This window comes from Enterobacter sp. E14S (genome assembly GCF_055666685.1).
The window spans coordinates 113,939-158,927 of record NZ_JBVODQ010000011.1 but is presented as its reverse complement, the minus strand read 5'-3'; the positions used below and the strand labels follow the sequence as shown (position 1 = coordinate 158,927).

The following is a 44,989-nucleotide window of genomic DNA, read 5'->3' as shown; positions in this document are numbered from 1 at the left end:
TGGATACCGGCGCGCTCGGCGGAATGTATGCCAACCGTATCCGCCTGGTCTCCAGCGAGGCGGGCGTGGGGGTGAACCTCGGCAACCTCACCGCGCGCCAGGGCGATATTCAGCTGGATGCCAACGGTAAGCTGATGGTGAATAACAGCCTTGCAAGCGGTAGCCTGACGGCAAAGGCGGATAGCGTTGTGCTCAGCGGCGATCATAAAAGTACGGGATCGATGCTGATCAACAGCCGTTCAGACGTGGCGGTAACGAACGGCAAACTGCTTAGCGACGGGGAAATTACGCTTGCCGGTAATGGAAAGCTGAGCGTCGCTAACGGTACGTTAACGGCGGGTAAAAACATCAGCCTGAACTCTGGTTCGCTTACCGCAGATACCACGAGTGAGGTTAATGCGGCTGGCGCCATTCAGGCTAACGTTGCAGGGGCTGCAAACCATGCGGGTAAGATGACGGCAGGCAGCGGTATCTCCCTTTCCGCAGGCCAGCTCGCTAACAGCGGGAAAATGACCGCGAACGGCGATCTGAACGTCAGGACGGGAAGTTTTACCAATAGCGGTGCGGTACAGGCGCAGAAAAATACCCGGCTCGAACTGGGCTCGTTTAACCATACCGGTCAGCTACTGGCCGGCGGCGTGCTGGGGATCTCAACGGGGGATGCCTGGATTGACGGCATGCTCAGCAGTGATAGCGATCTGAGCTTTAGCGGTACCGGCGCGCTGAATATCGGGCAAAACGGGCAATTGTTATCCACCGGCAGGCCCGGACTGCAGTCTGACAGCGTTATAAACAACGGGCTGGTCAGTGGGAAACAGAATCTCGTGCTCACCAGCCGCCAATTCAGCGCTGTTAAGGGGAGCACGCTGACCAGCGGGGGCAGCCTGCAGCTCAATGCGGGTGATGCGCAGATCGCCGGGGAGGTTCTGGCCCAGGGCGGCCTGTCCTTCAGCGGCGACCGGCTCACGACGCTGGCGAGCGGGCAGCTTCAGTCGCAGGGCGATATGCTGTTGCAGGCGCATAGCGCCGCCGGGCTGGACGGTGTCCAGGCTGCAAAAGGCAACCTGACGCTCGCTACCGGCAGCTTAACGCATCGCGGTACGAGCCGCGGCAGCAACGTTTCTCTGCAGGCTAACCAGATTGACACCAGCGGCTCTCTGCAGGCGGATAATGCCATGGCGCTGAGCGCCGAAACCATTGTTCAGCAGGCCGGAGGGGCGCTGCTGGCGCAGAAAGCGCTGCAGCTTAATGCCAGCCAGTTGATCAACAGCGGTTCGCTGGATAGCGATGCCTTAACGCTTGCCATTACCGGGCATACGGATAACCACGCGAGCGGCAAAATGACGGCCCGCAACGGACTCACGCTGACGGGAAATACCTTAACCAACGACGGCCAGCTGGCTGCAAGAACGCTGGCGCTGACGCTGAATAACGCGTTTACCAACACGGCCTCCGGCAGCGTGCTCGCCGAAAATACGCTCGATCTGACCGCACCGGTGCTGAATAACGCCGGAAGAGTGGCCTCATCCGCTCTGAACCTGAACGCGAATAGCCTCGACAATAGCGGCCTGCTGCAGGGTGGACAAACGTTGCAGCTCGCTTCCGCAAGGCTGGCTAACCAGAGCGGGGGTAAAATCATCAGCGGCAGCGGGCTGACGCTGAATATCCCACAGCTGGTGAATGCCGGGCTAATTTCGGTGAAGCAGGGGCTAACCATTGAAAGCCTGATGCTGACGAACAGCGGCAATCTTGAAGCCCATTCAATGGTGCTAAACGCGGGTCAGAAATTAAGTAATCAGAAAGGCGGCGTACTGCTGGCGGAAGCGTCGCTGGCGCTGACCAGCCCGGAGTTTGATAACGTGGGCAGCGTTCAGGGCAAAACGCTGACGATTGACGCCGGGGAGTGGAGCAACGAGGGGCAGGCTTCGGGGCTGGACAATCTGTCGGTCAATGTCCGCGATACGTTTACTAACCTCGCCGACGGGCGGCTTGTCAGCCAGCAGACCGGCAGCGTGAACGCCGGGCAGTTTGCTAATTTCGGCGGCGTCACGGCAGGTAATCTGAGTATTAACGGCAACAGCGTGAATAACGACGGCTGGTTGCAAAGCGGCGGGGCGCTGGATCTGAATGTCGGTGCGCTGGCCAACCGGCTTTCCGGCACTCTTCAGGCAGGCAGCGGCCTGTCCATTACCGTACAGCAGCTGGTTAATTCTGGCGCGATCTCCGCTCAGCAAGGCGTAGCCCTTGATGCCTTAACGCTGGATAACAACGGGCGGATTGAAGCTCAGGATCTGCTACTGACGCTGCGCGAAAAGCTGAATAACCTGGCTGAGGGGATCGTTCTGGCCCAGCGCAGCCTAAATCTCGTGACGCCGCAGCTCAATAATGACGGACGACTGATGTCGGAAAGCGCGACGCTGAACGCAAAGACAATCGTCAATAAGGGTTTGCTGCAGGGGAGCGCGGCGCTTATTGCTGACGGTGAGCAGTTTAACAATGCCCCCGAAGGTGAAGTCGTCAGCGGCGGTACGCTTACGTTCAATGAGACCCAGCGATTCAGCAACGCCGGTAAGGTGCAGGGCGAGACTATTGGTCTGAATACCAGAAGGGCGGATAACAGTGGCCAGATGCTGGGATTATCTGCGCTTAGCCTCAGCGGAACTGAAAGCCTCACCAATAGCGGTAATTTGCTCAGCAAAGGCAAATTGAGTCTTACGAGCGAGCAGCTGGATAACCAGGGGCAGATCGCAGCGCCTGAGTTGAATATCAACACCCAGCAGATGACCAATAACGGTTTGCTTCAGGGTGACCAGCTGTTTGGTTTTACCGCCTCCTCACTCCATAACCAGAAGCAGGGCAGCATTATCAGCGGCAGCGGGCTCAGGCTTGCCATTCCTGACCTGGTTAATGCTGGTTTGATTTCGGTCACCCAGGGGCTGGCTATCGAGGCCGCGACGCTCGACAACGCCGGGAACATCGAGGCAAAGGATTTACAGCTGACGCTGCGCCAGCAGCTGAATAACCAGGCGAAAGGTGTGCTGCTTGCAGATGATACGCTTCATCTGTCGACGCCTGTGTTCACCAACCGGGGGCAACTGATTAGCCGCTCAGGCACGATAATCGCCGATACTCTGTCGAATGCAGGGTTACTGCAGGGAAACCAGGGACTTTCCGTCAGCAGCCAGGCGCTGGATAACCTTTCAGGTGGTCAACTCCTGAGCGGCGGTGCGCTTACCCTGAATACCGTGCTGGGAAAAAACGCCGGTCGCCTGCAGGGGGATACGGTTCAGGTTGGTGCGGGGCGGCTGGATAACAGCGGCCAGGTGCTTGCTATCAACGGCCTGTCGCTCACCGCCGGGGAATTGAATAATACTGCGGGCGCAGAAATTAGCGGCAGCGGAGGCAGTTTACATGTTGATCGGCTGGTCAACGCTGGACTGATTTCGGTCAGTCAGGGGCTGGCTATCGATGCGCTGACGCTAACGAATGGCGGCAATATTGAAGCGGGCAATCTGGCGTTAACGTCGGTACAGACGTTGAATAACCAGACCAGTGGCGTACTGCTGGCAGACGATACCCTCTCGATTGACGCCGCCAGCGGCGATAACGCCGGGAAGCTTATCAGCAGTAACGCGCGTCTTGCGGTGAGCAGCTTAACAAATAGCGGGCTGATTCAGGGAAACCAGTCCCTCGGCCTGCAGAGCAGCCAGTTGAACAACATCGCCAGCGGCCAATTGCTGAGCGATGGCGATGTCGGGCTTAACGTTGCCCGCCTGGAGAATGCTGGTCGGGTTCAGGGGAAAAACCTGACGCTTACGGGCGGACAGTCTGGCGGCGTTAACCGCGGACAAATGCTGGGCCGCGAGGCGCTGAATATTTTGTTCTCCGGGGCCTTCAACAACGACGGGCGCCTTATCAGCCAGAATTCCCTCAGCCTGAAAAGCGGGGCATTTGCTAATACCGGCGTCGTTGCTGCCGCGACTATTGACGTCGACAGCGCGGCGGCAACGGCAAAAAACAGCGGATTAATTCAGGCCGACGGCAAGCTCAGCTTCGCCGCCGCCTCATTGTCCAACCAGAAGAGCGGTTCGCTGGTGGCTGGCGATGATATAGCGCTTACGGCACCTGCGCTGGTCAATGACGGGCTGATTTCATCGGGGAAAAACCTGCACCTGGAAGGGACTTCTCTTGATAACCGCGGTGGTCTGGAAGCGCTGAATGTGCAGCTGAATCTTTCCGGTCAGCTAAACAACCTGCCTGAGGGACGTCTGTTTGCCGACGACCTGCTGACGCTTAACGCCGGAAGCTGGCGTAACGACGGGCAGCTTATCGGCAACAACGTCATTATTACGTCTGGCCAGGGGCAAAATAGCGGCCTGCTGCAGGGGGATACCGGTCTTAAACTTGCCGTTTCCGGCCTCGATAACGATCTAGCTGGCAAGATAGTAAGCGGTGGGCTGCTGGATATCACCGGCCAGCAGCTGAATAACAATGGCCTGATGCAGGGGCAGAACATCCTTCTGCACGGCGCGGATTTCAACAATGCGGGTTCGCTGACAGGCAAAGGCGATCTGACGCTGAATGTGGATCATACCGCGATCGTCACCGGGCAAATGCTGAGCCAGGGCAAGCTGCAGATTGCCGCCAATCATCTCGATAATAGCGGTATTCTGGCGGCGAACGCGCTGAGCGTGAGAACCGGAGAGCTCAATAATACCGGGACGCTGCAAAGCAATGGTGCCCTGGATCTCGTGGCGGACGCGTTCAGCAACGGCGGTACGCTTCTGGCCAAACAGGCGCTAAATCTTACGAGCGCAACCCTGACTAACAGCGGTGTGATTCAGGGCGACACGCTGACCCTCGCGGTAAAAAACGCGCTGACCAACCGGGACACGGGCAAAGTGCTTGCAACCCAGGCGCTGGCTTTTGACGGCAATACGTTAACTAACAGCGGCACGCTGGCGGCAGATAATGCGCGCCTGGCTGTCGGGATCCTGAATAATAGCGGTCTGGTGCAGGGTAACAACGGGCTGGCGATCCTGGGACAAGCGGCACAGACCTCAGGACTGAGGAGTGATGACGCCGTTCAGACGCCTGCTGCCAGAGTGATTAATAACCTGATTGGCGGACAGCTGTTAAGCGGCGGTGATTTGACGCTTGCCGGTGATAAGGGTGATAACGCCGGCACGCTACAGGGCCAGACGCTGAACGTTAAGGCCGGAAGCTGGAATAACGAGGGGACGCTGCTTGGCCAGCAAGGCGCTAGCCTGAACGTCAGCGGCATGCTGGCAAACAGCGGAACGTTACTCAGCCAGGCCGGGTTTGATATTCGCGCTGGCGCTTTCGAAAACAGCGGGCAGCTGGCGGCGGGCAGGCTTAACCTGCAATCGGACAGCATCAGCAACAGCGGTGTATTGCAGGGCAGCGCTGCGTTGACGTTCACTACCCGGGCTCTGGATAACCTTACCGGTGGACAAATCCTGTCCGGTGGTTCACTCAATCTCGATCTACCGCAGTTTACCAACGGCGGGCTCGTTCAGGCGAGTCAGGACATGACGCTGACGACCGGCAGCTTTGACAACCTGGGCACATTGTCTGCCGGAGCGTTAAATCTTAACGTCGCGCAACAGCTGAATAACCAGAGCGGGGGCAAGCTGCTGGCGGCTCGTGAGCTTAGCAGCCAAAGCGCCAGCCTGACGAATAACGGCGTGCTTGCCGCAAAGAGTGTTGATCTCACTAGCGGCCAGATCGACAACAACGGCATCCTGCAGGGAGACAGCGCGCTGGGGCTGCACACGCCGCGGCTCAACAATCTGGTGAATGGGCAAATTATTAGCGGCAGCTCGCTGAATCTCTCCATCCCGCAGATGGTCAATCTGGGGCTGATGTCTGTCAAAGAGGCGCTGGTCCTTTCCGGATCCACCCTGGATAACCAGGGAACGTTACAAGGCAGTCGCGTGGGGCTAAGTTTCTCCGGCGACGTCGTGAACCGCGGCAATGCACGCCTGGTGGCACAAAAAGATCTGACCCTGAACGCGGCCAGCCTTAATAACCAGGGCACGCTAGCGGGAGATTCGGTGAATATCATCACCAACCTGCTGACCAACGTCGGCTTGCTGCAGGGCAACAGCGCGCTGGCGCTGAACTCCCTCACGCCATCAACCCTTGTGCTTAACAACAAGACCGGCGGGCAAATTATTACCGGCGGGGCGCTGACGCTCACTCTGCCGCAGCTGACCAACCAGGGGCTGCTGCTTTCACAGCAGGGGCTTACGCTTAACCTCGATAATCTCGACAACCAGGGCATCGTGCAGGCGCGCGATCTGGGCCTGAACATCGGCAACCAGCTGACGAACCAACAGAGTGGACGACTGCTCGCTCAGCAGGGCTTGACCCTGACGGCCGCACGGCTGGATAACGCAGGTCAGCTGGCGGCGAGTAATGCCACGCTGGCGGTCAATATCCTGAATAACCGCGGCGTGCTTCAGGGCGACGGTGGGTTGTCGATTACCGCACCGACGCTGAACAACCTGACGGGTGGGAAACTGCTTACCGGCGGACAGCTGACGCTTAAGGCTGGTCAGCTCGCGAATGGTGGGGTAATGCAGGGGCAACGGCTGGGCGTGAACGCGAGTGGCTGGAACAACAGCGGCAGCGCGCTCGGTACCGACGGACTGACCGCTCAGGTTGATAACCAGCTGACCAACACGGGGCGTCTGCTTGGCCAGGGGAATACGCGCGTCACTGCGGGGGCACTGAATAACCAGAGCTCGCTGCTGGTTGACGGTGACCTGATACTGGACGGCGGCAGCCTGTCAAACGGCGGCAGCATTCAGGGCAAGACCCTGACGGTAAATAGTGGCACGGTCGATAACGCCGGTTCCGTGATTGGTCTGAACGCCCTTACGCTTCAACCTCTTCAGGTGCTGACCAATCGGGCCGGCGCATCAATGAAAACGCAGGGAACGCTGCTGGCGGGTGGGCAGAGCATCACGAACGATGGTCTGTGGCAGTCGCAATACCTGAATGTTAACGCCCGGCAGTTACAAAACAACGGCACGCTGCAAAGCGCGGGAAATATGGAGCTCGCGCTGACCTCTTCCCTGGTCAATACGGGCTCAATGGTGGCGAACGGGACGGCCACGCTCGGAGCGCCAACGCTGAAGAATCAGGGACAAATGCTGGCGAAGAAGATGTCGCTGTCGGGCGGTTCGCTCAGTAACAGCGGTAGCATCAGCGGTGCTGAAGGCCTTGGCGTCACGCTCAGCGGCGATCTTGACCAACAGTCGGGTGCGAAGCTGTTAAGCAACGGTCTGCTCAGCATGGGGGCCAATATTCTGACCAACCTCGGTCATATCCAGGGGAACACCCTGACGCTGAATGCCGGTAGCCTGAATAACCAGGGCCGCATGGAGGCAAATACCGCGCTCAACGCCACGCTGCGCGGTAACGTCGAGAACGGACGCAATGCCGTGATGCTGAGTCAGGGCACTTTTCAGCTGGGCGCACAGACGCTGAATAATGACGGTACGTTACAGGGAAACGGTAATACGCAGTTCGATCTGCGCGATCGCGGCAGTAATCAGGGGCAGTTACTCAGTGGCGCAACGCTGACGCTAAACGCGCCGGGGTTGACCAACAGCGGCTGGGTGCAAGGTTTTGCCTTGTGGCTCAACGCGGGTTTGCTGAATAACAGCGGTACGGTGCTGGCACAGCAGCAGGGAACGCTGGGTGGGAATTATATTGTAAACAACGGCATGCTGCAGGGCGCGAACCTGACGGTTAATCCAGGCCAGCTCGATAATAACGGTACGGTGTATGCCACCCAGAATCTGGGGATCACTGCCTCGCAGGTCAATAACGCTGCCGCTGCCCGGATGCTGAGCCAGGGTAACCTGGCGATTAACGCCGGTAATACCAGCCTGCAGGGGCAGATTGTGTCGCTGGGGGATCTCTCCCTCGCGAGCAAGGCTTCCTATAATCAGCTGACTACGCTGGCCGCGGGGAATACGTTGTCCGTCTCCAGCCAGGGCGATATCACGACTAATGGCCTGATGCAGGGCAAGGGGATACAGCTTTCTGCTGCGGGTACGCTGAATAATAATGGTCAGCTGCGGGCGGGCTATGGCGAAAGCCAGCTCAGCGCAGGGCAGCTAAACCTGAATGGTACAGGCAGTGTCGAGGCGGGCGGTACGCTGCGCCTGAGCAGCCTGAACGGTATTAATAACGCAGGGTTTGTCGGAACCGCAGGCGATCTGATCGCCAGCGCCGGAAGCACGCTGCTGAATAGCGCCCTGCTGTACGCGGGCAATAATATGAGCCTGCTGGCGAACAGTATACATAACGCGCGCGGCGATATTCTGGCCGGCAACAGCCTGTGGATGCAGCGCGACAGCGCGGGTAACGCTAACGCGGAAGTTGTGAATACTTCAGGCAGTATTGAAACCCAGCGTGGCGACATTTCGATTCTGACCGGGCATTTAGTAAACGAGCGGGATGGGCTCAATGCAGTCCAGAGCGAAACGAATATCGCGCCGTCCTGGGTTAAGGGGGGAACGGCAGATATTCCTGTGGACTGGATTTCCTCTTCCGGTACCGGCAAGTACGGTATGTATGTGACGGAAGGACATCGTTATCACGGCCACGGTGACGACTGGTACCAAATGCTTGGCAACTATGCGCCTTATGAAGATGCGGATGTTCAAAAAGTTGCCGTTAAAACCGTTTCGGTTTCCGTGAGTGCGAAGGGGCAGCAGTCCCGCATTGCGTCCGGCCGAGACATCATCGCCCGGTCTGATAACGTTGAAAATATGGCGTCGTCGATTCTGGCGAACAGAAATATTCAGCTTTCAGGAAGTACCTTAAATAACCAGTCATGGCTAAACGGCACGTCGACGGTTTATAACGTTTATCGCTATGGGGTAGGCGATAAATATGCCCGGAGACCTGATGAGACCACGCGAAGCTATGACAAGCTGGTATCAAAGTCTATTAGCTATGTTCTTGACAGTGTGACCACTGAAGGGGCCAGCGGAGACGTTTATCGCGCCGTTATCCAGGCCGGTGGCGCGGTAGTCGCCAGCTTCAGCAACAACATCAGCAATACTTCCACCACGGCGAACGCCCCGGGCGTTAAGCCTGGCCTCAGCGCCCCTGGGCTGAACCTGTCTGGCGGCCCGACCGTTGCGTCTGGGGCTAAGGCCACCGGGCTCGGCGCGGCAACCAGCCAAAGCGTTGCTGCACCACAGGCGACCATTAACCTGCCCGGCGGCGGAAGTGGCATAGGCAATGCGGAAGCGCTCACCAGTCGCAATGCCGGTAATAACGGTCTGGCATCAATTGATAATCGTCCCCAGAGTATCGGCGATTTTGGCCAGGCTGGCGGCAAGCTGGCTGACGTTCACCTGCAGGCTACAGGCTTAACCACCCAGAACAGTGCGAACGGTACGCCGGTTGATTTAACCGGGAGCGGTGCAGCCCTGGTGGTTACCGGCAGCGCGGGTGGCAAGCATACGACTATTGCCAGCGATGCCGTGGCGCTGGCGGGGCAGCAGCAGACGGGGACAAGCGGGACGTCCGCGCTGGCTTCCCGCGATAAGATCGGTGAAATCGCTGCGGTAACAGCTCAGATCATTTCTCTTTCCAGCGGCGGGAAAACGCCTCCGCCACCGGGTTATAGCTACCGTCCTATTTCGCTTACCGATATCTCGTCAGTTGCCCCAGCGCTGACCAGCAATGGTTCGCCGATTAAGCTGAGCGACTATCCGCTACCGGCCAACAATAACGGGTATTTTGTGGCAAACCGCGATCCGAAAAGCCCATATCTCATTGTTACCAACCCGAAACTGGCGGGTTTAGGGCAGCTGGATAGCAGCCTGTTTAATGATTTGTACAAGCTGGCCGGGACAACACCGCCTTCGGCGCCGCAGGAAACCCGTACAACCTATACCGATACCACGCAGTTCCTGGGTTCGGATTATTTCCTGGCGCGTCTGAATCTGCGTCCGGAATATGATTACCGTTTCCTGGGCGATGCAGCCTTTGACACCCGCTACGTCAGCAATCAGATCCTGAACGAGACCGGTAGCCGCTACGTTAACGGCGTGGGCTCGGACCTTGAGCAGATGCAGTATCTGATCGATCGCGCCGCTCAGGCCCGGGATAAGCTGGGGTTACAGCTCGGCGTTAGCCTGTCGGAAGAGCAGGTTGCATCGCTGGATTCCAGTATCCTGTGGTGGGAAAACACGGTAATTGAGGGGCAAAATGTCCTCGTGCCAAGGCTGTACCTGTCGGCGAAGGACGTGGCGTTTAACAAAGGGAGCATAATCGCCGGAAATCAGGTGATCCTTAATGCTGGCAGCATCACGAATGACGGCAGTACGCTGCAGGGTAAAAGCCTGCTGGCTGCCAGCAGCCAGAGCACAATCAATAACATCAATGGCGGCCTGATCGGTTCCAGCGGAAGCCTGCAACTTAGCGCCCTGGGCAATATCAATAACGTGGGTTCCACCATCAGCGGGCAGACGGTTAGCCTTGAGAGCGTGGGGGGCAGCATTATTAACCAGACGCTGACCAACCAATGGAATATCTCGGGCACCACGAACGGATGGAACAGCCAGGCCGTTTCGCTGACGCAAACCGACCTGGGCGCTCTTGCTTCCATCAAAGCGACGGACAGCCTGACCCTGAGCGCTGGGAAAGATATCATCAATACCGGCGCTAGCCTCAGCGCCGGCGGCGATATGTTGCTAAAAGCGCTGGATGATATCTCTGTTACAGGGAATCAACTGGTGACGCGTGACCGTTATGGCCGCAATCTCAATGAGACCGTCACTAACCAGGGCAGTACGATCACCAGCGGGGGCAACCTTGGCCTGCAGGCAGGTCGCGATCTGAACGTTACGGGCAGTAATCTGACGGCTGGTGGCAGCGCTGCGCTTTGGGCGGGTAACGATCTGGTGCTGGACGTGGCGCAGAATAGCCGCCACAGCCAGACCGCGAAAACGGATTCCCTGAAGACGGATAATACGCGTACGGTCATTAGCGCTGGCGACGATCTGACGCTTGCAGCAGGCCGCGATCTGCGCAGTAACGCCGCGGCGCTTGCCGCACAGGAGCGCGTGGGGCTACAGGCCGGTCGGGATATCGATCTGCTGGCGGCAGAGTCCACAACCAGCGATAAATACAGCGCGAAGAAAAAAGTCGAGATCAACCAGTCCGTGCGTCAGCAGGGAACCGAGATCGCCAGCGGGGAGAATACTCAAATTCTCGCCGGACGCGATGTCACCACCGAAGCCGCGCAGGTGACGGCGAAGGGCGATATCGGCGTGGCGGCAGGCCGCGACGTCAGCCTCAATACCGCAACCGAAAGCGATTATCACTACAAAGAGCAGACCAAAACCAAAAAAGGTTTCCTCAGCAAGAAAACCACCCACACCATCGAGGAGGACAGCGCGACGCGTGAATCCGGCTCATTGCTGAGCGGCGATAACGTGCTGGTGGTGGCGGGCAATAACCTGCGGGTGTTCGGCTCCGCCGTGGCGGGCGATGGCGACGTGCAGCTTAAGGCGGGCAACAACGTCGATATCGTGGCGGCCACGAACAGCGACACCTCCTGGCGCTTTAAGGAAGAGAAAAAATCCGGCCTGATGGGCTCGGGCGGGATTGGCTTCACCATCGGCAGCAGCAAAAGCACGCACGATCTCCGTGAGAAGGGTACCACCCAGAGCCAGAGCCTCAGTACGGTGGGCTCGACGGGGGGGAGCGTCGCGATTTCTGCCGGAAACCAGGCCCACATCGGCGGGGCGGATCTGATCGCCGGGAAGGATTTAAGCCTCAGCGGCGACAGCGTCATCATCGAGCCGGGGCACGACAAGCGCACCCGGGATGAAACCTTCGAGCAGAAGAAAAGCGGGCTCACCGTGGCGCTCTCCGGCACCGTCGGTAGCGCTATTAACAATGCCGTGAGCGCGGCGCAGGAGACCAAAGAGCAAAGTGATGGCCGTCTGAAAGCCCTTCAGGCCACCAAAACGGTGCTCTCCGGCGTGCAGGCCGGGCAGGCAGCGGATATGGCGGCAACCACCGGCGACCCGAACGCAATGGGTGTGAGCCTCTCGCTGACGACCCAGAAGTCGAAATCACAGCAGCATGCTGAGAGTGATGCGGTGGCAGGCAGCACGCTGAACGCAGGCAATAATCTCTCCATCACCGCGAACGGCAAAAACAAAGGCGCGAACAGCGGCGACATCGTGATTGCGGGCAGCCAGCTGAAAGCCGGGGGCGATACCACGCTGGATGCACAGAACGATATTCTGCTGTCCGGCGCGGCGAATACCCAAAAAACCAGCGGCAAGAACAGCAGCAGCGGTGGCGGCATTGGCGTGAGCATCGGTGCCGGAGGCAACGGCGCGGGTATCAGCGTGTTTGCCAACGTTAACGCCGCGCACGGCAAGGATAAAGGCAACGGTACCGACTGGACCGAAACCAAGATCGACAGCGGCAAAAACGTCACCCTTAAAAGCGGGCACGACACCGTGCTCAACGGGGCCCAGGTTAACGGCGATAAAATCGTGGCAGATGTTGGTCACGACCTGCTGATGCGCAGCCAGCAGAACAACAGCGACTACGACAGCAAGCAGACCAGCGTTGCGGCGGGTGGCAGCTTCACCTTCGGCACTATGTCCGGTTCAGGCTATATCAACGCCAGCCAGGACAAGATGAAGAGTCGCTTTGATTCGGTGGCCGAACAGACCGGGCTGTATGCCGGGGACGGCGGCTTTGATATCACCGTGGGGCATCACACCCAGCTTGATGGCGCGGTTATCGCCTCTACCGCCACGCCGGACAAAAACAGCCTCGATACCGGGACGCTGGGCTTCAGCGATATCCACAATGAGGCGGACTTTAAAACCTCGCACTCCGGTATCAGCCTGAGCGGCGGCGGCAGCTTCGGGGATAAATTCCAGGGCAACCTGCCGGGTGGCATGATCTCCGCTGCGGGTAATAAAGGTCATAAGGAAGGCACCACGCAGGCCGCCGTGGCAGAAGGTTCCCTCACTATCCGCGACAAGGCAAACCAGAAGCAGGATGTGGCCGATCTGAGCCGCGACACCGAACATGCTAACGACAGCATCAGCCCCATCTTCGACAAGGAGAAAGAGCAGAACCGTCTGAACGCGGTTGGGATGATCAGCGACATTGGCAGCCAGGTGGCGGATATTGCCAGGACGCAGGGTGACCTGAACGGGCTGAAGGCGGCCCAGAAAGAAACCGGCGCAACACTCCCCGCAAACGCGACAGAGAAACAGCGCCAGGATTATCTGGCGAAACTGCGAGATACCCAGGCATACAAAAACGTGATGGTGACGTACGGAACCGGCAGCGATATGCAGCGCGGCATCCAGGCGGCCACGGCAGCGCTGCAGGGACTGGCGGGCGGCAATATCGGAGGAGCGCTGGCGGGCGCGTCGGCACCGGAGCTGGCGAACATCATCGGCCATCATGCAGGCATTGATGACAACACGGCGGCAAAAGCGATTGCCCATGCCATCCTCGGCGGCGTAACTGCAGCCCTTCAGGGAAACAGTGCCGCAGCGGGCGCTGTGGGGGCCGCATCCGGCGAACTGATTGCGACAGCTATCGCCAGACAGTTCTATCCGGACACAGACCCGTCGAAGCTGACGGAAGAGCAGAAGCAGACCGTGAGTACGCTGGCATCTGTTTCAGCGGGCATAGCAGGCGGGATTGCTGGGGGAAATACGGCTGGTGCGGCGGCTGGAGCCAGTGCAGGGAAGAATAGTGTTGAGAATAATTTACTCGGCGGTAGTGAAGAGGCTCAGGCCGCGTGGATTCGCCAGCACGGCGTCGATATGGCGACCTGTTCAGATAATCCGAGTGGGGCAGCATGTCAGAAAGCAATGAATGAGCGTGATGCCGTAGGGTTGGCGCTTGCAACAGGTGGTGTAGCTCTCTTACCAGGTAGCGCTCAGGCCTTATGGGGATTAGGCGCAGGTGCTAATGCCGGTATCAACTATCTGTCTGATGGAACTATAGACCCAACAACAGCTGTTATCGGTGGCTGGGTTAACGTGATCAGTGCCGGGAATGGTATTGCAGGAACGATTGGCTGGAATGCGGCTGGAGGTGCATTAGGAAACTGGCTTGAAGGGAAAGACCCAATATCTGGTGCGGTAGTAAATGGCGCAGGTTCTCTTGTGGGTTATGGCGTTGGCAACGGCCTTAAATGGGGAGTTAATGCTGGCGCTAACTGGTGGAAAGGTGGCTGGGATCCCAAGTTTAACGCCGAGTTGAGACAGTTTACTGAAGTAAAAGGAGATTATGGTCTTTCAAAAGAAATGAAACCAAGCAGTGTCCCAAGCTCGATTGGTGACATTGGTGGTAGTATCTCGTCAGAACTTGGAGGTAAGTATACAGAGTATAAAATGAAGCAAGCAGGAGATGGAAAATGAAAATACTAAAATACACTCTTCCTTTGGTTTTTTTTATAGCATTTAGTATGGTTTCGATTTTTCTGACAGGGATCGTTTTATATGCATGTGGGGAGGTTTTTTTCTTAGCATATAAAGGAATACCAATGTCTTTTTCATCGGATATTGTTTTGTTTTTAGGTAAAATAAGTATATGTATTGGTATTTTCGCCGGTGTAATGTTATGGATCGCCAATTTGCTAAAAAAATGACCGTCGCATTTTCCGTCGGAACGGTCGTTTTTTTCCGTTTTAATAAAGTGGCGGGAAGAAGCGTCCAGTCACCTTTTACCCCGATGTTTTTCTTTGACGCGCTCTTTTTTGGGCTGGGCAGTAAGCGAGACATGAACATCGCAGCATGTTCATTTATCGTCTTTTAAGTCAGTATCTGGGGATTAACTTATTTAAAATTAAGCACTCATTTTTGGGGGAGTCGCGAAAGTTATTTTGGTTTTGGGAACGCCGGGATTTTATTTCTGATTATGCATTGTCGCTATTGTGCAAAAATGTCGTTATCAAAAATGATGACCTGGCCCCCATGAGAGAGTTGATTAATATCCGGCGATCCGGCCTTACCAGCCCCTTTATATGGTTAAGCAGGGCCGGGTATCTGGGGTTCTTTATTGGCATGCTTCACTGAAGCGAGATGCGAAAAAACAGCCTCCGTGCCCATTGAGACTACCCTAGCCTCTCCACCCTCGTCTCCCCCTCCACCATTGACAGCTGATACAGCGAAAACGATCGCTGTTTCTCAATCAACTTCGCCAGCTCCGGCGAGTGGCTGGTGAGCCAGATTTGCGAGTAGCGGCTGGCCTCGGCGATTAAGCTCGCCAGCGCGGGCAGCATCTGTGGGTGCAGGCTGTTTTCCGGTTCGTTCAACGCGATAAACGCCGGTGGGCGCGGGCTTAACAGCGCTACCGCCAGGCACAGAAAGCGCAGGGTGCCGTCGGAGAACTCCGCCGGTTCCAGCGGCCTGCTAAGACCTTCGCGCTGCATCATCATGCGAAAACGTCCGCCGGTGTTGTCGCTGTAAAACACGCAGCCGGGGAAGGCCTGGTCAAGGATGCGCATCAGCAGCAGCTCGTCGCCGATCTCGACGATGGTCTGAAACGCGGCCGCCAGGTTTGCGCCGTCGCTGGCCAGCACCGGGGAGCGGAAACCGACCTGCGGAGCCCGCATCGCCGAGCCGATTGATACAGAAAACTCATGATAAAAGCGCCAGTTACGCAGGGACTCGCGCATCTGCGACACTTCCGGGTAAAGATGCGGTTCGCCGAGCTGCCCGAACACCGATTCGTTCTCGTACAGCGTGCCGCTGTGGGTCACTTTCTCGTGATGCACGTTGTTCAGAAACACTGCCTGGTTCTTACGCTTCATCAGCTGTGACGAAGGCCGACGGTGCTGGCCGCTCAGCCAGAGAGATTCTTCTTTGATCACCGGATCGAGCTGAAACTGCGAGGGATAGGGCAGCTTCTCCACAAACCCGACCTGCAGCTCGTATTCGTAGGTCTCTGTTTCCACGGCCAGATTCATCCGCCGCAGCTGGTCGCTGCGGGTTTTGCCTGCCCAGAACACTTTCAGAATGCCGCCCTCGTTCGCCAGCGCCTGGGAAAACTGCCCCTGGGCGGCGCTGTGCATCAGGTATATCGCCTTGTAGATATTGGATTTCCCGGTGCCGTTCGGCCCGAAGACGATGTTGAGCTGCTCCAGCTCCAGCGACATGTCACGGATGGATCGGTAGTTTTGAATGTGCAGGGTGTTGATCACAGGCAGGCCCCTTTTGCAGAATAAGCCTGTATATAATCACAGTCTTTGAGATGAAATGCAAAAAAGAGACGACAGTGAGGATGTCGTCTAAACGGGGTACTGCTTTGGGCCTCTACGGGTCAATGGGGCCTTCGCATTTTTATGATCACTTGACTGCCAGACGCAGACCCAAATCATCAGGATAGGGATCAAAGTAGTTTTGCGTCATCAGATACCGGTCGGGGTATTCGGCCAGGTAGTGCTTCAGCAGCGTGATCGGGGCGAGAATAGGCAACTGTCCGTTGCGATAGTGCAGGATCACGTCGCGCAGCTCGCCGCGCTGGCGGGTGTTCAGCTGGTTACGGAAATATCCCTGAATATGCATCAGCACGTTGGTGTGATTCTTCCGCGAGGCGGGTTTTTTCAGGATGGTCATCAGCTTTTCCCGGTACGCCACGAAGAAGGCGTCCAGGTCTTCCCACTCGTGCAGCGAGGCAACGAACGGACCGATTTCACGGTAGCCTGCCTGATGGTGCGCCAGCAGCTGCAATTTATAGCGGCTGTGGAAATCCAGCAGCCCACGTCGCGTGAGACCTTTAGCGCGCAGCGTGTTTAGCTCGTGCAGGGCAAATACCCGCTCGATAAAGTTTTCCCGCAGCACCGGGTCGTGCAGCCGACCGTCTTCCTCGACGGGCAGCCACGGCCAGGTTTCAAGAAGGGCGGCGGTGAACAGCCCGACGCCCTCCTTGCGGCCCCGGTTGCCGTTTTCATCATACAGCCGCACGCGTTCCAGGCCGCAGCTTGGGGATTTTGCACAGACGATAAATCCCGACAGATCGCCGATTTTTGGCAGGTAGTCCGCCGTAAAGTCGGCCATTTTCTGCGTGAGGTCATCATGAGGCGGCTTGCTGAAACGGAGCTGCGTTTCGCCGCTGTCCGTCAGCGTCAGGCGTATGGCCGGACGAGGGGTCGGGAGACCGATAGCCATTTCCGGGCAGACGGGCCTGAAATTCACCCACTGGGCCAGCTCATCCATGACGAAGCCCATACGCTTGTGTCCGCCGTCAAAGCGAACGGCGGATCCGGTCAAACATCCGCTAATACCGAGCACAGGTTTCGTTGTCATGGTGTAGTCCTCCCGTTCATGTAATTAAAACTTACACAACATGACTAATTTGTCCAAGTATTAGCGGAACTATTTTTTTTATTCCTTTAAAATCAACGCGTCTTAACTGCCCTTGTAGGTCGAGTAACCGTACTGGCTCAACAGAAGCGGGATGTGCAGCTTCTCGTTGGTGCGGGTCACGGTAAACAGCACCGGGATCTCCGGGAAGAAGGAGTCCAGCTTTTTGCCGTGGAAGTACTCTGCGGTTTTGAAGGTCACTTTATACACGCCAGGCTGCATGTCCTGATCCTGCGGATAGAGCGATTTGATGCGGCCGTCGTGGTCGGTTTTGCCGCTGGCAATCTGGGTCCATTTGTCCTGCTGCTGTTTCTCCAGCGTAACGGTCACGTCTGATGGCGGCATCCCGGTTTGCTGGTCGAGAATGTGGACGCTCAGCGTGCCGGCAGGGGCGCTAAAGGCAGCAGGGGCAAAGGCCATCGAGGCCAGGATCAGCAGAGGGGCAGTTTTTTTCATGGTGTTTTCCTGTTGAGTTATTCGTCACAGGAAAACGTTAGCATCTGCGGCGCGGGAAAATATTCAACTTTTCGTGAAGATTCCCGCAGGAGAAAATTATCAGAGGATAATCACTTCAAGCGATACCTGCTGCTGCCACTGCTCCACCTGTTTTTTCCGCCCGGCGGTGAGTTTGCCGCTGGTGACCAGAAGCCATTTGCGCTCGGGGAAAATTTCCGGTGCCAGCGCGTCAGGCGGAACCGGCAGGATGTCGATTCGGTGGCCCTGCCCGGTGCGCGTTAAGGCTTCGAGCCAGATCTCGCACGGGTCGTTCAGGTGCCAGCCGCTGAGCAGAATGTTATCGCCCGGCGCTTTTTTATCGCCTTCGAGGCAAAACGAGGTGTAGGCGATGATGATGCCGTCGAGGATCGCACGCAGGGTCATGGCGGCGGCGACGTTGGCCGAAACCTGGCTGCGCAGCGGGCGCAGCACGTTCGCGACCAGCTCCGGCCTTGGGTATTCGCGTCCGGCGTCGTAAATCATCTGGCGCAGGGATTCGACCTTGCCGTCCTGCAGGCGTTGCAGCATGTTCTGCTGCAGGGTTTGCCAGTTGTTGGTCCGACCCGGCGTCGGGCGCTCCAGCAGAGGTTTGACCTGGCCGATCGGGACGCCTTTTTTGACCCAGTCGAGAATTTTTAGCGCCTGCTGGACGTCCTCGTCGCTGTACTGGCGGTGGCCGCCTTCCGTGCGCTGTGGCTTGAGTAAACCATAGCGACGCTGCCACGCCCGCAGGGTGGTGGCGGTGATGCCGCTGAGTCTGGCGAATTCGCCGATGGAGTAAGCCATGTCCGTGTCCAGAGTGGAGGAATACTCTCAATATACTACGAATTTTCCCGAACGGGATGAAGCGCCGAAACGGTGCACTACACTTAACGTCCAACCGTGCAAATGAAAGGAATTCTCATGAAGCTATGGCCTGTTGTGACCGGTGTTGCCATTGCGCTGACGCTGGTCGCCTGTAAATCCCCCACGCCGCCGAAGGGCGTGCAGCCGATTTCCGGTTTTGACGCCAGCCGCTATCTTGGCAAATGGTACGAGGTCGCCCGTCTGGAAAACCGCTTTGAACGCGGGCTGGAGCAGGTAACCGCCACCTACGGCAAGCGCAGCGACGGCGGCATCAGCGTGCTCAACCGGGGCTACGACCCGGTGAAGAACAAGTGGAACGAGAGCGAAGGCAAAGCGTACTTTACAGGCGAACCGACCATCGCCGCGCTGAAGGTCTCCTTCTTCGGCCCGTTCTACGGCGGCTATAACGTGATCAGGCTGGACGATAAGTACCAGTACGCCCTTGTCAGCGGCCCGAACCGCGATTATCTGTGGATCCTGTCGCGCACGCCAACCATTCCGGATGCGGTGAAGCAGGATTACCTGAACACCGCGCGCGGTCTGGGCTTCCGGGTTGACCAGCTGGTGTGGGTGAAGCAATAGCCCCTACTGGTAGGAAAACGTAATGCTGGCCAGCGCGTTGGCCGAGCCGGGGACCAGTTCGCCGGTTCGGATGTACTGCGCCTGGAACGGTAACGTGAGCGTCTGCGCCGCCGTGGTGCTCTGGATGAAGAACTGGCCGGTCGAACCCGCGGCCGAGCTGTCCGGCCCCATCGTCAGCGGCCCGCTGCCGTTGTAGAAAAACTGCACCCCAACGCCGGACGCCGTGGAGTCTCCGGTCAGGGTCACCACCGACGAGGTGTTCGACGGCGTGGTCTGATCGGTCATCACCGCGTGAACCGCCACGTTCGCGTCGCAGGTCAGGCCGACGGTAAACGTCCCCGATGGCGACGTGCTTCCCACCGTGGGCAGGGTGCGAATATCAATGGTGCCCAGCGCCACGCTGGCGTTTTTGCTGCCGACCGTACACCCGCTGGCGGTCACCGTGATGGTGGTCGGACTGATAATCACCTGCGCCGTTTTCGTCTCGTTGTTATAGGCGGTGAGCACCGCGGCGTTGATGGTCGGGATGTTATAGACGCCGGATTTCAGGGCGGCACCGGTTTTAATAAAGGTGACCTTTGCAGACCATCCCAGATCCTGGGCAAACCCACTGGTGCCCTCTGCCGGGTAGCTTTGCGTGATACCGGTTTGCAGGGGAATATATTGCGTACTTTTAAAATCCTTCAGCCCGATGATATACCCCACGCCCGGTACGCCGGTCTCAAAAATGGTGTAATTCGCGCCGTCGACGGTGACCGTCGCACCGCTTGAGATGGCGCTGCTGCTGGGCTGCAGCGTGCCTTTGTTGCAGGTAAAAATAAGCCCGCACCAGAACACCTGCTGCACGCTGGCGGTGGCGCTCCAGGTCGAGCCGATAATGCTGCCCGGCACCACGGAGTCCGCTGGCCCGCTGTAGGTCATCGGCTGAGGGGAGAGCGTAATGTCCGATTTCCAGTCCAGAGCCTGCACGCTGGCGCAGAAAAGTAATCCGCTGAGAAGAAACGCTAAACGCATCATAGATACTCCGTTGTCCAGGTGGCGAGGGCTGACACATCACCGGCGCTCACCGGCGTAGCGGTGGCAACCAGCTGCGCGTAGAAGGTCATCTGTACGCTGTCATCCCCCGCCGTTCCGTACGCGGTGGTCTTTGTATTCAGGGGAATGAGTACGCTCTCTTTATCGAGGATCTGCACCGCCACGCCGGTAGCGCCACCGTCGGCAATCTTCAGCAGCTGCGGGTTGGCATCATCCGGCGTACCGCTGAAGCGAATTTTTACGCCAGCAAAGGTTGGCCCGCACGCTTCAAGCCTGAGCGTGAAGGGCGTTTTGATATTGCTGACGGCCCCGGCACGGCTGAACTGTTTAATACCAATGGTGCCCAGCGGCACGTTTTGCTCACCGGAGTCCTGCGCCACCACGCAGGTGTTGCCGATCAAATTGCCGGTGACGGAGACCAGCACGTCGTAGCCGCGAACGGGGAGCGTGAAAACCAGCAGCAGCGCAAGGCAGCCGATCCGAAGCGTTACTGACATACCACCTCCTGAGAATAAAGACCGGTGCGGGCGTTATAGTTCTGCTTGTTTAAGGCATAGGTAATAGCGCAGCGCTGGCGGCTGCCGCGGCCCCACACGGCGTTCAGCGTGCCCTTTTCTGACAAACCGGAAAGATACAGGCTGCCGCCATCGCCAACGATGCCGCTGGTTTTGTCATCATCGAGCGAGACCAGCGTGCCGAAGGGGAGCACGTCGTTGCCGTGACGCACGATAAACATCGCTTTTGCCCCCTGGTGCGTGATGAAGGTGGCGCGAACCAGGGCGCCGTCGGTAGGCGTTTTGTTGGCGATGGCGTTTTCCAGCTCCACGTCGCTGCCGGCGGTCGTCACGTCCAGCGCGACCTGGTTAACGCGGTACGGCGTGGCGTACGGGATCACCGCGTAGCCACGGCCGTCCGTTTTGATGCCCTTATGGTTAAGCACGGCGACATTGCTGGCCCCCGGGGCTTTTACCAGAATGTTGGTGTTCCCGAGCGGCTGGCTCAGCGTCAGGCCATCTTCATGCACTACCGCGCCGCCGCTGATGCCATAGCTGAGGTTGCGGGAGTCGCTGGCGTAGCTGTAGCCCAGGTTGTAGTCTCCCCACGCGCCTTCGTATTGCAGGGTGGCATCGCCGCCGTAGTGCTGTCGGGAGCTGTAGCGCTGGTTGACGCTATAGAACAGATTCTCCTCACCCGGCAGGTAGCCGCTCACGCCCGTGCTGGTGGTTGTGCCGGTGGAGTCCGCATGGGTCGTGGTAAAGCGCGCGCGGGTCGACAGCGTCGGGTTGCCCAGCGGGACCGAAATCGACATCGACAGAATGTTATCTTTCTTGTCGTCATACAGGCTCGAGCTTCGCTGGACGCTGACGCCAAGCGACACGTTGCGAAACGTGGCGTTCCACGCAAACTGCAGGCTTTGCGTGGTATTTGACGTGTTCCAGTAGGTCTGCTGATCCCACGACAATGACAGCGAGCCGTATTGTCCCATCGGCTGCGACAGCAGCAGCTGGTTTTTTGCCTTGCGCGACATGCGCAGGTTGTACACGTTGTCGTAATGGGTGGTGACGGTGCCATCGTCTTCCACCGTCTGCTTTGGCGATCCGCCCGACATCCCTTTGTACGTCGTGTCGCTGAGGGTATAAAACCCTTTCGTGGAGTAGCGCAGCGAGAAGAAGTTCACCCGCGTGCCAATGTCGTTCAGCAGCTTGCTGTAGCGCAGGCGCACCGAATCACCGGTATAGTGCCGATCGTCCGCCAGCTGGCTGCGGGCGTGGGTCAGGTCGATGGAGTAGGCGCCAAAGCGGCCGAGGTTTTGCCCAAACCCGAGGGCCAGGCCGTTATAGCGATCGGCAAACTGCGCCCCGCCATAAAACGTCAGGCCGTATCGCCAGCCGTAGAACAGCTCGCCCTGCGCGAAAGAGGGCGCATCCTGATTGCCCGTCGGACGGTATTTCCCGGCGCCGAGGGCATATTTCACCTGTCCGTTACGCACCAGGTTCGGCACGCTGGCAAAGGGAAGCGTGTATTGCGTTTTGCTGCCGTCGTTCTCCTGAATGGTGACCGCCAGATCGCCTCCCGAGGAGGTCGGGTAGAGATCTTTCAGCACAAACGCCCCCGGTGGGACGGAGGTTTGATAGATGATGTTGCCGTTCTGGCGAACCGTGACCGTGGCGTTGCTGCGCGCGATGCCGCGAACTTCCGGCGCATAGCCGCTGAGGCTGGCGGGCAGCATGTTGTCATCGGTTTTCAGGGCGATACCGCGCAGGCCCACGGAGTCGAACACCTGCGCCGAGGTGTACGTTTCCCCGGCATACACCTGCGCGCGCAGGGCGTGAATATCGCGCTGCAGCCAGGTCTGCACGTGGGTAAGTTCATTGCTGTCTTTGGTCCACGTGGTGAAATCACGCAGCCGCCACGCGCCCAGGTTGACGCCGCTGTTGAGGCTTGCAAACAGCTGCTGCTCCCGCGTGCGCGTCTCGCCGCGATACTCATTGTTCGAACCGTTGACCACGTAATTCAGCCACGCGGCAGGAATGCCCGCCTCCCAGCTTTCCGGGCTGACGTACCCGCGCGGCAAATTTCGCATCGCACTTTGCGGTACGGTGAAGCTCAGGGTGAGCGTCTTCTGGTCCAGGTCAAACTGCGTATCCGCAAACGCCTTCGTTAAGAAGATGCAGCGCTGCGCCAGCGGCAGCGCTCCGCCCTTCGCCTGATGGCTATCGATGCCCAGCGCGTCGAATTGTTCAGGCGTGAGGCAGGGCAGCGCTTCACCCGTGCTGTCTTCAGCAAGGCGGAACGTGACGTTACCCGTGAACGCATAATTCGTATTGATATACACGTTGAGGTTGTAATCACCCGGCGGCAACGCGCTCCCGGCGTTGACCCAGGCGAGATCGGCGCTGTTTGCGCTCTCGCCGTTGAGGAACGCGGGGTTAAATTGCAGCTCGCTTTCAGCAGCCACGGCTTGCCGAATCACCAGGGAGATCACCGTGGCGCACAGGATTTTTATTTTCACGTGGTCACGCCTTACTGTTTTTATTATTGGGATAACGACGCGCGCGTGGCGGGGGTCCATGCCCCGTAATCGTTAATGGTTTGATAGCTCATGCTGCCCGCATGGCTGAAGGTTTCGGCCAGCGTCACGCTGCCTTTCGGGGGCACCATCACCGGCTGCACCGGCATACCGTCAATTTTGACGTTGATGGTGGTGAGGTAGTACGGCGTGGGGTTGCTGAGCGTGACCTTTCCGGCGCGATAGGCACCGGCCAGTTTTTTCCACGCTTCTGCCGGGGTCTCACTGAGTCCCTCCGGGCGATAAAAGACCTTGATGCGGTTAGCCGATGCAAACTGCAGCGTATTCCCGGTGCCGCTTTTCGTCTGCTGGGGGATGGCTTTGACCGTCATCCAGTAGAGCGTCTCCCGATCCTCTGGCAGGGCTTTGCCGTTAAACATGATTTTCACCGCGCTTTCGCTGGCCGGTTTTATGACGTACAGCGGCGGCGTGATCGCGAAGTCGTTGGTGCGTTCGCCTTTCTCATTCTCCATCCACGACTGGATGAGGAATGTAGCGTCGGGATGGGTGTTTCTCACCTGCATCATGGCCTGGCTGGTGGCGCTGGAGTAGACCAATCGCGTTGCGCCCAGCCCCACGCCGCCGGCATAGACGGCGGAGGAACATAACGCGCCCGCCAGGCAAATCCATGTGTTTACGCGCATAGTGTTTCTCCTGAAAGCTAAGACAGGCCCGGCTCGCAGACCGGGCCTGAGGATTACGAATAGGTCACGGTGTAGGTTGCGACGGCGCTGGCATCACCCGCGGTGGCGCCGCCTTTCGGCGAGTAATATTTCGCGCTGAAGTTCAGGGTGTTGGCACCCTTACGCAGAGGGATGGCCGCAGCAGGTTCACCCAGGTTCACCACGTTGCCCTGCTCGTCATAAAGGCGGATAGCCACGTTTTGCGCAGAGTTGGCGCTGCCGTTTGCCCCGACGGACAAGCTATTAACATCGGAAGTATCCGGCGTGCCGGTGAAGGTGACGGCCACGGTTGTGGCGGCAATCGGGTTCTCATCCGTAGAGGCTGAGGTATCGGCGATTTCACAATCTTCCAGGGTGATGGCAAACGCTTTTGCCGTGCTGGCGACGCTGCCGGCGGTCGCCAGCGTTGCGGTACGCACTTCACCCATATCTACGTCAATGTTGGCGCTTCCTGCGCTGATGGCGCAGGCGGAGGTCACCACTTTGCCGCTAAAGTTCACCGTGCCGCCGCTGGTGCCGGCAGCCAGGGCCGTGCCCGCTGGCAGTAATGCCGCAATAGCGATCGCGAGCAGCGTTTTATTATTGAATTGAGCTTTCATTGTCCTGATTCCATTATGGTGTTATGTCGAGATTTGCTCTGAAAGCAGCAGGTCTAACTGGTTAAAAAGACCAGCAAATCTGTCTTGTTCCTGAGCCCGAGTTTTCTTATCGCTGAGCTTTTTAACGCGCTGACACGACGGTAAGAAAGCTGCTCTGTTTCGGCGATGTAACGCATATCCAGACCCTTTCGCAGTTCCTTCAATACCCTCCATTCACCCGGCGTCAGCGATAACGCCGTGGGTTTTTTTATTGGGCGATAACGGCTATCGACCAGCTTTAATACGCTGGCTCGCCAGTGATAAAGCGGGTCCTGCAGCGAGAGATAGGCGTCTATTTCACCGCGTATCCACAGCCAGGAGTTTGCCGGTGCGGAATACATGCAAATAAGTACGTCGGGATAAAGTACTTTCATCTTCCTGATATATTTCAGGCAGTCATATCCCGCGTGATATTTCTCCATGCCGGATAAAAAAATCACGTCTACCGGTGCGGCTGCGAGTATCGTTTCGATCTCCGCGTAATTATCGATCGATGCAGTAATCTGCATGGCCGGGACAATATTTTTTAATAACGCGGCGATCCCCTGGCGCGCAAAGTGATCTCCACCCAATAGCGCGATATTTAAATGACGTGTGTTGTTGAGCTTATTCGCCATGTCATTCCCTCGATTTATAATTGTAATGAGACTCGTCTGTCTGGCAGAACGATGCCTGTATTTTCGAAGCAATTAAGCATTGCACGGTGTGAGCCCACTATACTCAGGGCGTAAAAGAGGTAACCTGAATTAATCTTAATTTGTTTTAAGTACGGTTTAGGTGTAGCGTCAATTTCTCCTCGCTGAACCGGCTTTTGCTTATCTGCCTGTAAATAATCATACCGGTAGTTTTTATTGAAAAGTTGGCTTTAATAAATGTTTTGTAAGGAAATAGTCTGGGGACGTCATGCGACGCGGGTTGTTACTGACGGTGGCTAACAGTTTCGCACCGAAATTGTTAATTAAGACGACAGCTTTCGAATTGGTCGTAATTTCGAAACCCGCTGGCAGCGCGCGTCCTCTCTGCTTTTTATTAAAAAAACAAATTAAGCACGCTGAATAATTCAGACAATGATGGCTAAAGCGTTCAACGGGCGCCTTTGTCGAGTTTTGTCAGTGTCAAGACGGCTTTAAATGGCGGTTAAGAAAACTTCAGACCGGTCAGATAAAGAGAAAGGAAAAATAAGATTTTTCGCCAGGCGTCAGGATATACAGTTGCGCACTTATCCGTCACATTAATCCTTGCACAGGCGAGGGATACGCAGGTTAACCGTGAAGGGAATCTACTGGAGCAACAGGTGTTGACCGGAGGTATTTAGCCCATTCTATGCATAAGCATTACATTATTAATGGCCTGGTAGAGTTTCATCCAGCGGCCAGCACATTACGCGATCTCAACAATCCTGACCGGGTGGTGGTATTAAATTCTCCGGCGGGGCGCTGTTTGTTGTTATTAATTGAGAGAGTCGGAAGTATTGTGACTCAACAGGAGTGCATGGATATTGTCTGGCAGCGCCGGGGGATGCTGGTTTCGCCTAATACCTATTACCAGAACATTTCTATTCTGCGTAAGGGGCTGAAGAAAGTGGGGTTTGAAACCGATCCGATTGTCACTATCCCGCGGATTGGACTGACGCTCGCAAGCGATACGCAAATCACCGTTAAAGAGACGCAGCCGCAGGCTGAAGAGGAAGAACGTGCTGCTCCGGATGTCTGCGAAGAGACCGTCGCCCCGACGGTCTCGACGCGCCGCTTCTGGCTGCCGGGCGCGCTGGTGCTATTGCTGATGCTGGCTGGCGTGAGCGTTATCAGCCATAACCTGCTGCATGACAGCTATTTCGTCGACGGGTACCGCTTCGCGATGAAGATGGGAGAATGCCAGCTCTATTTTTCTCGCGATATTGAAACGCAGCGCGACCGGGATAAAGCCCTGGCCTATGCCGCCCCGTTTAAGGACCAGTGCGCTAACTATCCCTGGGTGTACGTCAGCGGCTACATCCTGCTGCCTCGCGCATCGGTCATTCGCTGTGACAGGCCAATGACGGAACCCAACCGCTGTATGTCCGATTATTTTATAGAGGATCGCTAGTATGGTTCGCTACCGTCAAACGCTTGTTGCGCTCTGCCTGTGCCTGTTGATGGGGGCTGTCGTGGCGGCGTATTACCTCTGGCATCGCCATTACATCCAGCCCTTTTCCTGCCAGGCGAACTTTATTCAGCATCACCGTGATGAAACGCTCTCTCTGTGGCTGAATTACACCGTGGAGGGTAACAGCGGAATACTCAGTATGAATGGCCGGTTGAAAAGCGATCCTACAAAGACCCTGAATCGCAAAGTTTTCTTTCAGATTGAGCGCAAAGACAGCGTCTATAATCTGACGTCCATACGCAATATGAAATTTCCGGACGACAACATCAGCGACAGCTGGCTGGAGAAGTACGAGCCCTTATTTTTTATCTATCCGAATAAGAATATTTATATGCGTATTAAGAAACAGCAGAATGAGAATTATTTATTTATTCTGGGGACGCTGCCGACCTATGTGTGCCACATATCAAAAAACGGATAGCGACAGGGAGAAATGTTTTTAAGTTTTTGCGGGCATCATTTATGCTTGATTTAACAGCCAGGACCTATCTTAGGAAAATATAACAGCGACAATAATGTTGCGATAATGTAATTATTCTTCGGCAAGTTAATGAAAAATATAATTGATGATAGCGTCAGAATGACGCCTGCACGGAATAAATCCCTGCATATGGGTTTACTCCTGTGGCCCCATTTCTCGCTTTTCGCATATTCAGGATTAATAGAGGCGTTACGTATTGCATCCAGCGTCCAGAAGCGTAGCCAGAAAATACGCTTTAAACTCAGCCTGATAAGCACTTATCCCGACTTACCGATAGTGAGCAGCTCAGGGCTCAGCGTGCGGCCTGAGGCCGCCCATGCGCCGCCCGGCGACTTCGACTACATTGCGGCGATCGGCGGAGGTCTGGAGCATCTTCACCAGGGACACCGTGGCGACAGAGCGTTTCTCACGGAGGCTTATCACAACAACGTTCCCCTGATAGGTATTGGTACCGGCAGCTTTATCCTGGCGGAGGAAGGCTTACTGAACGAGCGCCGCGCCTCGATTCATCCTCATCACCATGACGTTTTCACGCAACGCTTTCCGCAGGTTTATGCTGAGCAAGGCCTCGATTTTATCGACGAAGGCGATGTGCTGACCTGCCCGGGCGGGATCTCAACGCTCACCCTGGTAACGGCGCTGATCCGCGCCCACGGGGGAGACGGCATTGCGGCCACCACCTCCCGGCGGCTGTCCCTTCCTCCGCATGACGCCGCCACGCCGCGGCCCGCGAATATCGCCATGATCCCTGATTCACGGCTGCGCAGGGCGGTGACGATCGTCGAACAGTATCTGACTCACCCGCTGAACGCCGCCAGGCTCGCGCAGGACGTTAAGCTGAGCGAACGCCAGCTTAACCGCCTGTTTCACGCCGAGTTTGGCAAAACGGCGCGGGAATTTATTCGCAGCGCCAGGCTGCGCTATGCCTGCTGGCTGCTGAAAAACTCTCAGCAAAGCGTGACGGATATTGCGCGGCGGATGCGGTTTAGCGACTGCGCCCATTTTATTCGTCATTTTCAGACCGAGTACGGCTGCACGCCGGGGGTATGGCGCACGTCGCAGAACTGATGCACCTATCTCGTGCTTTCTTCGTAGGGTATTACTCGCTCGCCTGGATAGACTTCCGTTAAAAGCCCAACGGAGGGAAGACGACATGAACTGGCAGCCTTTTCGCGGCGATGCACCGGAAAATATGACGATTTTCAGCGCGTCATTTCCCGACGTCAGCGACCAGTGGCCGATGAAAGACGACGCTGCCCGTGAGATCGCCTCCCTTGACCGCGCCCTGAAAGCCGAACCGGCGCTCCGGCCTCCGAGGGTGGAATACGACGAAGGGGGGCAGGCCGTGCTTGTCCCGCAGAACCGCTATTCCGAACAGGCCTTCCGCAACCGCCCGGCGCTCACCGCGTGGCGAACCCGGCTGGTGCCCTCCGCGCTGGCGCTGTTTGTGGTGCAAAATCCGCTGGAAGACCGCCTGCCCGACGGCACGAAAATGGACAGCGACAGCCGCCAGTGGTTTATCCACGCTAACGATGCGATTGGCGTGCGCTCCCGCGCCAGAGTGCTGGCCGCGCTGGTGGATAAGTATATTCACAACGAAAGTGAAAATAACTGGGTTAGCCTCGCAAGCGGTGCCGCCATTCCGGTGCTGGAGGCGCTGCGCGAAGCAAAGCTCGACGGCCAGCGTGTATATCTCACGCTGGTGGACAAAGACCCGGTGGCGCTCAGCTGGGCCGAAACCATGGCGGCGCAGGAAGGGATTGTGGTGGGCGAACAGCTGACGCTGCTCAGGCGCAACCTGCTCCATACGCTGGTGCGTAACGAGGACCTGCTGCTGGAGCTCGGCGAGCATCAGGCCGAACTGGTCGACGCGCTGGGGATTTTCGAATACTTCAACGATACCGATGCGGTGATTTTTCTCCAGCGCGCGCTGCGGCTGGTCAAGCCCGGCGGGGCGGTGATTGTGTCGAACATGCTGACCAGCAGCCCGCAAATTGACTTTGTGCTGCGGGGTATCGGCTGGGAGGATATTCACCCGAGGTCGTTACAGCAGCTGCAGGATATCCACCTCGCGGCAGGCGTGCCGGTGGAAAACGTCACCGTGGTTGTGCCGAAGGATGGGGTGTATGCGGTGATGGAGATTAGGGTTTAGCTCGAACGGTGTGGGATGACAAACCGCACAATCGGTTCCCTCTCCCTTGAGGGAGAGGGCTAGGGTGAGGGGGAGCAGGGCGCAACAATATTTACCGTTCCTCAGTTGTTCGGTTAAACCGAACAACTGTCATGAAGGATTGACTCGTTTTCCTGTTCTCATTCCCAGGTGATGATTCTTGCTTGCCATGATCTATCATTGCCTGGTTTCCTGAACCAACTTTCGGGCCATTTCCTTGATACGCTCTCTACTTTCAGATGTACGAGAGTTTATAACTTCATTTAAGGTCTTCGTTTTATTGCCTCCATGCTTCTGGATACTTGATTTAATCTCTGCGCTCTATAATGATCCCCCCATGAAAATTGAAACCGCACTTCCCACACACTTCGAACGTCTGGTTGCGATCTGGGAATCCTCCGTCCGCGCCACCCATCACTTTTTGCAGGAAAGCGATATTGCGGCGCTGCGCCCGCTATTGCTTAACGCCTATCTGCCTAACCTCAAGGTCGTGATCGCTCGCGATGACGCAGGCGTTATTCACGGCTTTTTAGGCGTGGATGAAAACCGCATTGAAATGCTGTTTGTTGATGAAGCGAGTCGCGGGAAGGGCGTCGGGAAATTGCTGCTGCAACACGCCATCGCAGCGTTCGGCGCGAACGAAGTGGACGTGAATGAGCAGAATCCGCAGGGCGTGGGATTTTATCGCCATATGGGGTTTGAGCAGGTCGGACGCTCGGAACTGGACGGGCAGGGGAATCCGTTTCCGTTGCTGCATATGCGATTGGGTGAGTAAAAATAATCAGTAGATAATTTAAAACGTTACCGTAATTTCTGAGGGATATAATAACACCCTTATCATTCATTAAAAAAATAATTGTATTAATTTACGGTGATATTAATATAGCTCTCGCAAAAGGAGAGCGCAGATGAGCGATGGAATAAAAATTGGCGGAGTGCGACTGCTAACGCTCGGTGAAATTAACCTTGCCAAAACACTTTATGGTTTAAGTATTCGTTATAATGAAGTGTGGATTCATCGGGGAAGTTATTTGCCCTTCAATATGCAGAATTTCAGAACCGCAATGACGCCAAACGGTGAGATTTATTTTATGGAAGGTACGTATGAAAACGACTTTTCCATGTCCCATCAAAGAATGTCTCGTATCGTCGGAGCGCATCTTTTTCTGCATGACATGATGCATGTTTAGCAGCATCAGCACGGTATGATGGTACGCCTTCGCGGAGCATTCTCCTGGGCTGTCGACTATTCCTACCATTTAGATAAAAATCACTTGCTTGATTACGGTCTCGAGCAACAAGCCTCTATCGTCAGTGATTTCTGGCTGCTCAATACCTATGGATTTGATCCCCGCAGCAACCTGCATAAACTCATTGATTATGACCCATCGGAACCAAAACAGGATCTTCTCAGGCGGTATGAAGCTATTTTAGGAGACTTTCCACAGTGAAACTAAAAATTCTATTCATTCCGATTATCTCAATGTTGACCGGTTGTCCGGGTGAAAACCTGAATATTCCTGAGCAGCGAACGATCATGATAAATGGCAATCATTTTTGTTTTAGTGTTGACGAAAAAGATATTTTGAATGGATATACAATTTCGTCTATGCAACACGGTGAATATAAAGAGTTTGCGGCCGAATTTCAAAGACGTTCATATCCAGATAGTTGTATCGAGATTGCCCTGCCAGCTGGCTATGCCTATGAAATCTCTTATACCTTGAATGAGCGAAATTATTACTATCCATTTTTCAAGGATAATGACGGCAGAGTCATAAATTATCATTAGGAGGAAAGTCAATGTCATTACCCGCGTACATGTTTCTTTATGATGAAAATGGAAACCCGATCAAAGGCAGCTGCAACGTTTCGGGCAGAGAAGGCGCGATTGAGATCCTTAACAGCAATTACCACATCCATCAGGTTTGCAGCGCCAGCACGGGCAATCTTATGGGGGCCAGAGAACATGGGGCATTCACGATCCATAAGCAGATCGACAAAACGTCGCCTTACTTTGCAGATGCCTTATGTCAAAGCAAAAGGCTACAAAAGCGGTTATCCACTACTATGATGTGAACGAAGCAGGATTTGAATTCGAGGTGTACCGCATAACGCTGGATAGTATCGTGATTATGTCTGTCGATGCTGCCCATACCTGGGTTCCGGGGGCGCCTGGTCATAATATGATGGAAAGCATCGGGATTCGTTATCGCGGTATCGAGTGGTTTTATCTGGAAGGACACATTAAATATGAGGATCACTGGAATAAGGTGCCTCAGTGAGGCCGTAGTGAAGATTGGGTCCCTCTCCCTATAGGGAGGGGGATAAATGATTTAGTTAGTGCACTGAACTTAATAATCGTAAAGAGCATTTATGTTCTTTTTGATAAAAGAATGTATAAGCCTACGATTATAACAAAAATCCATATTAAATTCATTGCGGTTTTTTCTGGTAGCCATGTTACGGCAAACAAAGCAAAAATAATGACACATAGCAATGGTACTAAGCCTCGAAGAATGAAGATAATTTGTTCTTTTAACCAGAGCTTGATACTATTCATTACAGTCCACTTTTAGTATGGCCATCTCAAATGTTCTCATAATTTTTACTTCGTCTTTTTATATGATGCCTTGTTCAAAATAAAAATTATCCGTCGATGTCGATCTCATTAAAAAGCTTAATGTGCGAAGTAAAATTAAACTGTGACTGGCCTTGCAAAGCCTCCAACAATAAATGCGATAAAATATTAACAATTAGTGTGATGAATATTTTCTATCTATAAATAGATAGAACGAATGTGCTAAAACTTATTGAAAAATAAAAAGAGGCTTTCATGTAGGGAGACATCTCATATGTCGCCTCCCTCTTTTTGAAGATTAACCCAACTCACTGGCAGTATGTCAGAAACAGCCGCTAAGCTAGGTGGTTTGTATTTGATTTTGCGAGGCGCTTTCCAGGACGGGGAGCTTGGATCGCTGCAAGCGCGTCCTCTATCTCAATAAGCTTCGCCTTCGTTCGTTTATAATCATCCTGCAACCGCTGCTCCTGCTCGTTATACGCCACCAGAACGATGCACCCTTTCATCACCTTTACCGTGACCTGCTGCCCGGTATCAAAGCCCGCCGCGCGCAGCCACTTGCCGGAAAGGATGATTTTCGGCGTGGATTTGTCGAAAACATTCGGGCGGTATCCCACAATTAACGAATGCTCGGTTCCGGATTGGTCGGTGTCTGGGGTAGAATGCGAATCAGCCATAATCAACTCCTTGATAGTTGGTGAGGTTAGACGCTCCGGTTGTGTTCCCGCACATCGGAGCGTTGCAAATACAGGAGGTTTAGGTGGCCTCATGTCAATCATATCGCGCGAAAAAAAACCAAAAGGCGGTGGGCAGTCTCCGCAGTTTAAGATGCGTATTGATCCGGCATTGAAGGAGCAGTTGGATGCTGTGGCGGCTGAGGAAGGTGTGAGCCTCGCCAGCTGGTTAAAGGAGCTAGCGAGGGAGGCTCTGAGGCAAAAGGGAGTAACTCCAAAAGGATAAAATAAGATAAAATTTTGGAAAGTATTAAGCTTAATAATCCTAATTACAACTTTTTATAGTATCGTAATAGCTTATCATGCCTTTCTAAATCAACGCTTTTAATAAAAGCTAAGATGCCAAGAATAATTTCTTTGCTATTAGGATCACCTTTCTTAGAAAGGTGAAATATTTTATTTCTATAAGAGTTATAACTGTTCTGACCGATGCCCAATTTAGGGGTTGCTATAATTCCAGTAATTTCTCTTCGGGAGCGTGCTCCAGAAAGCATTTCTTTCTTTTTGTTTATTGAGTAACCCTCCTCACAAATGATTAACTTAACAACGGTCCAAGCTTTTTTTATAACACTAAGTTTATTACCTGATATTGATATATCATCTGCATATCTGGTATAGGTAAGCGCATGTCTATCACAATATTTCCCAATTCGCTGATCCATTCTCAAAGAAACAAGATTTGATAAGCAAGGAGAAGAGGGGGCACCTTGTGGTAGATAGCCGTTTAAAGTACATATAGATGTTAAATGGAAAGCTATTTTTTTGGAGTAACCAGCGGCTCTGAAAATAGAGTAAACATAGCTCGCTTTAATGCTAGGGAAAAAATCTTTTATATCCAATTTTAGAATATATTGATTTCCGGAATGCGGCTGAACGTTTTGTTTTAATGATATGCCTGATATAAAACCAGTGGCATATGGTGATGACTGCAGTTTTTCGAGAATATTACGTAATATCCATCGTTGCAAAGCTTTTAACTGTCGATTTGGGCTATCAATTGACCTATAACCACTAGTTTTTTTTGGTACTTTGATGTGACAATAGTATCGAGAGTTATCAGTTAAATATTGCGAAAGCAATGCATGTGGCAGTCGTGTCTTAACGGAAAGATCTTCTATGCTTTGTAAGATGGGTAAGGAAAGTAACCTTTGAGTATATAAGCTTTGAGAGTGTTTGGCCAAAATAAGCTCCAAATTAATAAAGCGTAAATGGTGCTAACTCCTAACGGCTAAGGAGAGCCTGGCAGGGCTTAAAAACCCTGGCGCACAGGGTTTTTAAGCCCTGATTGGCTCGTAATGCGCACGAGGCGCCAAAACCACTGGGGGTGGGTTTGGCGAATCGATCGCATTACCATGTTACAGCTAAATTGTAGGACTAGAGGTAATGCTTCTCTATCCTCTGGAACGTCACACCGCATTTAAGGCCTTGCGCGTATGATTAGTTCCCGCTTAGGAGTTAGCTTAGTCATTATTCTATAAACAGAAATGAATGTCTACCCCTAAGGAGACAATTGTTTATTCATTATGGTAACTCTTAAGCTACTTATTTCATTTAATGCATAATATTTATTTTGTATGTCCAAAAAACCACGGCTAGTAATTGAGAATTCATCGCCAATCTTCTCGATAAATAAAGATCTTGTAAGTGAATGTATGGCCGCTTTACATCCAATAACCTCTTGATTGGTTAGTTTTCTTTTGGTAAGTATTAATGCCATTAATTTATGGATAGCATTCATAGATAAGCTATCGAAAAGATAGATTAATAATAATATATGGTTTTGATACAACAGGATGTTATTTATTGATTTGGATTTTCTTCCTGATGGGATCATTTTTTTTACAGTCTTCAATATCGAAGATGTATGCTCTATTTTTTGATTATCAAATTTACTTTGTATGTCTAATATTTTTCCTTTATAAGATCTGACAAGTCTGATCGGGCCATGATTAATGAAGCTCTTATCGCTTTTATATTTTTTAGGCCGCAATACGAGCATTTTTTCTGCTAGTTCTTTTTGCGTTGAAAAAGCACCAAGCTCTGCGAAAGAACCAGGGCTTTCTGGGATTAGGATTATTAAGTCTACTGCTTCAGCTAATTGTTGCTCTAAAGATAATAAGCTGTTACTTGCTTGCCCCTCTAATAGATCTTCAAAAAGATCTTCGGGATATGCCAGCTGATAATTAGTTTTTTGTTCTAGTAGTTGAGATATTTTAAAGCGAAAACTTTCTTTGTCAGATTTATCTTTTCCACAAATAAAGATAACTTTTTTTGTATCATTAATACCATTTGTAATAATGTTTATGATGGAGTCAATATACTTTCTTAAATCTTGATCTGAAAATGACTCTATATTTATAGGCATGTGTACGGACATTTTTTTTTCGTCTTCATGTAATCAGCCAATAAATTTATTCTGCCATAAAAAAAAGCTTGTGTATATTTTCTATTAGTGAAAACGGGGATTAAAGAAGCTGAAACGCCAAAATGCACTAATTCAACTTTTGGCGGAAGATCACAGGAGTCGAACCTGCCCGGGAACGCTGGCGTCCCCAACTGGATTTGAAGTCCAGCCACCTCACCGGAGATGACGATCTTCCGCGCCTCGATTGCTACATGGAGGCGGGGCGCATTATAGCTACTTTCAGGCATTTACCACATACCCCGACACACTTTTTTCACCTCTCTTTTGACCTATACACCCCTGTTTCAGTTAATTCCTAAGAAAATCCTCATGTTAGCCCCTCGTGCTCTCAACATTTACCGCGATCACAAAAAACAAGAAACGTAATCTGCTAACCAGAAAACGCAATACCCGCCTTTGAAACAATGGTTTAAAACCAATGCAACCGGTCTCAGCGCCCCCTACAGCGTGAAGGATAAAAAAAGATGAGCGAAGTATTGTCAGTAAAAGAGAAGATTGGCTACGGCATGGGTGACGCCGCCAGCCACATCATTTTTGATAACGTCATGTTGTACATGATGTTTTTCTACACCGATATTTTCGGCATTCCCGCCGGGTTTGTCGGCACCATGTTCCTGCTGGCGCGCGCGCTGGATGCGATCTCCGACCCGTGCATGGGGCTGATCGCCGACCGCACCCGCAGCCGCTGGGGCAAGTTCCGTCCGTGGATTTTGTTTGGCGCCATCCCGTTCGGCATCGTCTGCGTGCTGGCCTACACCACGCCGGACCTCAGCCTCAACGGCAAAATGGTTTACGCCGCTGTTACCTACACCCTGCTGACCCTGCTCTATACCGTGGTGAACATCCCGTACTGCGCGCTCGGCGGCGTGATCACCAACGACCCGACGCAGCGTATCTCCCTTCAGTCCTGGCGCTTTGTGCTGGCGACCGCGGGCGGCATGCTCTCCACGGTACTGATGATGCCGCTGGTGAACCTGATTGGCGGCGACGATAAGGCATTCGGCTTCCAGGGCGGGATCGCCGTGCTGTCGGTGGTCGCGTTCCTGATGCTGGCGTTCTGCTTCTTTACCACCAAAGAGCGCATCCAGGTGCCGCCGAGCACCACCTCCATGCGGGAAGACCTGCGCGACATCTGGCACAACGACCAGTGGCGCATCGTCGGCGTGCTCACCATCCTCAACATCCTCGCCGTCTGCGTGCGCGGCGGCGCGATGATGTACTACTGCACCTGGATCATGGGCTCGCCGGAGGTGTTCGTCGCGTTCCTCACCACCTACTGCGTCGGCAACCTGATCGGCTCCGCGCTGGCGAAACCGCTCACCGACTGGAAGTGCAAGGTCAGCATCTTCTGGTGGACCAACGCCGCGCTGGCGGTGGTCAGCGTGGCGATGTTCTTCGTCCCGATGCACGCCACGGTGCTGATGTTCGCCTTTATCTTCGTCATCGGCGTGCTGCACCAGCTGGTGACGCCGATTCAGTGGGTGATGATGTCCGATACCGTCGACTACGGCGAATGGACCAACGGCAAGCGCCTGACCGGCATCAGCTTTGCGGGCACGCTGTTTGTGCTGAAGCTTGGCCTGGCGCTGGGCGGGGCGATGATCGGCTGGATGCTGGCAGGCGGCGGCTACGACGCGGCAGCCAAAACCCAGAACAGCGCGACCATCAGCATCATTATCGGCCTGTTTACCCTGGCCCCGGCGGTCTGCTACGTGCTGAGCGCCATCATCGCCAAACGCTATTACACGCTGAAAACCCCTTTCCTGACCAAAATCATGGGCGAGCTGGCGCAGGGCGCGCGCCGCAATCAGCAGGAGTTTGAAAACCTGCCGGTCAGCAAAGAATTACAGAACTAAGAGGACGAGAGTATGAAAATCAGTGATGGAAACTGGCTTATTCAACCGGGTCTGAACGTAACGTATCCGGTGCAGGTGTTCGACGTGGAGCAGCAGGGCAACGACCTGGTGGTGTTTGTTGCGCCGCGCGACGTGCGCGAGCGCACCTGGCAGCTCGACACGTTGATGTTCACGGTGCGCCTGTTTGCCCCGCAGGAAGGGATTGTCGGGGTGCGCATCGAGCACTTCCAGGGCGCGCTGAATAATGGCCCAAACTATCCGCTGAACGTTCTGAAAGACGTGAAGGTAGAGATTGAGAACAACGCCGAGTTTGCCGAGCTGAAAAGCGGAAGCGTCAGCGTGCGCGTCACCAAAGGCGAGTTCTGGGCGCTGGATTTCCTGCGCAACGGCCAGCGCATTACCGGCAGCCAGCTGAAAAACAACGGCTACGTGCAGGACAGCAACACTGACCGCAATTACATTTTCGAACGTCTGGATCTGGGCGTGGGGGAAACGGTCTACGGTCTGGGCGAGCGCTTTACCGCGCTGGTGCGCAACGGCCAGACGGTCGAAACCTGGAACCGCGACGGCGGCACCAGCACCGAGCAGTCCTACAAAAATATCCCGTTCTACCTGACCAACCGCGGCTACGGCGTGCTGGTGAATCATCCGGAAAACGTCTCGTTTGAAGTCGGCTCCGAGAAGGTCTCCAAAGTGCAGTTCAGCGTGGAAGGGGAATATCTCGAGTACTTCGTGATCGACGGCCCGACGCCGAAAGAGGTGCTGAACCGCTATACGCAGTTCACCGGGCGTCCGGCGCTGCCGCCTGCCTGGTCGTTCGGCCTGTGGCTCACCACCTCGTTCACCACCAACTACGACGAAGCGACGGTAAACAGCTTTATCGACGGCATGGCCGAGCGCGACCTGCCGCTGCACGTGTTCCACTTCGACTGCTTCTGGATGAAGGCCTTCCAGTGGTGCGACTTCGAGTGGGACCCGGTGACCTTCCCGGATCCGGAAGGGATGATCCGCCGCCTGAAAGAGAAAGGGCTGAAGGTCTGCGTGTGGATTAACCCGTACATCGGCCAGAAATCCCCGATCTTCCGGGAGCTGAAAGAGAAGGGCTACCTGCTCAAGCGCCCGGACGGCTCCCTGTGGCAGTGGGACAAATGGCAGCCGGGGCTGGCGATTTATGACTTCACCAACCCGGAGGCGTGCCGGTGGTATGCCGACAGGCTGAAAGGCCTGGTGGAGATCGGCGTCGACTGCTTCAAGACCGACTTCGGCGAGCGTATCCCGACCGACGTGCAGTGGTTCGACGGGTCCGATCCGCAGAAGATGCACAACCACTACGCCTACATCTATAACGAGCTGGTGTGGAACGTGCTGAAGGAGACGGTGGGGGAGGAAGAGGCGGTGCTGTTTGCCCGCTCGGCGTCCGTCGGGGCGCAGCAGTTCCCGGTGCACTGGGGCGGTGACTGCTACGCCAACTATGAATCGATGGCCGAAAGCCTTCGCGGCGGGCTGTCGATTGGCCTGTCCGGCTTCGGGTTCTGGAGCCACGATATCGGCGGGTTCGAAAACACCGCCCCGGCGCACGTCTACAAACGCTGGTGCGCGTTCGGGCTGTTCTCCAGCCACAGCCGCCTGCACGGCAGCAAATCCTACCGCGTGCCGTGGGCGTACGATGACGAGTCCTGCGACGTGGTGCGCCATTTCACGCAGCTGAAATGTCAGCTGATGCCGTATCTGTATCGCCAGGCGGCGCTGGCCCGCGAGTTCGGCACGCCGATGCTGCGGGCGATGATGCTGGAGTTCCCGGACGATCCGGCGTGCGATTATCTTGACCGTCAGTACATGCTGGGGGATGCGGTGATGGTTGCGCCGGTGTTCTCCGAAGCGGGGGACGTGCAGTTCTACCTGCCGGAAGGCCGCTGGACGCACCTGTGGCACAACGACGAAATTCAGGGCAGCCGCTGGCATAAGCAGCAGCACGATTTCATGAGCCTGCCGGTCTACGTGCGCGACAACACCCTGCTGGCGCTGGGCAACAATAACCAGAAGCCGGACTACGCGTGGAACGCGGGGACGGCCTTCCAGCTGTTTAACCTGGACGATGGCTCAACGGCGGTGAGCGAAGTGCCTGCGGCGGACGGGGCCGTGGCGTTTACGCTGAAGGCGTCACGTCGGGGCGATATCGTGACCTTAACCGGCGCGGGAGACGCGCAAAACTGGTCCGTGTGCTTGCGCAACGTGCAGAAGGTGGGCAGCGTAAAAGGTGGTTCACACGCGGGCAGCGAGTGGGGCGTGGTGGTGAAAGCGGAGGGGAATGAGGTGGTGGTTCACCTTTGATTCCCCTCACCCTAACCCTCTCCCCAAAGGGGCGAGGGAATGGTTTACTCCCTCTCCCTTTCAGGGAGAGGGCTGGGGTGAGGGTGGTGTTGAAACCACACCGCCCGTCATCGTCTGCTGCACCTGCTGTTTATCCATATTCACCGCGTTCAGCTTGCCGTTCACCGTTGGCTTCAACGGTGCGCTGGCCTGCACGCTGCCGCTGGCGGTGAGCTGAATATTGCCGTCACCCGTAATCGGCAGCGCAGGCCAGCCCCACTGCTGCAGCACATTGAGCGGCACGCCGCGCCCGTTCAGGCTCACCGTGGTCTGCCGCTGCGGCAGCTGCGAAACCGTCGCCGTGGCTTCCAGAATACCTTTCTCGGTAAAGGCGCTCAGGTCGGTAATGTTCACCGTGGCGGCGTTGGCATTCAGCGCCAGCGACGGACGGCGCACGTCCACGCGGTTAAAGGTCGCCGCCGCGCCGTTCAGGGTTGCGCTGCCGCCCCAGATACCCCACTGGCGATCTTTCACCAGCTGCAGGTTTGCGCCATAGCCGTCCAGAGAGGTGATCTGCCACGGGAAGGCGGGATCGATGTCGATCACCAGGTTGCGGCTCAGGCCGAATTTTTGCAGCGTGACGCTGTTCAGCCATTCCGGCAGAGGCTCCATCCACAGCGTTTTCCAGTTTTGCGGCAGGGTGTACTCCAGCCCGGCGATGGCAACATCGTCCAGCACCAGCGCTTTACCGTCGCGCAGCCAGTTACCGGACGTGCGCACCATGCCGCCTTCCCAGCGGGAGGTGAACTGACGCAGCGCCATGCCCTGCGGGGAAAACTCCGCATTCAGGATCGGGTCGAAAAGATGCAGCGAGCCGTAGATAAACTCGCTGGCGTTCATGGACAGGCGGCCTTCCTGGCTCTGCCAGTCGCCTTTGCTGAGAGTCAGGTTGCGCAGGCTTAAATCGAGATCGGTCACCGCCCAGTCCGGGCCCTGAAGCCGGGCGTCGGTTACGTCCAGACGACCAATCTGCAGAGAAGGGATGGAGGCCAGCGGCGCGAAGAACGCCATCAGCGTTTTATCGCTCTGCAGGCGGATCTCATTCAGGCGCATCGTGTCGATAATCCAGCTCCCGTCGGCGTTGCGCAGGGCGGAGCCGGTGAGTGAGCCACGGGCCATGTCGGCACCAATCGTTTTCAGCACCACTTCCTTGCCGTTGAGCTGGCCCTCGATCAGCACGTTAGTCGCCGGTACGCCGTTCAGGGTCAGCGAGCCCGCGCTCATCTGGATCTGCGCGTTGTTCCCCAGCACGTTGCCCGCTTCCGGCTGCCACGGGCTGACGCCGCCCGTGACCTTCTGCGCGCTGAGATCCCATTCGGTATTCGGGCTGTTAAAGGCCATATTGTTCAGCTGCAGGCGATCCGCCTGGAAAGGCAGCGGTGCCGTCTGAGGCGAGAGATTCAGCGTGCCGTCGAACAGGGTGATGGTGTCCATATGCAGCGGATCGGTTATCTGGCGGCTGCTCAGGCCGATATCGACTTTTTTGGCTACCAGCGTGGCGGGTTTACCGTCCCGACCGAAGGTGACGTTTTCCAGAATGATGTGGGAAGGCGACGAAAAGCGGTGATTCATCTTGTCGAAACTGAGTTCGTAGTCGGTATTCACCGTCACCCAGCTGCTGACCTGAGACGCGCCCCAGCGGGTCTGGAGCAGAATGTAGAACGCCAGCAGCACAATGAGCAGGGCTACCAGAAGATAGATGAGGAGCTTTCCAATAAATTTCATGGTCTTCCATCCCGCAAAACGCACATAAGGGAGTTATGCACGATTTATGCGCAATCCTCAAGGCGGGAATGGTGTAATTAGATGTCACGGCAGGCATTGGCTGCCTGCCGTGAAGAGGATCAGTTCTTTTCAGGCGGGAAAACGAGGTTCAGTACGATAGCGGTGATACCGCCCGCGGCAATGCCGGAAGAGAGCAGGTTTTTCACCCAGTCAGGCGCAAACTGCAGGATCAGCGGCTGCTGGGAAACACCCAGACCGACGGCCAGCGACAGCGCGATAATCATGATCGCGCGGCGGTTCAGCGGCTCGCGGGAGACGATACGCACGCCGGAGGCCGCGATAGTCCCGAACATCACCAGCGTTGCGCCACCCAGCACCGGCTCAGGGATGTGCTGCACAAAGCCGCTTACCGCCGGGAACAGGCCGAGAACGATCAGCATCAGCGCCACCACAAAACCGACGTAGCGGCTGGCAACGCCGGTCAGCTGGATCACGCCGTTGTTCTGGCCGAAGCAGGAGTTCGGGAAGGTGTTGAATACCGCAGAGACAAACGAGTTCAGGCCGTTCGCCAGCACGCCGCCTTTCAGACGCTTCATGTACAGCGGGCCGGACACCGGCTGCTCGGAGACGTCGGAGGTGGCGGTGATATCGCCGATGGTCTCCAGAGAGGTGATCATAAAGACCAGCATCAGCGGCAGGAGCAGGCCCCAGTCGATGCCCAGTCCGTAGTACAGCGGCGTGGGGACAGTGATCAGCGCGCTGTTGGTCGGCGCGGTGTTCTCCGGCAGCATGCCCAGCGCCCACGCCAGCAGGTAGCCCGCCGCCATAGCGATCACCAGCGAGGCGACGCGCAGGTAAGGATTACGCTGACGGTTAAGCAGAATAATGATCGCCAGCACGACACCCGCCAGCAGCAGGTTTTTCGGCGCGCCAAAGGTGTGGTCGCTCATTGCGGCATAACCGCCGCCAATGGAGGTCAGGCCCACCTGAATCAGCGACAGGCCGATAATCATTACGACGATGCCAGAAACCAGCGGGGTGATAACGCGGCGAGCCAGATGCAGAACGCGGGAGATGACCATCTCCGTGCAGCTGGCCAGCATCAGGGTGCCGAACAGCGCCGCCATCATGGTTGGGACATCCGCACCGCCGGTTTTCAGCGCCGTACCGCCCATGATAAGCGGTGCCACGAAGTTAAAGCTGGTGCCCTGAATCGACAATAATCCCGACCCCACCGGCCCCCACGCTTTAATTTGAATAATCGAGGCCACGCCGGAGGCGAAGAGAGACATGCTGATAATGTGCTGCGTGTCCTGCGCCGGTAAACCGAGCGCCTGGCAAATCAGCAGCGCCGGGGTGATCACCGCAACAAACATCGCCAGAAGATGCTGGCAGGCGGCGAAAAGCGTTTGCGGCAGCGGCGGGCGATCCTCAAGGCGGTAAATCAGTTCGCTATTTTGCTTCTGCGCAATCGGTTGCGCATCAGGCGACTCTATGGTGTTAACGGACATCGGCGGCAATCCCACGGTGGAAAAGCGGGCATTTTATCTGACCACCTGGTAAAAGCAAACGATTGCCAGCAAAAAAGGGAAGAAAATCTGCCGCTGTAAGCAGGTTTTCTACAACGCGTGGGGAAAAAAAATTACACTTTTTGCGCCGGGGGCTCATGAAGAGCGCAACCCGGCCCAGGATAACGCCGCGTGTGTATGGAACACGCGCATTACAGGAGCCTTTTATGATTCATCTCGATACGTTGTCGACCCTTGTTGCCGCAACGCTGGTTCTTCTGCTTGGTCGCAAGCTGGTACATAGCGTTTCCCTTCTGAAGAAATACACCATTCCTGAACCCGTTGCCGGTGGTCTGCTGGTGGCCCTGGCCCTGCTGATACTGAAAAAAAGCATGGGCTGGGAAATCGATTTTGATATGTCCCTGAAAGACCCGCTGATGCTGGCCTTCTTTGCCACTATCGGCCTGAACGCCAACCTGGCGAGCCTGCGCTCGGGCGGTAAGGTGCTCGGCGTATTCCTGATTGTGGTGGTGGGGCTGCTGCTGATGCAAAACGCTATCGGCATCGGCATGGCAACGCTGCTGGGGCTGGATCCGCTGATGGGTCTGCTGGCGGGGTCGATTACCCTTTCGGGCGGTCACGGAACCGGGGCCGCGTGGAGCAAGCTGTTCATCGAGCGCTATGGGTTTGAAAACGCGACGGAAGTGGCGATGGCCTGTGCGACCTTTGGCCTGGTGCTGGGTGGCCTGATTGGTGGCCCGGTGGCGCGGTATCTGGTGAAGCACTCCACCACGCCGAACGGCAGGCCGGACGATGAGCTGGTGCCGACCGCCTTCGAAAAGCCGGACGTTGGCCGCAGCATCACCTCGCTGGTGCTGATTGAAACTATTGCGATGATCGCCATCTGCCTGACCGTGGGCAAAGTGATTGCGCAATGGCTGGCGGGTTCCGCATTTGAACTGCCGACGTTTGTCTGCGTGCTGTTTATCGGGGTGATCCTGAGCAACGGTCTGGCGCTGATGGGCTTCTACCGCGTGTTTGAACGGGCGGTATCGGTGCTCGGCAACGTCTGCCTGTCGCTGTTCCTGGCGATGGCGCTGATGAGCCTCAAGCTGTGGGAGCTGGCCTCGCTGGCGCTGCCGATGGTGGCGATTCTGGCGGTACAGGCGCTGTTTATGGCGCTGTACGCCATGTTCGTGACCTGGCGCATGATGGGCAAAAACTACGATGCGGCGGTACTGGCGGCGGGTCACTGCGGGTTTGGTCTGGGGGCCACTCCAACGGCTATCGCCAATATGCAGGCGATCACCGAACGGTTCGGACCATCGCACATGGCGTTTCTGGTGGTCCCGATGGTTGGCGCCTTCTTTATTGATATCGTCAACGCGCTGGTGATCAAGCTGTACCTGATGCTGCCGATGTTTGCCTGAAATCAGGCGTTGGAATACCGCTCGGTTTCCGGCATCCAGCGCTCAATTAACGCTGCCGCCTGTTCGGGGTAGCGTTCATGAATATGGCGAGCCAGGCGCTGAACCTCGGGGATCATGGCCTGATCGCGCAGTAAATCCGCTACTTTGAATTCCGCATTACCCGTCTGACGCGTGCCCAGCAGTTCGCCCGGGCCGCGGATCTCCAGGTCTTTTTGCGCAATCACAAAACCGTCGTTGCTGTCGCGCAGCACCTGCAGACGCATCTGGGCGGTTTTGGAAAGCGGTGCTTTGTAGAGCAGTACGCAGTGGGACGCAACCGCACCACGACCGACGCGACCGCGCAGCTGGTGGAGCTGGGCAAGGCCGAGACGCTCCGGGTTTTCGATGATCATCAGGCTGGAATTCGGGACGTCCACGCCGACTTCGATCACCGTGGTGGCGATCAGCAGATGTAAATCACCCTGTTTGAACGACTGCATCACCGCCTGCTTTTCGGCGGGCTTCATGCGTCCGTGAACCAGACCCACGTTCAGCTCGGGCAGCGCCAGCTTAAGCTCTTCCCACGTTGCCTCGGCAGCCTGCGCTTCCAGCAGTTCAGACTCTTCAATCAGCGTACAGACCCAGTAGGCCTGACGCCCTTCCTGGGTGCAGGCGTTGCGCACGCGGTCGATGATATCGCTGCGGCGCGTGTCGGGAATGGCGACCGTGGTGACCGGCGTACGGCCCGGCGGCAGTTCGTCGATGGTGGAGGTATCCAGATCGGCGTAGGCGGTCATCGCCAGGGTGCGCGGGATCGGCGTG

Annotated in this window: 30 protein-coding genes, 1 tRNA gene and 3 pseudogenes (1 of these 34 only partly in view); 17 read left to right on the top strand and 17 right to left on the bottom strand. The window is 55.7% G+C overall.

All coding sequences use genetic code 11. From position 1 onward, the window contains the following. Positions 1–23: 23 nt before the first annotated feature. The 3 genes and pseudogenes from ACZ6J2_RS19060 to ACZ6J2_RS19050 all read left to right on the top strand — a co-directional run. A pseudogene (locus tag ACZ6J2_RS19060) lies at positions 24–7,820 on the top strand (hypothetical protein); the annotation flags it as partial. A gap of 1,917 nt (positions 7,821–9,737) precedes the next feature. Then, a pseudogene (locus ACZ6J2_RS19055) lies at positions 9,738–14,468 on the top strand (hemagglutinin repeat-containing protein); the annotation flags it as partial. Positions 14,469–14,670: 202 nt separating this feature from the next. Then, the gene (locus ACZ6J2_RS19050) at positions 14,671–14,865 is read left to right on the top strand and encodes a hypothetical protein (protein ID WP_471726435.1); all 195 of its coding nucleotides are present in this window, start codon (positions 14,671–14,673) and stop codon (positions 14,863–14,865) included. Between the two features lie 298 nt (positions 14,866–15,163). Here ACZ6J2_RS19050 and ACZ6J2_RS19045 read toward each other — a convergent pair whose 3' ends face one another. The 4 genes from ACZ6J2_RS19045 to ACZ6J2_RS19030 all read right to left on the bottom strand — a co-directional run bounded on the left by ACZ6J2_RS19045 (position 15,164) and on the right by ACZ6J2_RS19030 (position 18,695). Next, complete coding sequence (locus tag ACZ6J2_RS19045; protein WP_471726434.1) at positions 15,164–16,252, bottom strand: AAA family ATPase; 1,089 nt, start codon at positions 16,250–16,252, stop codon at positions 15,164–15,166. A gap of 145 nt (positions 16,253–16,397) precedes the next feature. After that, positions 16,398–17,357, bottom strand: a complete 960-nt coding sequence (locus ACZ6J2_RS19040; protein WP_409245707.1) for a YbgA family protein — start codon at positions 17,355–17,357, stop codon at positions 16,398–16,400. Between the two features lie 102 nt (positions 17,358–17,459). Beyond that, complete coding sequence (gene uraH / locus ACZ6J2_RS19035; RefSeq protein ID WP_471726433.1) at positions 17,460–17,870, bottom strand: hydroxyisourate hydrolase; 411 nt, start codon at positions 17,868–17,870, stop codon at positions 17,460–17,462. Between the two features lie 99 nt (positions 17,871–17,969). Next, positions 17,970–18,695 carry a MerR family transcriptional regulator gene (locus ACZ6J2_RS19030; RefSeq protein ID WP_029740778.1) on the bottom strand — a complete coding sequence of 242 codons (726 nt, stop codon included), beginning with the start codon at positions 18,693–18,695 and terminating at the stop codon, positions 17,970–17,972. A 117-nt stretch (positions 18,696–18,812) separates the two neighbouring features. Between ACZ6J2_RS19030 and ACZ6J2_RS19025 the strand changes: the two genes are divergently transcribed. Further along, on the top strand, positions 18,813–19,337 hold the full coding sequence (locus ACZ6J2_RS19025; RefSeq protein WP_471726432.1) for a lipocalin family protein: 525 nt from the start codon (positions 18,813–18,815) through the stop codon (positions 19,335–19,337). Between the two features lie 3 nt (positions 19,338–19,340). Here ACZ6J2_RS19025 and ACZ6J2_RS19020 read toward each other — a convergent pair whose 3' ends face one another. From ACZ6J2_RS19020 to ACZ6J2_RS18995, 6 genes are read right to left on the bottom strand one after another with little or no spacing between them, the layout of a single operon-like run. Next, the gene (locus ACZ6J2_RS19020) at positions 19,341–20,351 is read right to left on the bottom strand and encodes a fimbrial protein (RefSeq protein WP_471726440.1); all 1,011 of its coding nucleotides are present in this window, start codon (positions 20,349–20,351) and stop codon (positions 19,341–19,343) included. Continuing rightward, positions 20,351–20,869, bottom strand: a complete 519-nt coding sequence (locus ACZ6J2_RS19015; protein WP_039263502.1) for a fimbrial protein — start codon at positions 20,867–20,869, stop codon at positions 20,351–20,353. The genes ACZ6J2_RS19020 and ACZ6J2_RS19015 overlap by 1 nt, the downstream gene beginning before the upstream one ends. Next, a complete protein-coding gene (locus ACZ6J2_RS19010; RefSeq protein WP_471726431.1) occupies positions 20,860–23,385 on the bottom strand; it encodes a fimbria/pilus outer membrane usher protein in 2,526 nt (841 codons plus the stop codon). Before ACZ6J2_RS19010 ends, ACZ6J2_RS19015 begins: the two co-directional genes overlap by 10 nt. Before the next feature lie 23 nt (positions 23,386–23,408). Beyond that, positions 23,409–24,086 carry a fimbrial biogenesis chaperone gene (locus ACZ6J2_RS19005; RefSeq protein WP_471726430.1) on the bottom strand — a complete coding sequence of 226 codons (678 nt, stop codon included), beginning with the start codon at positions 24,084–24,086 and terminating at the stop codon, positions 23,409–23,411. A 53-nt stretch (positions 24,087–24,139) separates the two neighbouring features. Then, positions 24,140–24,724 carry a fimbrial protein gene (locus ACZ6J2_RS19000; protein ID WP_029740784.1) on the bottom strand — a complete coding sequence of 195 codons (585 nt, stop codon included), beginning with the start codon at positions 24,722–24,724 and terminating at the stop codon, positions 24,140–24,142. Between the two features lie 53 nt (positions 24,725–24,777). Further along, positions 24,778–25,380, bottom strand: coding sequence for a helix-turn-helix transcriptional regulator (locus ACZ6J2_RS18995; protein ID WP_471726429.1), 603 nt, complete (start codon positions 25,378–25,380; stop codon positions 24,778–24,780). Positions 25,381–26,086: 706 nt separating this feature from the next. Here ACZ6J2_RS18995 and ACZ6J2_RS18990 point away from each other — a divergent pair. The 9 genes and pseudogenes from ACZ6J2_RS18990 to ACZ6J2_RS18950 all read left to right on the top strand — a co-directional run bounded on the left by ACZ6J2_RS18990 (position 26,087) and on the right by ACZ6J2_RS18950 (position 31,844). Beyond that, positions 26,087–26,848, top strand: coding sequence for a winged helix-turn-helix domain-containing protein (locus tag ACZ6J2_RS18990; protein ID WP_032661966.1), 762 nt, complete (start codon positions 26,087–26,089; stop codon positions 26,846–26,848). A 1-nt stretch (position 26,849) separates the two neighbouring features. Further along, the gene (locus ACZ6J2_RS18985) at positions 26,850–27,329 is read left to right on the top strand and encodes a hypothetical protein (protein ID WP_471726428.1); all 480 of its coding nucleotides are present in this window, start codon (positions 26,850–26,852) and stop codon (positions 27,327–27,329) included. Between the two features lie 189 nt (positions 27,330–27,518). Then, on the top strand, positions 27,519–28,457 hold the full coding sequence (locus ACZ6J2_RS18980) for a GlxA family transcriptional regulator (RefSeq protein ID WP_471726439.1): 939 nt from the start codon (positions 27,519–27,521) through the stop codon (positions 28,455–28,457). A gap of 85 nt (positions 28,458–28,542) precedes the next feature. Continuing rightward, complete coding sequence (locus tag ACZ6J2_RS18975) at positions 28,543–29,541, top strand: class I SAM-dependent methyltransferase (protein WP_121932588.1); 999 nt, start codon at positions 28,543–28,545, stop codon at positions 29,539–29,541. A 355-nt stretch (positions 29,542–29,896) separates the two neighbouring features. Then, positions 29,897–30,334, top strand: coding sequence for an acetyltransferase (locus ACZ6J2_RS18970; protein ID WP_064673828.1), 438 nt, complete (start codon positions 29,897–29,899; stop codon positions 30,332–30,334). Between the two features lie 133 nt (positions 30,335–30,467). After that, positions 30,468–30,749: a hypothetical protein gene (locus tag ACZ6J2_RS18965; RefSeq protein ID WP_404995717.1), complete on the top strand. Its 282-nt coding sequence runs from the start codon at positions 30,468–30,470 to the stop codon at positions 30,747–30,749. A 15-nt stretch (positions 30,750–30,764) separates the two neighbouring features. Continuing rightward, the gene (locus ACZ6J2_RS18960) at positions 30,765–31,010 is read left to right on the top strand and encodes a type IV secretion protein Rhs (RefSeq protein WP_404995718.1); all 246 of its coding nucleotides are present in this window, start codon (positions 30,765–30,767) and stop codon (positions 31,008–31,010) included. Further along, on the top strand, positions 31,007–31,351 hold the full coding sequence (locus tag ACZ6J2_RS18955; RefSeq protein WP_224435036.1) for a putative T6SS immunity periplasmic lipoprotein: 345 nt from the start codon (positions 31,007–31,009) through the stop codon (positions 31,349–31,351). The genes ACZ6J2_RS18960 and ACZ6J2_RS18955 overlap by 4 nt, the downstream gene beginning before the upstream one ends. Positions 31,352–31,362: 11 nt before the next feature. Beyond that, positions 31,363–31,844: pseudogene (locus ACZ6J2_RS18950) on the top strand (Hcp family type VI secretion system effector). 631 nt (positions 31,845–32,475) lie between these two features. Here the strand turns inward: ACZ6J2_RS18950 and ACZ6J2_RS18945 are convergent. After that, positions 32,476–32,817, bottom strand: coding sequence for a SymE family type I addiction module toxin (locus ACZ6J2_RS18945; protein WP_069303463.1), 342 nt, complete (start codon positions 32,815–32,817; stop codon positions 32,476–32,478). Between the two features lie 91 nt (positions 32,818–32,908). Between ACZ6J2_RS18945 and ACZ6J2_RS18940 the strand changes: the two genes are divergently transcribed. Continuing rightward, entirely contained in the window at positions 32,909–33,100 is a 192-nt protein-coding gene (locus tag ACZ6J2_RS18940) for a toxin-antitoxin system HicB family antitoxin (protein ID WP_045631216.1), read from the top strand. A gap of 43 nt (positions 33,101–33,143) precedes the next feature. Here ACZ6J2_RS18940 and ACZ6J2_RS18935 read toward each other — a convergent pair whose 3' ends face one another. The 3 genes from ACZ6J2_RS18935 to ACZ6J2_RS18925 all read right to left on the bottom strand — a co-directional run bounded on the left by ACZ6J2_RS18935 (position 33,144) and on the right by ACZ6J2_RS18925 (position 35,474). Next, a complete protein-coding gene (locus ACZ6J2_RS18935) occupies positions 33,144–34,055 on the bottom strand; it encodes a retron St85 family RNA-directed DNA polymerase (protein WP_471726427.1) in 912 nt (303 codons plus the stop codon). A 317-nt stretch (positions 34,056–34,372) separates the two neighbouring features. After that, the gene (locus ACZ6J2_RS18930) at positions 34,373–35,251 is read right to left on the bottom strand and encodes a retron St85 family effector protein (RefSeq protein ID WP_069303464.1); all 879 of its coding nucleotides are present in this window, start codon (positions 35,249–35,251) and stop codon (positions 34,373–34,375) included. Positions 35,252–35,379: 128 nt separating this feature from the next. Beyond that, positions 35,380–35,474, bottom strand: a tRNA-Sec gene (locus ACZ6J2_RS18925). Between the two features lie 289 nt (positions 35,475–35,763). On the opposite strand from ACZ6J2_RS18925, the gene ACZ6J2_RS18920 reads away from it, so the two are divergent. Together ACZ6J2_RS18920 and yicI are read left to right on the top strand one after the other, a co-directional pair. Continuing rightward, on the top strand, positions 35,764–37,155 hold the full coding sequence (locus tag ACZ6J2_RS18920) for a glycoside-pentoside-hexuronide family transporter (RefSeq protein WP_010426452.1): 1,392 nt from the start codon (positions 35,764–35,766) through the stop codon (positions 37,153–37,155). Between the two features lie 12 nt (positions 37,156–37,167). Then, complete coding sequence (yicI, locus tag ACZ6J2_RS18915; RefSeq protein WP_471726426.1) at positions 37,168–39,486, top strand: alpha-xylosidase; 2,319 nt, start codon at positions 37,168–37,170, stop codon at positions 39,484–39,486. A 60-nt stretch (positions 39,487–39,546) separates the two neighbouring features. Here yicI and ACZ6J2_RS18910 read toward each other — a convergent pair whose 3' ends face one another. Both ACZ6J2_RS18910 and xanP read right to left on the bottom strand, forming a co-directional pair. Further along, on the bottom strand, positions 39,547–41,250 hold the full coding sequence (locus ACZ6J2_RS18910) for an AsmA family protein (RefSeq protein ID WP_069303466.1): 1,704 nt from the start codon (positions 41,248–41,250) through the stop codon (positions 39,547–39,549). A gap of 119 nt (positions 41,251–41,369) precedes the next feature. Further along, the gene (gene xanP / locus ACZ6J2_RS18905) at positions 41,370–42,761 is read right to left on the bottom strand and encodes a xanthine/proton symporter XanP (protein WP_073001655.1); all 1,392 of its coding nucleotides are present in this window, start codon (positions 42,759–42,761) and stop codon (positions 41,370–41,372) included. Positions 42,762–42,985: 224 nt separating this feature from the next. On the opposite strand from xanP, the gene gltS reads away from it, so the two are divergent. Continuing rightward, positions 42,986–44,188, top strand: a complete 1,203-nt coding sequence (gene gltS / locus ACZ6J2_RS18900; RefSeq protein WP_471726425.1) for a sodium/glutamate symporter — start codon at positions 42,986–42,988, stop codon at positions 44,186–44,188. 2 nt (positions 44,189–44,190) lie between these two features. On the opposite strand, the gene recG is transcribed toward gltS, so the two are convergent. After that, on the bottom strand, positions 44,191–44,989 hold the end of the coding sequence (gene recG / locus ACZ6J2_RS18895; protein ID WP_471726424.1) for an ATP-dependent DNA helicase RecG. 1,283 nt of this gene lie beyond the right edge of the window; only the last 799 of its 2,082 coding nucleotides appear in the window; its start codon lies beyond the right edge, outside the window — the gene reads right to left on this strand; its stop codon occupies positions 44,191–44,193.

Excerpts from the sequence above, each read along its gene's own strand:
- ACZ6J2_RS19050 (WP_471726435.1), top strand. The coding sequence starts at position 14,671 with ATGGATCGCCAATTTGCTAAAAAAATGACCGTCGCATTTTCCGTCGGA.
- ACZ6J2_RS19040 (WP_409245707.1), bottom strand. The coding sequence starts at position 17,357 with ATGACAACGAAACCTGTGCTCGGTATTAGCGGATGTTTGACCGGATCC.
- uraH (WP_471726433.1), bottom strand. The coding sequence starts at position 17,870 with ATGAAAAAAACTGCCCCTCTGCTGATCCTGGCCTCGATGGCCTTTGCC.
- ACZ6J2_RS19030 (WP_029740778.1), bottom strand. The coding sequence starts at position 18,695 with ATGGCTTACTCCATCGGCGAATTCGCCAGACTCAGCGGCATCACCGCC.
- ACZ6J2_RS19025 (WP_471726432.1), top strand. The coding sequence starts at position 18,813 with ATGAAGCTATGGCCTGTTGTGACCGGTGTTGCCATTGCGCTGACGCTG.
- ACZ6J2_RS19020 (WP_471726440.1), bottom strand. The coding sequence starts at position 20,351 with ATGCGTTTAGCGTTTCTTCTCAGCGGATTACTTTTCTGCGCCAGCGTG.
- ACZ6J2_RS19015 (WP_039263502.1), bottom strand. The coding sequence starts at position 20,869 with ATGTCAGTAACGCTTCGGATCGGCTGCCTTGCGCTGCTGCTGGTTTTC.
- ACZ6J2_RS19005 (WP_471726430.1), bottom strand. The coding sequence starts at position 24,086 with ATGCGCGTAAACACATGGATTTGCCTGGCGGGCGCGTTATGTTCCTCC.
- ACZ6J2_RS19000 (WP_029740784.1), bottom strand. The coding sequence starts at position 24,724 with ATGAAAGCTCAATTCAATAATAAAACGCTGCTCGCGATCGCTATTGCG.
- ACZ6J2_RS18995 (WP_471726429.1), bottom strand. The coding sequence starts at position 25,380 with ATGGCGAATAAGCTCAACAACACACGTCATTTAAATATCGCGCTATTG.
- ACZ6J2_RS18990 (WP_032661966.1), top strand. The coding sequence starts at position 26,087 with ATGCATAAGCATTACATTATTAATGGCCTGGTAGAGTTTCATCCAGCG.
- ACZ6J2_RS18985 (WP_471726428.1), top strand. The coding sequence starts at position 26,850 with ATGGTTCGCTACCGTCAAACGCTTGTTGCGCTCTGCCTGTGCCTGTTG.
- ACZ6J2_RS18980 (WP_471726439.1), top strand. The coding sequence starts at position 27,519 with ATGGGTTTACTCCTGTGGCCCCATTTCTCGCTTTTCGCATATTCAGGA.
- ACZ6J2_RS18975 (WP_121932588.1), top strand. The coding sequence starts at position 28,543 with ATGAACTGGCAGCCTTTTCGCGGCGATGCACCGGAAAATATGACGATT.
- ACZ6J2_RS18970 (WP_064673828.1), top strand. The coding sequence starts at position 29,897 with ATGAAAATTGAAACCGCACTTCCCACACACTTCGAACGTCTGGTTGCG.
- ACZ6J2_RS18965 (WP_404995717.1), top strand. The coding sequence starts at position 30,468 with ATGAGCGATGGAATAAAAATTGGCGGAGTGCGACTGCTAACGCTCGGT.
- ACZ6J2_RS18960 (WP_404995718.1), top strand. The coding sequence starts at position 30,765 with ATGATGGTACGCCTTCGCGGAGCATTCTCCTGGGCTGTCGACTATTCC.
- ACZ6J2_RS18945 (WP_069303463.1), bottom strand. The coding sequence starts at position 32,817 with ATGGCTGATTCGCATTCTACCCCAGACACCGACCAATCCGGAACCGAG.
- ACZ6J2_RS18940 (WP_045631216.1), top strand. The coding sequence starts at position 32,909 with ATGTCAATCATATCGCGCGAAAAAAAACCAAAAGGCGGTGGGCAGTCT.
- ACZ6J2_RS18930 (WP_069303464.1), bottom strand. The coding sequence starts at position 35,251 with ATGTCCGTACACATGCCTATAAATATAGAGTCATTTTCAGATCAAGAT.
- ACZ6J2_RS18920 (WP_010426452.1), top strand. The coding sequence starts at position 35,764 with ATGAGCGAAGTATTGTCAGTAAAAGAGAAGATTGGCTACGGCATGGGT.
- yicI (WP_471726426.1), top strand. The coding sequence starts at position 37,168 with ATGAAAATCAGTGATGGAAACTGGCTTATTCAACCGGGTCTGAACGTA.
- ACZ6J2_RS18910 (WP_069303466.1), bottom strand. The coding sequence starts at position 41,250 with ATGAAATTTATTGGAAAGCTCCTCATCTATCTTCTGGTAGCCCTGCTC.
- xanP (WP_073001655.1), bottom strand. The coding sequence starts at position 42,761 with ATGTCCGTTAACACCATAGAGTCGCCTGATGCGCAACCGATTGCGCAG.
- gltS (WP_471726425.1), top strand. The coding sequence starts at position 42,986 with ATGATTCATCTCGATACGTTGTCGACCCTTGTTGCCGCAACGCTGGTT.